Genomic DNA, 55474 nt, shown 5'->3' with positions numbered 1-55474 from the left:
TCCCACCACCCGCGCGACCACCAGCACCGGCCCACCCGTGGTGACCACCGTGTACCCGGGCTCGTCGTGCGGCTGGGTACCCACGACCGGCGGCACATCCGTACCGTCCGTTCCCGAACCCAGCACCGTGGCCGTCGCCGGCCGTTCCGAGACCGACCCGGCCCCGTCGTCCACCATTTCGGGCGCCTGTGAACCACCCGTGAGAATCACCGTGGCCAGCACCGACGCCCACACCGGGTCGCCGCACCCGTCGTAGACCCAGCGCGTGCCCAGCACCGAGTGTTCCGTCGTGCCGATCAGGTGTTCGTCGCCCCCGGCCAGCGGCTCGGCCCGATAGGTCAGCGGCACGTGCAGCACCGGGGCGTCAGGGGGTCCGTCGACGCTTCGCAGCAACAGCGTCTCGATGCCGACCTGGCCGTCCGGGTCGTCGAACCGGTACGCCCCCACGTTCTGCACCTCGGTGACGCCGTCGGCCCAGGCCCGGGAACGGAGCCAGGGAGTGATCAGCCCGATCTTCGACGGGGTGAGCGTCGCGGAGTGGATGAGTGCCATGCGCCGACCCTACGACCCCGCGGTCGGCGGAGCCCGGACGACGCGGACAATGGTCGCCGTGCAGGATCTCTACGACGTGATGTTCCGGCGCCGCGACGTGCGCGCCGAGTTCACCGGGGAACCCGTCGACGACCAGACACTGACTCGGGTTCTGGGCGCCGCCCATGCCGCGCCCAGTGTCGGCCTGACGCAGCCGTGGGACTTCCTCCTGGTGCGGGACCGTTCGACCCGGCAGACCTTCTTCGACCACGTGCAGCACGAACGCGACACCTTCGCGTCCACGCTGACCGGCGAAAAGGCCGAGAAGTTCGGCCGGATCAAGATCGACGGGGTGCTCGAGTCGAGTCTCGGGGTGGTCGTCACCTACGACGCGGGCCGCGGCGGGCCGGCCGTGCTGGGCCGTCACGCGATCGCCGACGCGGGCCTCTACTCGGTCTGCCTGGCGATCCAGAACCTCTGGCTCGCCGCGACCGCGGAGGAGCTCGGCGTCGGCTGGGTCTCGTTCTACCGTGAGCCTTTTCTCGCCGGGCTGCTCGGGATCCCCGACGGCATCAGGCCGGTCGCCTGGCTGTGCCTCGGCCCGGTCTCGCGTCGGCATGACGTGCCCGACCTGGAGCGGCACGGCTGGCGCACCCGGTCACCGCTGGAAAGCGTGGTGCACCAGGAGAAGTGGTGACCTCTAGGGGCCGCCGCGCCAGTGCTCGATGCGGTGGTGGTCGGGCGTGAAGCCGTGGTCGACGCCCCAGAGCACGGCCTGGGTGCGGCTGCCCACCCCGATCTTGCGGTAGACGTTGCGGATGTACGACTTGATCGTGTTCGGGCTGAGGAACGTCAGCTCGGCCACCTGGGCGTTGCTCATGCCCTGGGTGATCAGGGCCAGCACCTCGGCCTCGCGGTCGGTCAGTCCCTCGCCCCGCCCGGGCCAGTCGAGCCCGGGGGCGGTGCGGGCGTGGGGTGCCTGGGGGCTGATCACGGTCTCCCCGCTGTGCACCTGTTCCAACGCCGCCACCAGGTCTTTCGCCGGCAGGGTCTTGGAGAGGTAGCCGTCGGTGCCCTGGCCGCGGGCGCGCTCGATCAGATCCGGGTGGAAGTTCCAGGTGTAGACGACCACCCGCCGGGCCCGGGGATTGGCCACCAGGGTGCTCAGCTCGTCGACGTCGGACTCCGGCTGCGCGAACGTGTCGTAGAGAACGATGTCGACCTGGTCGGCCACCCCGAGGTTCAGGTCGATCTCGGCGATGAGCACCCGCTCGCGGTATCGGTCGAGCATGGTGGCGAGGCCCGTCGTGACCACGTCGTAGTCGTTGACGAGCGCGATGAGGATCGGTGACTCGGTCACGTTCGTCACCATAACCCTCCCTAGGGGTGTGCCGGACCAGCCTCAGGGGTGGTTTGGTGATGGGACGGTAACGTGCAGAAGGGAGCACCAAATGCTCGGTCTGATCATCACTCTCATCGTCGTCGGCCTGATCGCGGGGGCCGTGGCCCGGCTCCTGGTCCCGGGGCGGCAGAGCATGTCGATCCTGACCACCATCGTCATCGGCATCGTGGGCTCGTTCGTCGGCGGATTTCTCGGGTACCTGTTGTTCGGCAAGGACTCCTTCGACGGTTTCCTCCAGCCCTCCGGGCTGATCGGCTCGATCATCGGGGCCGTCATCGTGCTGGTCGTCTGGATGAACGTCGGCTCCCGGCGGGCCATTTAGGAGCAGGAGGACGCTTGCGGGCGGCGGTCGGTCTCTCGGCTCCAGACACCCGCCCGGCCGTGGTCGTGCTTCTCCTCGCAGGAGGAAGGGCACGGCTACGGTTGCGGTTCCCGGGTGGTCACCTCGACCGGGCCGAGCGTGAGCTCACCGTCGTTCAGCGGGGAACAGCGGATGCCGCCCCGGCCCCGAAGAGCCTTGAAGGCGCCCGGCTCGATCACGGTGTCCATCCAGGCGCACGGGTTGGCCCGGCGCCTCACCGCGAACGAGACCGGTCCGCGGCCGGAGTCGAGCGTGAGCACGAGTCCGACCAGAGAGTCGACGTCGATGCCGGAGACCAGGATGTTGCGCCGCGTCTGCTCCAGTCCGATCCCGGGCCCGAACTGAACCAGTGACTCGGCCGCGATCAGGGTGACCGCCGCGTCGCGATGGGCGGCCCGGCCGAAGTAGCGGTCGCCCACGAGGCCCCGCCCGGCCCGCACGTGCACGCGGTCGACGAGCTCGCCGGGTGCCGCGGGGGAGGGTCCGTCGGCTGGACGCCCTTCGAACCGGTGCACCGGTGAGACCAGGAGCTCGAGGATCTGGGGCACCCGGCGAGAATACCGAAAACCCCCGGCCCGTCAGGGAGCCGGGGGTTCTCGGGTGGGTGGATCTACTTGATGCCCGTGCTCGCCACGCCCTGCACGATCTGGCGCTGGGCCACCAGGAACACCACGAGCAGCGGCAGCAGCCCGAGCACGGCCGAGGCCAGCACCTCGGCCTGGTTGACGCCCGTGGCCCCGAGCAGGCCGCTCAGGCCCACCGGGATCGTCTGCGACTTCGTCTGCGTCAGCACCAGGAGCGGCCAGAGGAACGCGTTCCAGGTGGTGATGAAGGTGAAGATCGCGACCGCGGAGACGGCCGGGCGGCACAGCGGCATGCAGATCTGCCGGTAGATGCGCCACCAGGAGGCGCCGTCGATGCGGGCCGCCTCGATCAGCGGCTCGGGGATGCCCTTGAGGAACGAGCGGAACACGAACACCGCGACCGGGGAGGCCGTGGCGGGCAGGATCAGCGCCCAGTAGGTGCCGAGCAGGCCCAGCGACCGGAACTCGATGAACTGCGGCAGCACCAGCGCTTCCATCGGCACCATCAGGCCGGCCAGGATCAGGACGGTCAGCGCGCCCTTGCCCTTGAACCGCAGGTGCGCCAGGCCGAACGCGATGAGCGAGCAGACCACCACGGTGAAGACCACCGCGAGCGTCGAGATCAGGAAGCTGTTCAGGTACCACCAGCCGATCGAGTTCAGCTTGAAGGCGCTGGTGTAGGCGTCGAACGTGTAGTTGTCCGACCAGATCGCCACCGGGTTCGCGGTGATCTCCTCGGCCGGCCGGAACGAGGTGATGACGCTCCAGGCGAACGGCACCAGCCAGATCAGGGCCGACAGGGTGAGACAGGTGGCGGCGAGGCGGTTGAAGGCCTTGGAGCCGAGCTTGTCGGCCTTCGAGGTCTCCCGGCGCTGAGCGTGCTGCGTAAGGGTGGTCATGATTGGGCGGGTCCTCTCACGCGTCCGCGCCGCGACGGCGGGTGGCGATCATCCAGACGGCGGAGACGGCGACCAGGATCACGAAGTAGACCATGGTCGCGGCGGCCGCGTAACCGCCCCGGTAGGTGGTGAATCCGGTGTCGTAGATGTACTGGATCACCGGGCGGGTGCTGAGGTTCGGCCCGCCCTGGAGCAGGATGAAGATCTGGTCGAACACCTTGAGCGAGGCCAGGATCTGCAGCATCAGCACCAGCGAGATCGTGGGCCGCAGCAGCGGAACCGTGATCGAGCGCAGCTGCTGCCAGGGGGTGGCCCCGTCGATGGCCGCGGCCTCGTAGGTCTCCTCCGGGATCTCCTGCAGGGCGGCGGTGTAGAGCACGAAGTTGAAACCGAAGGTCCACCAGACCGTCAGCATCGTCACCGCGAACCAGGCCCCGTTCGTGCTGCCCAGGAAGTCCGGCGCGGGCAGCCCGACCGCTCCGAAAGCCTTGGCGAAGAGCCCGACCTCGGGGGCGTACATGAAGGCGAAGATCAGGCAGACCGAGGCCGACGGCACCACGTAGGGCGCGAAGAACGCGATCCGGTATAACCACTGGTTACGGCTGATCCGGCTGGCGAAGACCGCGGCCAGCAGGGGCAGCACCACCAGGAACGGCACGGTCAGCAGCGTGAACAGCGTGGAGTGCCACATCGACTTCCAGAAGTCGAGACTGCCGAGCACGTCCGCGTAGTTCTCGAACGCCACGAACCGGCCGAGGTCGCTCTTCACGGTGGCGGTGTTGAAGAAGCTGATGATCAGGCCGAGCACGACCGGACCAATCAGGAACAGGGCGTAGAGCAGCAGGAACGGGGTGGAGAAGAGCCAGCCCGCCTTGTTGTCCCGGCCGGAGGTCTCGACCGTCGTGGTCTCGACCCGGGCGATCCCCGGTGCCGGGGCAGCAGTTGTCGTCGTCACCTATCTGCTCCTCAGCTGACCGGCGCGTTGGTGGAGGCGAAGTTGCGCAGCGCCGTCTTGATCTGCGCGGTACCGCTTTCCGGCTTCGTGGCGCCGGTGAGCACCGTGGAGATCACGCCGCCCATCTGGTTCTGGAAGTCCGAACCGGCTCCGGTGTACCAGCCGACCGGGTCGTAGACCGCGTTGAACGCCGCGTCCACGTAGTTCTTCTGCGGGCTCAGCTGCTTGAACTCGGCGCTTTCCTGCACCGGCAGCCAGGCCGGCACGTGGCCGCCGCCGGTCCAGATCGTGCTGTCGTCCAGCAGCCCCTGGATGAACTGCTCCGCGTAGCCCGCGCGTTCGGCCGAACGGCCACCGGCCTTGGGGATCACCAGGGCGTGGGAGTCGGCGTAGGCCACCGGGTCGCTCCCGAGCAGGGCCGGGATCGGCACCATGTTGAACTTCAGTTCGCTGCCGTCCGCGGTCTTGACGCCCGTGTAGAGCGGCAGGTTCCAGACGCCGTCCAGCAGGAAACCCGCGTCCCCGTTGCTGAAGTGCTGCTGGGCCAGCGTCGGGGTGGCACTGGCGGGCATCAGCCCGAGCTCGGTGGTGAGCTTCTGGACGAACGCGAAGGTCTCGTTCATCGCGTCGTCGTCGACCGTGACCCGGGTGCCCGAGTCGGAGACGACCGGCCCGGTCAGGCCGCTGTAGACGGTGTAGAACCAGCGCCAGACCGTGGACGGGTCGGTGATGGTGGGCATCGTCGCGCCGTACTTGCCGGTGACCTTCTTCATCTCGGTCAGCGCCTCGACGAAGCGGTCCGGCCCGGACAGGTCGGCCAGGTTGTCGCCCGCCTCGTTCAGCAGCCCGGCCTTCTTCGCCGCGTTCTCGTTGTAGTAGAGAACGAACGGGTGGGTGTCGAGCGGCATCGCCCAGGTCTGCCCGTCGATGGTCGCCTTCTCCCAGGCGGCGGGCGTGAACTTGTCCTGGGTGACGCCCAGCTGGGCCAGCCCGGTGTCGGAGTAGGGCGTCAGCAGCCCGGCCTGGGCCAGGGTGGGAAGCCGGGACAGGTGGGTGATCGCCACGTCCGGCGGGCGCTGGCTCGAAGCGGCCAGGGCGAGTTTCGTGTAATAGGGGTTGCCCCACGACAGCAGGGTGGCCTCGACCGAGTGACCGGTCGCCTTCTGGACGTTCTCGACCATCGTGCCGAGATTCTCGCCGTCACCGCCGCCGAACAGATGCCAGAAGATGACATCCGCCGTGGACGGCTGACCGCCGGTCAGACTGGTGACGACCGGCGATCCACAGGCGGACAGCAGGCCGGCCAGGCCCAGGCCGCCTCCCATGGCCAGGAAGTTGCGGCGTGTGTAGGTACCACGCATACGGCATTCGCTCCTCATTGTGCGGCCCGCGCGCTCAAGCTGGGTGGCGTGACCTTGACACACCCGTTTGCATCGATGCAAGACCTGCCCTGCCTGCAATATTCAATCGGCCGCAATCTGTGCGGCGCTCGCCTTGCATCGTTGCAAACGAAAGCCTCAAGATGGCACGGGAGTGCCGACGACGCATTCGCAACGAGTCTCGAGGAAGGGCCGGATACGTGAAGGCGACGCAACAGGACGGTTCGTACCCCCGCCCGCTGCTGACCCGTGAGGAGTGGACGAGTCTCGACGGAACCTGGGACTTCGCCTACGACGACGCGGGTGAGGGGCGCACGGCCCGCTGGTACGCGACCGGTTCGCCGGCCTTCGACCGCCGCATCGAGGTGCCCTACCCGCCGGAGTCGCCGGCCTCGGGCATCAACGACACCGGCTTCCACCCGGTGGTCTGGTACCGCCGCACGCTCGGCCTCTCGGCGTCCGCCGGTCGCCGTGAGCTGATCCACTTCGGCGCGGTCGACTTCGTCGCCGACGTCTGGCTCGACGGCCAGCACGTCGGGCACCACGTGGGCGGGCAGACGCCGTTCACGGTCGACGTCACCGATGTGCTGGCCCCCGGCGTGGACGAGCACGTGCTGGTGGTGCGGGCCGAGGACGACCCGTTCAGCATGGAGGCCCCGCGCGGCAAGCAGGACTGGCGCGATCAGACCCACGGCATCTGGTACGAGCGCACCACCGGCATCTGGCAGACGGTCTGGGCCGAGTCGGTGCCGGCCGCGCACGTCACCGAGGTCTACTGGCGCTCCGACGTCCCGCGCTGCGCGGTGCACGGCGAAATCGTGCTCAGCCAGGTGCCTTCCGGGGCTCCCACGGTGGACGTGGTGGTCACCTTCGGCGACGAGGTGCTGGCTTCGCAGTCGGTCGGGGTGCGGGACGCGAAGGTTCTCGTGGACCTGAAGCTCCCCGCCCTGACCAACGGGCAGGACCGCGCGCGGTTGCTCTGGAGCCCGGAGCACCCGAACCTGATCGACATCGCGGTCACCCTGCGGTCCGACGGCGCCGTTCTGGATGATGTCGCGAGTTACACCGGCCTGCGTACGGTTTCGGTGAGCGGTGGGGCGTTCAAGCTCAACGAGGCGCCGATCTACACCCGCTCGGTGCTCAACCAGGGCTACCGTCCGGACACGCACAACGCCAGCACCGGCACCGCCCAGCTGAAGGGCGAGGTCGAGCTGCTGCTGGCGATGGGCTTCAACTCGGTGCGCAACCACCAGAAGGCCGAAGACCCGCGGTTCCTGTTCTGGGCCGACACCCTGGGCCTGATGGTGTGGGGCGAGACCGCGGCCGCGTACTCGTTCTCCAACACCGCGATCGAGCTGCTCACGGCGGAGTGGCTGGAGCTCGTGCGCCGCGACCGCAGTCACCCCAGCGTGGTGGTCTGGGTGCCGTTCAACGAGAGCTGGGGCGTGCAGGACATCGCCCACGACGAGGCTCAGAAGAACTTCGCCAAGGGCCTGTCCGCGATCACCCGGGCCCTCGACCCGACCCGTCCCGTCATCTCGAACGACGGCTGGGAGCACGTCGACAGCGACATCATGGGTATCCACGACTACACGACGAACGGGCCCGGCCTGCTCGCGACCTGGGGGACGGCCGGATCCGCCGACGCCCGGGTGCGTTCCGAGCTCGGTGTGCAGGGCCGCAAGCCGGTCGTCGACCCGCTCGCGCTGCTGAAGTGGGACGCCGGGACGGCGCCGCTGATGCTCACCGAGTTCGGCGGCATCTCGCTCTCGGCCGACCCCGATGACTGGGGCTATGCCAGCGTCACGTCGCCGAAGGAGTACGAGAGCATCGTCGGTGAGCTCTTCGACGCCCTGCGAAAGTCTCCGACAGTTGTCGGTTTTTGCTACACGCAGTTCATGGACACCGGCCAGGAGACCAACGGCCTGCTGTACTCCGACGGCACCCCGAAGCTGCCGGTGGAGACGATCCGCCGCATCGTCACCGGCACCGGTGAGGGCGTGAAGCTGGAGGCCGGGGCGACGAACGGCTGGCAGGACTGAGCTCAAACCCTGCGAAACCTCCCCGGCGCCCACGGGGGCCGGGGAGGGACGGGGGACCGGCTGCTCACTTTCGCCCGGGGATGTGAGAAGGTGCGCGAATGGCTGTGACCTTGCGCGATGTCGCCGTGAAGGCGGGCGTGTCCGTGCGCACGGTCTCCAACGTGGTGAACGGCTTCCAGCACATCGCGCCCGGCACCCGGGCCCGGGTGCAGGCGGCCCTGGAAGAGCTCAACTACCGCCCCAACCTGGTGGCCCGCAGCCTGCGTCAGGGCCGCACCGGCATCATCATGCTGGTGCTGCCCGAGATCAACGTCTCCTACTTCGGTGAGCTCGCGCACGAGGTGGTCGACTACGCCAGCTCGCTCGGCTGCACCGTGCAGATCGACGAGTCCGGCGGTGACCCGCAGCGCGAGAAGCAGCTGCTCACCTCGCTCGCCCAGGCCGGCTGGGTCGACGGGGTCCTGTTCAGCTCGCTCGGCCTGCGGGGCGTCGACCTGGCCGGGCTGGCCGGCACCCGTCCCATCGTGCTGCTCGGTGAGCGCACCGCCGGCACGGCGCTCGACCATGTCGGCATCGACAACGTGGAGGCGTCGCGGCAGGCCGTGGCGCACCTGATCGAGCGGGGCCGCACCCGGGTCGCCGCGATCGGGGGCAGCGGGGGCGCGCGCGACGCGACCTCCAAGTACCGGCTCAAGGGGTACGAGCAGGCGATGAAGACGGCAGGGCTGAGCTCGGAGGGTCTGTACGTGCGAACGGCCGACTATCGCCGGGGGAGTGCCGCCTCGGCCGTGCGGGAGCTGCTCGCCCGCGACGAACGCCCCGACGGGCTCTTCTGTTTCAGTGACGAGCTGGCCGCCGGGGCGCTGCGTGCACTGGCCGAGCAGAACGTCCGGGTGCCCGCCGACCTGGCCGTGATCGGCTTCGACGACATCGAGGCCTCGCGGTTCTCCACGCCGTCACTGAGCACGGTGCGTCCGGACAAGGCCGGTATCGCCAAGGCCGCGGTCGACGCGCTGCTGCGCCGGCTCGACGATCCGGGCGGTGAGATCCACGAGTTCAACGTGGGTTTCGAGCTGATCCAGCGCGAGAGCAGCGGCTAGGTCCTGTTCTGGAAGGCGGCCACGGCCGCCTGGGCCACCGTCACGTCCTCATCCACCGAGCCCGCGCTCACCCCGACCGCTCCCACGGTCTCGCCGTCGCGGGTCAGGGGGATGCCGCCGCCGAACGTCACCAGACCGCCCGAGAGATGTTCCAGCCCGTACAGTTCCGCGCCCGGCTGGGTGGCGTCGGCCAGGTCGGCGGTGGGCAGGTTCATCAGGATCGACGTCCTCGCCTTCTTCGCCGAGATGTCGATGCTGGCCTTGATCGAGCCGTCCATGCGGGCGAAGGCGACGAGGTGGCCGCCGTCGTCGACGACCGCGACGTTCATCGGCCGGCCGATGCGCTCGGCCTCCTTCACGCCGGCGTCGATGACGCGCTGGGCCTCGGCGAGGGTGAGTCTCATGCGGATTCCTCCAGGGTGAGCGGGGCTCGGACGGCGATGCGGGCGGCGTCGTGGCCGGCCCGTCGCGCGGTTCGCGGGGTGGCCGTCCCGGTGCGGGAAACGGGTTGCCCGGCGGGCAGCTTCGCATGATGGACGACGTGGACCCCGGCCGCGTCCAGAGCGATCCCGACCTCCAGCGCCGAGCGGCGGGCGGCGCCGGACGCGCCTTCGGTCACCTCGGTGGTGAGCGGGCTCACCTCGTACGGCACGCCCTCTTCCTCGATCCCGGCGCAGATCTCGCGCAGGAGGTGGTCCGGGCCGGCGGTGAGGACGACGATGTGCGGTTTCCCGGGCGTCATGACGCGGACCTCCGGGCCAGCACCAGCCCGCTCGCCACGGCGTTGCGCGGGCCCTCGGTGCCCCGGACATTGCCGGTGCCGCAGACGATTCCGTAGGGGGCCAGGGCGTCGGCGATCAGCTCGGGGATCTCGAAGTCCAGCGCCGAGCCGCCGAGCAGCACCACGAAGCCGATCTGCCGCAGGTCGCCGATCTGCCGCAGCGCCCGCAGGGCGTTGACCACGAACACCCGCTGCTTGGCGGTGCGGCGCACCTCGCGCACCTCCTCGAGGCTGTGCCGGGTCGGGACCGGCAGCAGCGAGTCCCCGTGCAGCGTCACCACCCGGGCGAAGGTGGCCGGGGGCAGGGGGGCTTCGGAGAAGCGCACCGTGCCGTCCTCGAGGCGCAGGTGGAAGAAGCTCTCGGCCTTGGCCAGGGGGGAGGTCTTGATGCTCTCGGCCACGTCGCGTTCCACGCCGAGTTCCGAGCCGATCAGCCGGGTGACGAGGTCACCGGCGCCCGCCACGTGCACGGTGGTGATGCTGCCGGCCGGGGTGGCCAGCGCCGCGTCGGTCGAGCCGCCGCCGAGATCCAGCACCACGAGCGGGCGATCGGTGCCCGGCGTGGTCAGCGCACCCCGCGTGGCCATCTCGGCCTCGACCCCACCGATCACCACCTCGACCCCGGGCGCTCCTTCGTCTCGCAGTCGCTTCTGCACGGAGTCCGCCACCGCCCGCATCGGCCCGTGACTCGTGCGCACCATCGCGGCCAGTGCCACCGCGTTCTCCAGGGCGACCTCCCCGGCCAGGCCACCCCGCACCTCCTGCGGCAGATGCGTGTCCACCGCCAGCAGATCCCCGATCCGGACGTCCGTGATCTCCAGGCCCGACACGTCCGCCATGCTCTGCTTGACCGTCGCGGTCATGCCGCCGGCGTTCGTGCCCGCCTCGCCGCCCGCGTCCTTCAGCGGCGCCAGCCGGGCCACGGCCGTCATGATCGCCTCGGCACCCTCACCCACGTCGATCCGCAGCACCGCTGATTCGCCCTGCAGCTCCAGGCTTCCCGCCGGGATGCGCCGGTCGCTCACCTCGCCCGACGGTGTGCGCACCACGACCGCCGAACGGATGCCGGTGAGAGCCCGGGCCACCGGGGACACGGCGCGGGTCTGCTCGGCGTCGAGCCCGAACACGGTCGCGATGCCGAACGGGTTGGACAGGGTGCGGATGGTTCGCCCGGGCGCCGCCACCTCGACGGCCGCGCGCATGCCGGACGGCACCGCGTCCACCCGCCGCACCTCGTCGACGATCGGGATCATCGCCTCGAGCCGGTTGGCCACGAGCACCGCGTCGTCGTTGCCGAGGACGGCGCCGGTCAGCTGGACGCCTCGGTCGAGAGCGGCGTTGAGAGTTTTCGCCACCACGGCGAAATCGACACCCGCGGGCACGACCGCGATCACCTCGTCCCCGGGTGAACAGCCGTCCAGTTCACCGAACGGCACGGTGACGCCCACGCCCAGCCCGGCGCCACCGGGCGTGCGCGGATCGTGACCGATCATCGTCGACTCGGTGATCAGCGTCTCGGTGATCGTCTCCATCGCCAGACCGCTGATCACCGGCGTCGCCTCGTTGACGAAAACCGTTCGCAGTGCGCCCAGAGGCGACCGGGACGTCCTCAATGCCGCCCGGACGGCCGCGACCACCCCGTCGACGTTCGCCGTCGTGCCCTTGATGCCCGTGGTCGGAACCAGCCCGCTGCCGAGGAACGCGACCTCGCCCTCGTGCATCCGGGCCGCGCAGGCCTCGGTGGTGGAGTTGCCGATGTCGACGCCGACGACCAGGCTCATACGGATTCTTCGATGACCGGCTCCACCTCGGTCGGGGGAGCGCCCTTGACCAGCAGCTCGCACTCCTTGAGGTGCAGCAGGGCGGCCTTGGCCTGCCAGCGAGGACGGGCCATCTGGTCGTTCAGCGTCGGGACCGGCTGCGGTGAATCACCCTTCGCGTACTGCGCGGCGTTGCGGCCGATCGCCCGGTAGACCTCCGGCGTCATCAGGGGTGACTGCGGAAACAGCTCCAGTGAGCTGAGTCTCGGCAGGTCCTTCTGGTGGATCATGCTGGTGCCGCGGGACAGCACACCGATCCCGATGCCCGAACCGGACAGCCGGGCGCCGGTGTGCGCGACCGCGGCCAGGTCGGCGGTGGCGTGCAGCTGGATCACCCGGGCCTGCACGCCCTGTTCCTCGACGCCGGCCAGGATCTGCCGCACCACCTCGTCGTGCGGGATGTCGACGATGGTCTTGCTGAAGAAGCCGCCGAATCCGGGTGAGAGGGCGAGAACGACCTCGTCGGCGCGGTCGCCCCTTTCGGCTCGGCCGAGTTCCCGCAGGGTGATACCCATTACTCCACCTCGACTTCCGGGTTCTCCGCGCTCGTCACGTGGCGCAGCTTCTTCATCTGCTCCCACCGCTCGCCGCTCGGCCGGTATCCGGTGCCCGGCCCGGCGTAGTCGTTGGCGTCGTTCACCGCGGACAGCGGCTCGAGGTTGCCGTCGAGAATGGCGCTGGTCTGCAGGAGATCACCCGAGACCCGTTGCCGCAGAACGGTGAGCAGGTTCTCGGCGACATCGGCGAATCCGCCCTCGTGCAGTGCCTTCACCAGGTCGAGCCCGGTGACGCCGCGGTCCATCACCGACTGCGCGCCCTTCAGGTCCTCGAGCACGTCGCGGGGGATCAGGTCGTTGGAACCGTGTGCGTAGACGGCGGTCTCGATCTCCCTGGCGGTGATCGGGGGCAGGTTCAGATGGGCGAACACCGCCTGCAGGGCGTGACCGGCGCGGCGTCGGGCGGCCAGGATCTCCGACTCCTTCACGTGCTGCAGTCCGCCGTCGATCTGGTAGTCGCGCTGGATCGCGTTCCAGTCGTCGTAGTCCTCGGCGTCCACGTTGGAACCGGCGAACATGTTGTCGTAGTTGGGCGTCGAGGAGTAGCCGGAGCAGACGAAGTCGGTGCCGGCCATGATCTGCGGCATCAGTCGTGACGTGCGGCGCATCGGCGAGTGGCTGAACGACTGGTCGTTGCCGGAGGCGCACTCCAGGTCGAGCATGCTGGCGATCATGTTCTCGGCGGTGACGGCCCGGATCCCGCTCGGCACCGCTCCGGGCACCCCGATGCAGCTGATCGAGCCGTTCTGCAGCCCCTGCACCCCGGCGCCCTTCGTCACCAGGATGCAGCGGATCTCGAGGTACAGCATCGAGCGGCCCTCGGCGTTGCCCATCTGCACCTCCGAGCCGGTGCCGCTGGTGAAGCGCATCTTGATGCCGCGGCTCGCGTAGGCCGCGGCCAGAAAGGCTTTCGACCAGGGGGTGTCGTCACCGTCGACGAACACCGACTCGGTGCCGTAGACCGAGATGGTCTCGGCGTAGGCGGTGATGCCGCGCATGCCCAGGTCGAGTTCGGTGGCCTCCTCCAGGGCGCACTGGGTGAGCCGCCCGCCCCGTCCGACCTGCCCGCCGACCTGCAGGGCGATGGCGACGAGGGGCGCGTAACGCACCACCCCGAGGGTGGTCTCGAGTTCGGCGAACCCGCGCAGGGACGCCTCGGCCGCCTCCATCGCGACCTGCAGCGGGTTGTCGCGGGCACTGGTGCAGTGTGCCTGGTTCGCCGGGGTGCGACGGGCCCGCATCTTCTGCATGCCCATCATGATCTCGACGATGTTCATGAGCTTGACCGTCTCGAGCAGCGCGGCCGGGGTGAGACCCCTTGCTGTTCGGAGAACTTCGGCACGGGGGATGTTGGGGTCGACGAGCATGCGCGCGACTGTCGCGGGGGCCTGACGCATGGCCGTCTCGGCGGCTTCCACGTCGATGGCGTGGTCGGCGATGAACTGGTCGAGGAAGTCGAAGTCGGCGCGTTCGCGGCCGTCCATCTCGACCACGACACCGTTCTCGATGCGGATGCTGGGACGCGGGTCGAAGTCGCTGTCCATCGCGACCATGCCGACCTCGGGCCACTCCTGCACGAAGCCGTCCTTGTTCACGGGACGGTCCTCGAGCACCCGGGTGCGGAGAGATGTTCTGGGTGATGCCGTTTCGGGATGGGGGAGAGACGACATGCCGGACTCCTCTAGGCTTGCGGTTCGGCCAGCAGGCCGCGGCGTTCGTACACGTCGGCGGCCTCGCGCACCAGGGCGCCGGTGGCCCGGCCCTCGTAGCTGGTCTCCAGCTCCTCGGCGATGTCGAGGAGCTGTTGCTTGGTCGAGGCACCGGGGCGCAGGGCGTTGTACATCTCGAGCACCCGGGCGTCGGAGACGGCGATGAGCTCGGCGGCGCGGCGGAAGTTCTGGCCCAGCTGCGGGCGGCCCGAGGCGTCGGCCACCTCGGCCTGGATCCGCAGGGTGCCGGGGGCGATGCGCAGGTCCTCCGGCCGCACCTGGCCGGAGACCACGTTGCGCATCGTCAGGTCGGAGACGGGTTTACCGGTGGGGGTTCTCAGCAGGTCCGGGCGCCGGACGCTGACCGGGTAGTCGGCCGCCGGGTCGAAAGCGGGCTGGGACATCGCAACCTCCCTGGTGCTCCGGACGGCTCCGTCCGGCGACGCCGCCACGGTGCCATGCGAAACGTTGCAGGTACGTTGCAGTGGGGCGGATCGTCGCGACCGGCCGCTCCGGCGACGGCTACGGCTCCAGCTACGGCTACTGCTACGGCTACGGCTCCTGCGACGTCTCCTGCACGGCGAGCCAGCGGCGCACCTGCTCGACGAGCACCTCGGGCTGTTCCGTCCCGTCGAGCTCGAGACCCCGCTCGCCGTCCTGCAGGCGCTCGTAGGCCGCGAGCTGCGAGTCGACCAGGGTCGCGGGCATGAAGTGGTTGCGCCGCAGGGCCACCCGCCGGGCCAGTTCCTCGCGGGGCACCTCGGGCGCCACGAAACCGAGCTGGGGCAGGTCCTCGCGCAGCCGGTCGCGGTAGCGCCGCTTCAGCGCCGAGCAGGCCATGACCAGGCCGGTGCCGGCGTTCGCGGCGAGGTGCTCGTGCACCGTGGTGAGCCAGGGCGCACGGTCGGCGTCGTCGAGAGGGGTGCCCGCGCTCATCTTCTCGACGTTGGCCGCGGGGTGCAGGTCGTCCGCGTCCTCGAAGGGCACACCGAGCGCGGCGGACAGGGCCGTGCCGAGGGTCGACTTGCCGTTGCCGGAGGGACCGAGGACGACGAGCAGGGGGGCTGCGGTCATGCGGATGATCATCTCCCGCCTGGGCGGGACGTCAAGCCGTCGTCGTCACCAGCCGATTGACCAGCAGGCTCTACGGGGAGGGCCGGGACGGGGGCGGGGTGTGGGGGCGGTCTTGGGGGCGTTCACGGAGCGGGCCTGCGTGCTCGCGCTGCTCGCCGGCGCGCTGCTGTGCGCCGTCCTGCTCGGTGCCTGGTTCCCCGCCACCGGGCAGGCCGAGCTCTGGATCTTCGCCGTGCACTCGCCGTTGGCCGCGGGAGTGGCCGTGCTGGGGACGCTGCTGGCCCGTTCGCGGGCCCCGGCCGGTCCCGTTCGCGAGGGCTGGACCCTGCTGGTCGTGGCCAACGTGGTGTGGGCGGTGGCCCAGACCATCTTCGTGGTCTACGCGATGCTCGGCGTGGTGGCGCCCTCCCCGGCCGTCACCGACCTGATGTGGTTCGTGGCCGGCACCGTCTCGGCCGTCGGCATCCGGCGCCTGGCCCGGGGCCGCTCCCGCCGCCGTGACCTGTCCTGGATGGAACTGGCCCCGCTGGTGGCCGCGGTCTGCGTGCTGCTGCTCGTGATGCTGTGGCCCGACGTCACCCGCTCCCGGCTCGGCCCCGTCGCGGTGGTGACGATCCTGGGTTATCCGCTGGTCTACGTCTGCGTGGCGACGGTGATGGCCCAGGCCGTGGTCGCGGGATCCCTTCGTCTGCGCCACAACTGGGGCCTGGGCCTGCTCACGGCCGGGCTGGTGGTCGACGCGGTGGGCTTCGTGGCCTGGGCCCCGGTGCTGCTCGACGAGACCTACCGCCCCGGGCGCAGCCTGCTCGACCTGGGCTGGAGCGTGGGCCTGCTGCTGATGGGGCTGGGCGCCTGGCGGGCGAAGCCGCTCACGACGGTCAGCGATCCGGCCGATGCCCGCAACCGGGGCGGGCTGCTGCCCACGGTCTCGTTCCTGTTGCTCTCGGGTGTGCAGATCTGGGCGACCGGTCAGGACGCCCGGCTGGCCGCGCTCAGCATCGGCGTCGGGATGGTCGGTGTGCTGCTGGCCCTGCGCGGATCGGTGCTGCGCCGCACCAACGCCGCGCTGCGCCACGACTCCCGCACCGATCCGCTGCTCGGCATCGCCAACCGGCTGCAGCTCGCTGAGGACCTCGAGGCCGCCGACGAGCGGGCCGCGCAGGGCGAGCGCTACGCGGTGGCGCTGTTCGACCTCGACCGGTTCAAGGTCTACAACGACCGGCTCGGGCACCAGGCCGGCGACCGGGCGCTGCAGTCGGTGGCCGGGTTGCTCGACACCGGGTGCCGCGCGGAGGACCGGATCTACCGCTACGGCGGTGAGGAACTGCTGCTGTTGCTCCGATCGGTGGACGTGGACCAGGCCTGGGCGATCGTGGAGCGCCACCGGGTGACGCTGGAACAGGCCCGGTTCGACCATCCCGGCAACGAGCCCTTCGGCGTGCTGACGGTGAGCGCCGGGGTGGCCTGCGTGCGGGCGGGGGAGAACCCGCAGCAGGTGGGGCAGCGGGCCGACGAGGCGCTGTACCGGGCCAAGGCCGCGGGGCGGAACCGGGTGGAGGCCAGCCTGGCCGTGGCCCACGTACCGGACGCCCTCGTGCCCGACCCCACCGTCCCGAATCCCAGCGTCCGCAACCCCAGCGTCCGCAACCCCACCGACCGCAACCCCACCGTCCCGAATCCCACCGTCCCGAACCCCCGGAACCGGGACTCGTCGCGCGAGCCGGGACGACCTCACGCATAGTGGAAAGCCCCAGGTAAGGAGCCAGATCGTGCGGGTACTCGTCCTCGACGGACCGGGTGGGGCCGGAGCGGCCCTCGCCACCGAGCTCACCGGGACGGGCGACACCGTCGTGCTGGCCGGGCGGGACCCCGGGCGCTACGAGCAGATGCTCGACCTCCGGGGCGACCTGAACGACCTGCACCGCGCGGCCGGCCAGGCGGTCGTGGTGGTCAACGCCTCCGGCCGGGAGGATCCCCGCCTGGTGGCCCGCTCCACCTCCGCCGGGGCGGCCTTCGTCGAGCTCAGCACGTCCGGGCCGTACCTGTCCGAACTGGCCGGGATGCACTTCAAGACGCCGGTTCTGGCCGCCGCCCGCCTGGTGCCGGTGCTGGCCGGGCTGCTCGGGCGCGACGCCGCCGCGCACAACGCGGGCGACCACGTGATCGAGATCGGCGTCGTGCTCGGAGCCGGCGACCCGGACAGCGCCGTCGACACCGGTTCCACCTACGCCCTGCTCGGCAGCTGGTTCACCGACCCGGCCACCGGCGAGGAGGTGCTGAACTTCAGCGGCGCCCGCGAACAGGTGCTGCCCGACGGCACGCGACGCAGCCTGAGCCGCGTCAACTTTCCCGACCAGCAGATGCTCACCGCCGCGCTGGGCCGCCCGGTGCGCACCTGGTTCGCCACCAGCGACCGCTTCACCAGTGCGCTGCTGCAGGGCCTGACCCGGGTGCGCGGCGCCGGCCGGCTGCCCTCGGCCTTCCACTTCCCGGGCACCAGCAGCTGGCAGGTCTTCGCCCGCTCCGGCGACGTGGTCAGCTCGGCCGCCGCCCGCCGGCAGGCCCCCTACGCGGCCCGGGTCGCGGCGCTCGCGGCGCGGCGGGCACCCACGCAGGAGCCCGGACTGCACCGGGTGCAGGACCTGCTCACGCTCTCCGACCTGCACGGCCTCGACGGCCTGACCATCGCCCGCACCGCGCTCGGCGTGCCGGTGAAGTGAGCGGCAGGCCGTTCCCTCGGTGCCGCCCTCCACACGCCGACCGCGAACGCGTCACCAGGCTCGCCCTCGAACCCGGCGCCGCCGCGGGGAAGCTGCGTGAGGAGGCGAGGGCGGGGGACCTGGCGGACGGGTGGCCCGGGATGTAAGGCTTCGGCCCATGGCGATCGTGGTCAGTGTGCCCAGTGACGAGCTGCTGGAGGCGGTGTCCGGTCTGCCCGGCATCACCCCGGTGAGATGGACGCTGGAGGGCCCCCCGCCTCGGCCGGACCTCGATCTGGTGGTGCCGCCGTACATGTCGAAGGCCGCCGGTCTCGGGCCCCTGAACCAGGTCGCGCCCTGCGCGGTGCAGAGCCAGAGCATCGGTTACGACGGTGTGGCCGAGGCCCTGCCCGGCGGTTTCACCTACTGCAACGCCGCCGGCGTGCACGAGGCCTCGACCGCCGAGCTGACCCTCGGCCTGATCATCGCGGCGCAGCGCGACCTGGCCCGGTTCGTGCGCTCGGCCGAGCGCGGGGAGTGGGCCGGCGGCACCACGCGTGCCCTCGCCGACTCCACGGTGATGGTCATCGGCCAGGGCGGTGTCGGCCGGGCGATCATGGCCCGGCTCGCGCCCTTCGAGATCACCCTGGTGCGGGTCGCTTCCACCCGGCGCACGGACGCGGGTGGTGTCGTCCACGGCATCGCCGACCTTCCCGGGCTGCTCCCCGAGGTGGACGTGGTCGTGCTCGCCGTGCCGCTGACCCCGGCCACCACGAAGCTGGTCGACGCCGGGTTCCTCGCCGCCCTGAAAGACGGCTCCCTGCTGGTCAACGTGGCCCGCGGCGCGGTCGTGGACACCGACGCCCTGGTCGCCGAGGTGAGCCGGAAACGCCTGCGCGCCGCCCTCGACGTCACCGACCCCGAGCCCCTGCCCGCCGACCACCCGCTCTGGAGCCTCGACGACGTCGTCATCACCCCGCACATCGGTGGCAACAGCGCCGCCATGGCCCCGCGCGTCGCGGCCCTGGTGCGCTCGCAGGCCGAGGCCCTGCGCGACGGGAAACCGCTGCGCAACGTGGTGATCCAGCCGTGATCGGAGTGCTGGAGGTGGGCGGCTCGCACGTCACGGCCGCCCTGGTCGTGGACACCGAGGTGGTGCGGCAGCGGCGCTGGCACCTCGAGCCCGACACCACCGCCGAGAACTTCATGGCCACGCTGGGATCGGCCGTGGCCTGGCTCGACGTCCCGCCCGGCACCGCCTGGGGCATCGCCATGCCCGGCCCGTTCGACTACGAGGCCGGGATCGGGCGGTTCGAGAACGTCGGCAAGTTCGAGGCCCTGAACGGTTTCGACGTGCGGACGGCGCTCGCCGGGCAGCAGGGCATCACCCGGGCCGTCTTCCTCAACGACGCCGACAGTTTCGGCCTCGGCGAGTACGCGGCCGGGGCGGCGAAGGGCTTCAGCCGGGCCATCTGCCTGACCCTGGGCACCGGTGTCGGCTCGGCCTTCATCGCCGACGGGGTGCCGATGGCGCAGGGCCCGGGCGTACCGCCCGACGGCGAGGCGCATTTCATCGTCTGGAACGGTCTGGAGCTGGAGGACACGGTGTCCCGCCGGGCGATCCGCCGGGCCCACGCCGAGCGCACCGGTGAGCACCTCGACGTGCACGAGATCGCCGCGCGGGCCCGCACCGGTGACGTGGTGGCGTGTGAGGTCTGGGAGTACGCCTTCCGGGCCCTGGGCGAGGCGATGTCGCCCTACGTCAGGGATTTCGGGGCGGAGGTGCTTGTCCTGGGCGGTTCGATCGCCGGGTCGTTCGACCTGATCGAGCCCCCGCTGCGCAAGGGCCTGGCCCGCGACGTGGTGCTGCGCGTGGCCACCGACCCCGATCACGCCCCGCTCGTGGGGGCCGCGGCATACACGACCCTCAGATCACTCACGGAAGGGTGAAGAGTTGGGCTACGCGGATCTGCCTCTCGACCAGCTGCGAACGTACACCGCGGAAACGGTTCTGCCACCGGACTTCAGCGAGTTCTGGCGGAGCACCCTCAAGGAGTCCCGCGAGGCGTCCTGGGCGCCCCGCCGGGAGAAGGTGGACAACCGGCTGACCGCCGTCGACACCTGGGACGTGACCTTCGCCGGGTTCGGCGGCCAGCCGGTGAAGGCCTGGCTGCACCTGCCCGCGAACCGCGGTGACGAGCCGCTGCCGGCCCTGGTGGAGTACATGGGGTACGGCATGGGGCGCGGCCTGCCGCACGAGCGGGTCACCTGGGCCCTGGCCGGTTATGCGCACCTGGTGATGGACACCCGGGGTCAGGGCGGCGACACCGAGGACGCGGGGGCGCACGGCCCGTCGGTGCCCGGTTTCCTCACCCGGGGCTGGGAGTCGAACGAGACCCATTACTATCGGCGCCTTTACACCGACGCGGCGCTGGCCGTGGAGGTGGCCCGCGGGCTCGCCGAGGTGGACGCCGGTCAGGTGCTCACCGTCGGCGGCAGCCAGGGCGGGGGCCTGGCGATCGCCGGGGGAGTGCTCGGCGAGGCGCAGGCGGTGCTGCCCGACGTGCCGTTCCTGTGCGACTTCCCGCGCGCGGCCTGGATCGCGAGCCGACTGCCGTACCAGGAGATCAGCAACTTCCTGGCCCGCCGCCGCCCGGCCGCCGGGCAGCTGCTGAACACGTTGTCGTACTTCGACGCCGTCAACTTCGCCCGCACCGGCGGCACCGTGCCGGCCCTGTTCTCGGTCGCGTTGATGGACCTGACCTGCCCGCCCTCGACCGTCTACGGCGCCTACAACGCCTGGTCGGGCGAGAAGCAGATCCGCGAGTGGGCGTACAACGACCACGAGGGCGGCCAGTTCCATCAGCAGGTGGAGCAGTTCGACTGGCTCCGGCAGTACTTCGGCTAGGAAGGCCCGGAAGGAAGAGGACCGCGAGCGTGTGGTGGATGCGCGCGCATTCGACACCTGAGTCCGCGGGGCCCGCAACCGAACGCTGCTCCGGGCGTGCGAATGCGGCGGGCCCTTCCGCCGATCGGCTCATCCCGGCTGTTACAGGTTCCGGGGGTGGGGCCGATGCTGATGACGTCGGTAACCGTCGACTTGAATCGAGGTGCAGACATGACCATCGGCCCCATCGGAAACCTCGGCGACACGGCCACTGCGATCAGCGAACAGGCCACGGCCCTCGCTGAGCAGAACGCGCTGCGTACGCAGCAGGCCCGGGAAGCAACGGACCGCCAGGCCCAGCTGACCGAGCAGGCGAGTCAGGCGCAGCAGTCGCAGCAGGCGGTCCTGGACCGTCTGGACGAGCGCCAGGCACAGCTCGAGGCCCAGCAGGACGCACAGCAACGGGCCGATGACATCCAGGCCCAGCTGGAGGCTTTCGGCCTTCAGCGGGCCCAGCTGCAGGACGCGATCCTCGCGGATCAGGACCTGCAGGCCACTCAGGAGGTGATAGCCGATCAGAACACCGCCGGTCAGCCGCAAAGTCTTGACCAGACGGCCCTGAACGCGTTCCTGAACAACAACAACACCACCGTAGGAACCCTTCAGGACGCGATGGACGAGTTCCAGCAGATGGAAGACGCAACAGGAATGGAGGTCTCCGAGGTGACGGTGACGCTCACCCGGACGGGGGCCCAGGTCGACAATCGGCTGTAGAAACACCCGTAGTGATCAGTGGCCGCGAGGCCCACTCTGGCAGCGAGTGGGCCTCGCGGCTCACGTCTGTGCGCTCCCGACGGTGGACGCGGCGGTGCGGTGAGCCCGTCGGCGCAGGTCGGTGACGGCCACCACGAGCGCCAGGAAAGTGACCGCCGCGCACAGCAGCAGCGCGTCCGAGAGGGAGGCGTTCCAGTCTCCCCGGGTGCCGTCGAGCCGCGCGAAGAACAACGCGCCGACCGCGGCGATCCCGGCCGCGGCACCGATGCGCTGCGCGGTCTGCACGATGCCGCCCGCGGTGCCGGCCTGGGCCACCGGCACGTCGCCGAGCGTCAGGGTGAGGTTGGGCGAGATCACCGCGCCGCTGCCGAGCCCGGCGATCAGCAACGGCAGGGCCGTCCAGAGCCCGATCCCGTCGCCGTCGACCAGGCGCACCGCCACGACGGTCGCGAGCAGCCCGGTGATCACCATGGCCAGCCCGATCGCGACCAGGCGCAGCCCGAGACGGCCGATCAGCCGGCCGCCGACGAAGGCCGCCACCGACGAGCCGATCGCGAACGGGGTGAGCGCGAGCCCGGACTCCAGCGCCGAATAACCCTTGCCCTCCTGGAGGAACAGGGCGAACACGAAGAAGATGGCCGTGAAACCGGCGAAGTACACCAGGCCGACCACGGAACCCAGGCTGTACGAGGGGATCCGGAGCAGGTTCAGGTCGACCATCGGGTCGGCGGCGCGACGTTCCCAGAGCACGAACCCGGTCAGCAGCAGCACCGCGGGGATCATCAGCAGCCAGGGCAGGACGCCGGTCCAGCTGCGCGACTCGACCAGGGGCAGCAGCAGGCAGAGCACCCCGGCGCCGAGCAGCACCGCGCCGACCGGGTCGAGGCCCTTGGACTCCCGGCGGGTCGTCGAGGCGGGCAGGAGCCGGAAGGCCGCGATCACCGCGGCGATGCCGACCGGCACGTTGACGAAGAAGACCGCGCGCCAGCCGTGGTCGGTGCCGAACGCGGCGATCAGCGCGCCGCCGACCAGGGGGCCGACCGCGGTCGAGATACCCACGGTGGCGCCGAAGAGACCGAACGCCCGGGCCCGCTCCTTGCCCTGGAACAGTTCCTGGATGAAGCCCGAGATCTGCGGTTGCAACAGGCCCCCGGCGACCCCCTGCAGCACCCGGGCCACCACCAGGAGCGCGGCGTTCGGGGCCAGCCCGCACAGGGCGCTGGCCAGGGTGAACAGGGTGAGCCCGGCGATGAACACGTTCTTGCGGCCACGCACGTCGCCCATCCGCCCGGCCGCCACGAGCACCAGCCCGAAGCTCAGCGCGTAGCCGGAGGAGACCCACTGCAGCTCGCTCGACGTGGCCGAGACGCCGCTGCGGATCGAGGGAAGGGCCACGTTGACGATGCTCACGTCGAGCAGCGTCATGAACCCGGCCACCAGGCACACGGCGAAGGCGGGCCAGCGGTTGTCGTGTCGCGTCTGGGGCATGGTGTCGTGCGAGGTCACGCCCTAGACCTGTCACACATCCCGGCCGGCCACCATTCGAGCGAGCCGTCAGACCAGGGTGACCACCTCGTCCGCACATCCCCAGCTCAGCGTGATGCCGGCTCCGCCGTGCCCGTAGGTGTGCACGACCGGCCGGCCGTCGGGCAGCTGCGCGCGTTCGAGCCGAGGCCCGCCCTCCCGCCCGGGACGGAGACCGGCGACCGACCGCAGCACCCGGGCCCGGGCCAGTTCCGGCACCATCGCCGTGCACCGCCGCAGGATCGACCCGGTGACGGACTCGTCGGGGGAGAGGTCGTTCTGCCCGGGCTCGAACGTGCCGCCGGCGACCACGTCCCGCGAGCGCGGGTGCACGTAGATCCCGCCCTCGGGATCGTCTTCGTCGCGGCAGGAGACGGTGATGCCCGGGTTGCTGAGGACGACGATGCGGCCGCGGATCGGGTGCACGGCCGGATCGGGCACCAGCTCGCGGGAGGCCAGGCCGGTGGCGTTGACCACGACGTCGCCCCCGGCCTCGCCCAGGTTCGCGAGGGTGCGGCGCACCACCGATCCACCCAGCGTCTCGACCTGCTCGATCAGCCAGTACAGGTACGACCGGGTCTGCACCGCGGGCACGGTGAACCGCCACTCGCCGGTGAACTCGGGCGAGGGGGCCGCCTCGAGCCGGAACCCCGGCACGCCCTGGGCCCACCACGGGGTGTCGGTGGCGCCGCGCAGCAGCATGCGACTGTGCCGCATGGTCACGCCGGGCACGCCCTCGGACGCCTGCCTCGCCAGCTCCAGCAGCGCCTGCTGACCCCAGAGCAGCAGCCGGTCGTCGGCCTCGAAGTGCGTCGGGTACCAGACCGCGGCGGCCACGGCCGAGACGGTCTGCTCGGGCGGGTGCGCGCTGAGCACGGTGACCCGGTGCCCGGCCTCGAGCAGCCGGACCGCCGACGTGAGCCCGATGATCCCACCACCGGCGACCACCACGTCCACCATGGAAAACCCCTGACTGTTAGAGGAAGTGCTTGCCCTCGCCCCGATAGGTCGGTACTTCTTCGGCGGTGCCGTCGGCGGCCACCAGGTGCAGCGTGGCGACGTGCTCGGCCAGTTCACCGGCCTTCGCGTGCCGGAACCAGACCCGGTCGCCGACGGCCAGGCCGTCGGCCGGGGCCCCCTTCAGCGGGGTCTGCACCTCACCCGCGCCCTCGGTGCCGATCAGCGAGAGTCCCTGCGGATAGGCCGGGATCGGCTCGCGGTCGTGACCGACCGGACCCGACGCGATCCAGCCGCCCCCGGTCACCGTGACGAAACCGGGCCCCGGACGGCGCACCACGTCGGTGCCGAAGAGCGCGGCCGGGGCGGGCCGGAAGTGCCGGTAGCCGTCGAACAGCCCGGGCCCGTAGAGCCCCGAACCGGCGGTCAGCTCGGTCACCGCGGACTCGGCCGAACTGGTCTCCAGGGAGCCCGTTCCGCCGGCGTTCACGAACCGCAGCGGGAACTCGGCGTTCACCGCGGCGACCACCTCGGCCCGGCGCCCCGCCAGCTCGCGCACCGACAGCGTCTGCATCGCGGTGACCGCGAGCCCGTAGAGTGGCTTGCCCGGCGGCCGGTTGCCGAGCCCGGCCACCTGCCCCTCGTAGGACATGATGCCGGTCAGCCGGAAACCGTTGCGGGAGTCGATCTCCCGGGCCACCCGCAGCGCGTCGGCCGGGGTGAAGACGGCCGAGCGGCGGGTGCCGATGTGCACGCGGCCCCCGGCGGCCCGCAGCGACGCGTCCAGGTCGAGGCAGATCTGCAGCTCCGGGTGGCCCGGGGCGACCGCGTCGATGAGGTCGAGCTGCTCGGGGGAGTCGACCATCAGCGTCACCCGCTCCCGGGCCCGCTCGTCGGCGGCCAGCTCGCGCAGCGCGTTGCGTTCGGCGGAGGGATAGGCCACCACGATGTCGTCGAGCGTCTGCGACAGCCAGATCGCCTCGGCGACGGTGTAACCCAGCACCCCGGCGAACCCGGGAAGGGCGTGCACCCGTTCCAGCACGGCCCGGCTCCGGATCGACTTGCTGGCCAGGCGGATCGGCTTGCCGGCGGCCCGGCGCAGCAGGTCGGCCACGTTCGCGTCGAGAGCCGGGAGGTCGATCACGGCGACGGGTGGGTCGAGATGGGCGGTGGCGTGGTCGAGCCGGTCCTTGGTGGCCGTCCGGAGGGGGTGCTCGCTCATGCGGGCAAGCGTCGGGGTATTCCGGCGAATCGGTCAAGCGGTCGCTGTGACCATTGACTCACCGCCCGTAGCGAGACAGACTTCCGGTGAACTGGACGGGCGTCCAGTTCCCTCGGAGGGGGCGGCCGTGGTGATGTCCGTTGAACCGGGAAGTTCGTCGGGGTGGGCGAACTGGGCGGGGTGCGAGAGCGCCGACTGCACGGTGCTCACGCCCCGCGGCACCGACGAGATCGTGGCCGCGGTGAGACAGGCCGAGGGCCGGAAGCTGCGCCCGGTGGGTTCCGGGCACTCCTTCTCCGGCATCGCCCGGCCCGAGCAGCTGCAGCTGTCGCTCGACCGGCACGCCGGGGTGCGCTCGCTCGACTGCACCACCGGCCTGGTCACCGTCGAGGGCGGGCTGACCCTGCGGCGGCTGAACGCGCTGCTGGCCGAGGCCGGGCTGGCCATGACCAACCTCGGCGACATCGACCGGCAGACCGTGGCCGGTGCCCTGGCCACCGGAACGCACGGCACCGGGGCCCGGTTCGGCGCGCTCTCCACCCAGGTCCGGGCGCTGGAGCTGGTCACCGCCTCCGGCGAGGTGCTGCACTGCTCGGCCACCGAGAACGCCGACGTGTTCGAGTTCGCCCGGGTGAGTCTGGGTGCGCTCGGCGTGGTCTCGACCGTGACGCTGCAGACCGTGCCGGCCTTCGCGCTGCGGGCGCAGGAGGTGTCGCTGCCGATCGGTGAGGTGCTCGCCCGCTTCGACGAACTGGCGGGCAGCATCGACCATTTCGAGTTCTACTGGTTCCCGCACACCGACCGGGTGCAGACCCGCTACAAGACCCGCCTGCCGCTCGAAGACGGCCTGGCACCGCTGGGCCGGGCACGCACCTGGTTCGACGAGGAACTGGTCGCCAACGACGTGTTCCGGATGATGGTCGCGACCGGCCGGCGGGTGCCCTCGGCGGTGATCCCGATGAACCGGTTCGCGGTGCGGGTCTGGGGCTCGCGCAGCTACACCGACCGCTCCGAGCGGGTTTTCGTGACCCAGCGGCGGGTGCGGTTCAAGGAGATGGAGTACGCGATCCCGCGCGCCGCGATGCCCGAGGCGATGAGCCGGGTGCGCGCGGCGGTGGACGCGTCGAGCTGGCGCATCGGGTTCCCGGTGGAGATCCGGGTGCTGGCGCCCGACGACATCCCGCTGTCGATGGCCTCCGGCCGTGAGAGCGCCTTCATCGCCGTGCACGTGCCCGCCGGCGCCCCGCACGACGGCTACTTCGGCGCGGTCGAGCGGATCATGGCCGACTACGCGGGGCGCCCGCACTGGGGCAAGATGCACACGCTCGACGCGGACGCGCTGGCCCGGGTGTACCCGCTGCACGCCGAGTTCGCCGCGCTGCGGAACCGCCTCGACCCCCAGGGCCTCTTCGGCAACGCCTACCTGGACCGGGTGCTTGGGCCGATCGGGTGATGATCACGTCGGGCCGTACCGGCACGTAACGCCTGGTTCGCACGGTGGCAAGGTTCCGGCAAGATCATCGGTGCCCGGAAGAAATCTTGCCGCTGGTACGCTGTGCTCACTGGCGTCGCGAACTGCGCCGCCGCTCTAGCGGGCGAGCCGCCCGCGTGGTCGCACGTAAAGAGTCGCTCCACATTGCCGGCGAAACCATCGCCGGCCGCAGACCGCTGTGGTCGCCCGGAGCCTCAGGTCGTGTCCCTACTGGACACGGCGTCTCCGAACGGCGTGGCCTCCTGCGTATCGATGGAGTAGCTGCACTACATGCCGTATACCTCAGATCGTCCCCGCACGTCCGGTTCCCGCTTCGGTGGTAGCCCCCGCCGCTCCGGCGGCCGTCCGGGTGGTCCGCGTCGTTCCGGCCGTCCCCGTCCCCCCGCCGGGCCGAACCCGCTCGAGCAGGCCCTCACCGCGGCCGCCGAGGCCCCGGCCCCCGAAGACCAGTCGTTCGCCGAGCTCGGTATCCCCGCGAAGCTCGTGACGGCGCTGGCCGGCGAGGGTATGGAGAAGCCGTTCGCGATCCAGACCCGGGTGCTGCCCGACGCGCTGGCCAAGCGTGACGTTCTCGGCCGGGCCCAGACCGGTTCCGGCAAGACCCTGGCCTTCGGCATCCCGGTGCTCGCGCGCCTGGCCGCCGAGCCGAAGCAGCGCGTGGCCTCGACGCCGCGCGCCATCATCCTGGTGCCCACCCGTGAGCTGGCCCGCCAGGTCAACGAGGCGCTGAACCCGCTGTCGCGCCCGCTCGGCCTGCGCGTCACCACGGTCGTCGGTGGCCTCTCGATCTCCCGCCAGATGGACGCGCTGCGTCGTGGTGTGGACGTCGTGGTCGCCACCCCGGGTCGTCTCATCGACCTGATGGACCGCCGGGCCGCCGACCTCTCGCAGGTCGAGATCAGCGTGCTCGACGAGGCCGACCACATGGCCGACCTCGGCTTCCTGCCCGCCGTGCGGCGCATCCTCGACGCCACCCCGGCCGACACGCAGCGCCTGCTGCTCTCGGCCACGCTCGACGGTGGTGTCGACAAGCTGGTCACCGAGTACCTGACCGAGCCCGCCTTCCACGCGGTCAAGCAGACCACCGACGCCGCCACCGCGATGGACCACAAGGTCTTCTCGCTCAGCGGCCCGGCCGAGAAGCTGCTCGTGGCGAGCGAGATCGCGGTCCGTCCGGCCCGCACGATCTTCTTCGTGCGCACCAAGCACGGCGCCGACCGGCTGGCCCGCCAGCTGAGCCGCGCCGGGGCCGAGGCCACCGCGATCCACGGCAACCTCAACCAGAACCAGCGTCAGCGCGCCCTCGACGCGTTCGCCGCCGGTTCGCCCCGCGTTCTCGTCGCCACCGACGTCGCCGCCCGCGGCATCCACGTCGACGACGTCGACCTGGTCGTGCACTACGACCTGCCCGGCGACCACAAGGACTACCTGCACCGTTCCGGCCGCACCGCGCGCGCCGGCGCCCGGGGCACGGTCGTCGCGTTCGCCGAGCCGGGTCAGGGTCGCGAGATCAACCGTCTGCACCGTGACGCCAAGGTCGAGGCCACCAACGACACCGTGCACCCGGGCCACGTCCTGGTGCGCGAGATCGCCGAGTCCGGCGAAGAGGTCGTGGTGCGCGCGATCCCGCAGCGTTCCGAGCGCAGCCACAGCGGTGGCGGTCAGCGTCGCCGTTCCGGTGGCGGTGCCGGTGGCGGTGCGGGTCGTCGTGAGGGCCAGCCGGCCCGCAGCGGCAGCGGCTTCGGCGGCGGTTTCGGCAACGGTGGCGCCCGTAGTGGTGGCGGCCGTCCGAGCGGGAGCCGTCCGAGCCGGGCGCCCCGCCAGCCGGCCAGCTGAACCGAACGAAAAGACGCCCCGGCAGACGCGAGTCTGCCGGGGCGTCCCCCGTTGGGGGGAGTTTCTAGAGCCCGTACGCCTCGAGCAGCCGCAGCCAGACCTCACTGACCGTGGGGAAGCTCGGCACCGCGTGCCAGAGATCGCTCAGCGGGATCTGGGCGCTGATCGCGATCGTGGCCGAGTGCAGCAGCTCGGCCACGCCCGGCCCGGTGAAGGTCGCGCCGACGATCACCTCGCGGGACGTGTCGACGACCAGCTGGCTGGTGCCCTCGATGCCGTCGCCCGAGGTGTAGGCGCCCGACACCCCGCCGGTGGCGTAGGTCAGCACCCGCACCTCGAGACCCCGCTCCCGGGCCTGCTTCTCGGTCAGGCCGACGGCGCAGACCTGCGGGTCGGTGAACGTCACGCGGGGCACCACGTCGCGGCTGGAGCGGTCTTCGATGTCCTTGCCGAGCAGGACGTCACCGAGGATGCGGGCCTGGTACTTGCCCATGTGCGTGAGCAGGGCCAGGCCGTTGACGTCGCCGACGGCGTAGAGCCAGTCGTTGTCCGCCGGGCCGGTGGCCCTGAGTTTCGTGTCCACCTCGACCGGCTTGCCCGGCGCCAGGCCGACGTTCTCGAGCCCGAGGTCGTCGGTGTGCGGCTTGCGGCCGGTGGCCACCAGGATCTGGTCGGCGGTGATCTCGTCGCCACCCTCGAGCGTGACGGTGACCGTGCCGTCGTCGTGCCGCTTCACCGCGGTCGCCCGCACCCCGGTGCGCACCGAGATGCCTTCCGCCGCGAAGGCCTTGCCGACCTCCTCGCCGGCGAACGGCTCCTCGCGCGAGAGCAGGTGCGGGCCGCCCTCCAGCACGGTGACCTCGGAGGCCCCGAGACGCCGGACGGCCTGGGCCATCTCGGCGCCGACGAACCCGCCGCCGATGACGACGAGACGGTCGGGCACCTCCTTCATCTCGGTCACGCCGCGGTTGGTCCACGGATCCGCCTCGGCCAGACCGGGGATCGGCGGCACGACCGCGGTGGTGCCGGTGGCCAGCACCACGGCCTTGCGGGCGGTGAGGGTGCGTGTCCCGGTGCCGCTCGTGACCTCGAGCGTGCGTGGCCCGGTCAGTTTCGCGTGCCCGCGGACCAGGGCGATACCGGTGTCCTCGAGCCACGGGACCTGGGCCGAGTCGTCCCAGCTCGAGGTCATGTAGTCGCGCCGGGCGAGGGCGGCCTGCACGTCGATCGCGCCGGTGACGGCCTCGGCCGCGCCGGGAACCCGCTTCGCGGCGGCGATCACGTCACCCGGACGGATCAGTGTCTTGCTCGGGATGCAGCCCCAGTAGGAGCACTCGCCCCCGATGAGCTCGCGTTCGACGATGGCGGTGCTGAGCCCGCCCGCGGCCGTCCGGCCCGCGACGTTCTCGCCCGCCGGACCCGCACCGATCACGATCACGTCGAACTCGTCTGACTCAGCCACTGCGCTCCTCGGGTCTGGGGACGGCCGGGACCACCGGCGTCCTCAATTGGTGGTCTTGCTCAGGCTCTCGTTGAGACGGCTGAGCAGCTCGGCCAGGCGATCCACGTCTTCGTCGGGCCAGTCGCCGAAACGGTCGCGGAAACTCGCGCGCCGGGCCTCACGGGCCTGGTGCACCAGCGTCGCGCCGTTGTCGGTGAGAGTGAGACGCTGCGCCCGGCGGTCGTTCTCGTCGACCTCTCGGGTGATCAGGTCGAGCTTCTCCATCAGCTGCAGCTGACGCGAGACGGTGGGCTTGCCGATGCCGAAGTACGAGGCCATCTCGGTCATCCGGGCCGAGCCGACGTCGTCGAGCCAGAGCAGCATGGCGTAGGCGCCGGGCTCGAGATCGGGGTGGAACTCGCGGGACATCTGCGCCGAGAAACCGCGCGCCCGCCGCACGAACACGGTGAGTTCCTGCTCGATCGTCGTGTACGGGCTGGGTTTTTCAGGCTGTTTCTCGGACTGCTGGGGGTCGCTCGAGGCGTCCGGAGCCGTGGTCTCGACGGCCTCGGGGGCGACCGACGCGTGCTGGGGATCGTCTGGTGACACGCGGCCAGCCTATAAGCGCAGCTCGCGACCGGACACCGGGAGCTGCCGAACGGGGGAATTAGTTGCCCTGCGCAACGGTTCTGTTTATAGTTGTCTTCGGCAAGCAAATATCCTTGGAAGAAGGCGCCCGATGCCCGTCACCGCTACGGCGGTCTCCGATCTGTTCCACCAGCTGCAGTCGGTCGGCCGTTCGATGAAGGCCCTGGCGGGCAAGGAGGCCGACCGCCTCTCGTTCAGCAACCTGATGGTGCTGAGCCAGGTCGAGAGCTGTGGGGAGGTGCGCTCCTCCGGACTGGCCGACCTGCTCGGGGTCGACCACTCGGTGGTGAGCAGGCAACTCGCGGTGCTGGAGGCGGCGGGCCTGACCGCCCGTCGTCCCGACCCGCAGGACGGGCGGGCCTGGCTGGCCCACGTCACCCCGGCCGGCTCGGAGCGTCTGGCCGACATGCGTGCCCACCGGGTCGCCCAGGTCACCAACGCCCTGGGCGGCTGGAGCGACGACGAGGCCCGGCAGCTCTGCGCACAGCTCGTGCGCCTCGACGAGGCCCTGCAGCAGACGATCCAGCAGAACGAACCGGCGTCGCACCGCGGCGATCCGACGGCGAACCGCGCGGCGGCCACGACCGGTGAAACAGCATTGAGCAGTAAGGGAAAGGTCCACGCATGAGTTCCAGCACGGTCAATCCGCCGTCGTCACAGCAGTTACCCGACGCCCACCCCGCCGAGATGTCGCACCGCCAGATCGTCGAGGCGCTCGTCGGCATCCTCGCCGCGCTGTTCGTCGGCATGGTCAGCTCGACCATCGTCAGCAACGCGCTCCCCACGATCATCGCCGACCTCGACGGTTCCCAGCGGGCCTACACCTGGGTCGTCACCTCCACCCTGCTGGCCATGACGGCGACCACCCCGATCTGGGGCAAGCTCTCCGACCTGTTCAACAAGAAGCTGCTGCTCCAGCTGTCGATCGTGATCTTCGTGATCGGCTCCTCGGCGGCCGGCGCCTCGCAGAACGTCGGCGAGATGATCGGTTTCCGCGTCATCCAGGGCATCGGCATGGGCGGCATCACCGCCCTGGCCCAGACCGTCATCGGCGCGATGATCCCGCCCCGTCAGCGTGGCCGCTACAACGGCTACCTCGGCTCGGTCATGGCCCTGGCCACCGTCAGCGGCCCGCTCATCGGTGGCGTCATCGTCGACAGCAGCCTGGGCTGGCGCTGGTGCTTCTACGTCTGCGTCCCGCTGGCCGTGATCGCCCTGGCCCTGATCCAGAAGACGCTGCACCTGGAGCACAAGCCGCGCAAGGCCTCGATCGACTGGGGCGGCGCCTTCCTGATCGCGGCCGCCGTCAGCGCCGTGCTGATCTGGGTCTCCTTCGCCGGTGACGACTTCGCCTGGCTGAGCTGGCAGACCGCCGCGTTCCTGGGCGGCGCCCTGGTGATCCTCGCCCTGGCCGTGGTGGTCGAGCGTCGCGTCGCCGAGCCGGTCGTCCCGCCGGCCATCATCAGCAAGCGCACCACGCTGCTCGCCGTGATCGCCTCGCTGGCCGTCGGTATCGCGATGTTCGGTGGCTCGGTCTTCCTGGGGCAGTACTTCCAGGTGGCCCGCGGCTACTCGCCCACCGAGGCCGGCCTGCTCACCATGCCGCTGATGCTCGGCGTGATGGTGTCCTCGATCGTGGTCGGCCGGATGATCGTCGCCACCGGCTACTACAAGCGCTACATCGTCGGTGGGGTCGCCCTGCTGGTGGTCGGTTTCGGCCTGCTCGGCACGATCGACCACACCACCTCGCTGGTGCTGATCGGCTTCTACATGGTGCTCGTCGGCGCCGGTGTCGGTGCCTCCATGCAGAACCTGGTGCTGGCCGTGCAGAACACGGTCGACAGCCACGAGATCGGTACCGCCAGCGGCGTCATCGCGTTCTTCCGGTCGCTCGGCGGCGCGGTCGGCGTGACCGTGCTCGGCGCGATCCTGTCGAACCACGTCACCGACCTGATCGCCAAGGGCCTCACCGGGATCGGGGTGGACGCCTCGGCGATGTCCGGCGGCAGCACCCTCGACGTGAAGAACCTGCCCGCCCCGATCGCCGAGGTGGTGCGCGCGGCCTACGGTGACGGTACGGCCCGGATCTTCGTGGTGGCCGCGGTGGTCGGCGTGGTCGGCCTGATCGCCACCGTGTTCATCCAGGAGGTCGCCCTGCGCAAGACGGTTTCGATGAAGCCGTCCGAGGTCGGCGAGTCGGCCACCGAGTCACCGGAGGCTGTCACCCGCTGACCCCGGTCGCAAATGCCGGTCGCAAAGGCCCGGGAACCCCACGGGGGCTCCCGGGCCTTTCCCGTTCCTACAGGGCGGCGAGCTGGTCCTCGAGGTTGAACACCGGCTCCAGCAGCAGGAATCCCTCGTCCGGCGCCCGCCCGTCCAGGCCGGTGAAGAACTCGCCCATCGAGGCCTGCCAGCGCGCGTTCACATCGGTGCGGGCCATCGCCTCCTGCGCCGCCGTCAGGTCCTCCGACTCCACGTAGCCGACCAGCAGGCCGTCCTCGCGGGCGAACAGTGAATAGTTGGCCCATCCGGAATCGGCCAGGGCGCGCAGCATCTCGGGCCAGACCGCGGCGTGGCGTTCCTTGTACTCGTCCAGCCGGTCGGGCCGGACCTGCAGCAGGAAGCAGTACCTGTTCATGGACGTCCTTGGCTATGAAACGATTCAGGTCCGTGCGAAGCTAGGCCGGGCCAATCCGTGGTGTCAAGGTCCTTGTCGAGGAGTGAGGGGCGACCGTGTCGGTGAGCGTGAAAGACGTCGCGGCCGCGGCCGGGGTCTCGGTCGGCACCGTCTCCAACGTGCTGAACCGGCCCGACCGGGTGGGTGCGGCCACGCGCTCGCGGGTCGAGGCCGCGATCGAGAAGCTCGGCTTCGTGCGCAACGAGTCCGCGCGTCACCTGCGGGCCGGGGCCAGCCGCACGATCGGGTACCTGGTGCTCGACGCCGCCAACCCGTTCTTCACCGACGTCGCGCGCGGCATCGAGGAGGGGGCCCGCGACGCCGGGCTGGCCGTCTTCCTCTGCAACAGCGACAACAGCCGGCAGCGCGAGCACGAGTACCTGGAGCTCCTGTTCGAGCAGCGCGTGCGCGGGGTGCTCGTCACGCCGGTCAATCCGGCCGGGGTCGACCGCTCGGTGCTGCCGGGCGTCGGCGTGCCGGTGGTGCTGGTCGACCGCACCGGCGGCGAGGACTGGTGCTCGGTCTCGGTCGACGACGTCTACGGCGGCCGCCTGGCGGGGGAGTACCTGCGCGAGAGCGGGCACGAGCGCTTCGCCTTCGTCGGCGGCCCCGACAGCCTGGGCCAGGTCCACGACCGCCTCAGTGGGTTCCGGGACGCGGTGACCGGTGACCTCACCGTGCTGCCCACCGCCGCCCTCACCGTGGCCGAGGGGCGCGCCGCCGGCCAGCGCCTGGCCGGGATGCCCGCCTCGCGCCGCCCCACCGCCGCGTTCTGCGCCAACGACCTGCTGGCCCTCGGCCTGCTGCAGGAGATGACCCGCCTGCGCATCCGGGTGCCCGAAGACCTCGCCATCGTCGGGTACGACGACATCGAGTTCGCCGCCGCGGCCGCCGTGCCCCTGACCTCCGTGCGCCAGCCGCGCCACCAGATCGGCCGCACCGCCGCCGAGCTGCTGACCGAGGAGACGGCCGCCCTGGAGGAGGGGGCCCGGGCCCACCGGCACCGTCAGGTCGTGTACCTGCCGGAGCTGATCGTGCGGGAGTCCACCGTACGGAACGCCTGACCGGTTTTCTCGGCAATTTCTCAGCCAGGGAAAGCGACAAATTGGACTCTTTACCGTAACAGAATGCAACACACGAGATACTGTGTGCTGCATCGTGACGCAATCGGATCTCACTCAGGACCGAGGGCTTCGGCTCGCGCCCCCGGCGCCCGCCGTGCCCGCAATCAGCTCTGTCCCCTCCCGGGGAACCGGGAGTTCACGCCCGTCCGACGTCGTCGGATCACTCCTGCCGATCCTGCCCGACGCGGTGATCAGCCTCGACCGGCTCGGTGCCGTCACCCACTGGAACGAGGCGGCCGAGCGCACCTACGGCATCCCGGCGGCCGAGGCGGTCGGCCGGCGCTTCACCGACCTGGTGGAGACCGTGTACCAGGAGGGCGACGCCGCGCTCGCCCGGCGCCAGGTCCACGTGCAGGGGCGCTGGCACGGCCGGGTCCGGCAGATCAGCCGGTCCGGGGCGGTGGTCGAGATCTCCTCCACCGTGGCCGCGCTCTACGACCAGGCCGGTGGCTCCCGTGGTCTGGTCGCGGTGAACCGCGTCGTCGAGCCGTCGTCGGGCGACACCGACCTGACCCACCGCGCCACCCACGACTCCCTCACCGGCCTGCCCAACCGCACCGTCCTGATGGAGGGGCTCGACAGCGCGCTCCATCGTCTGCGGCCGGGCAGCACGACCAAGCTCGCCGTGCTCTTCTGCGACCTCGACGGGTTCAAGGACATCAACGACGGCCTCGGTCACGCCGTCGGCGACCAGGTCCTGGTCACCGTGGCGCAACGCCTGCGGCGGCGGTGCCGCAGTGCCGACGTGGTCGCCCGCTTCGGCGGTGACGAGTTCGTCGTGGTGCTGGCGGTCGACGAGGTCGGCGACGCGGTCGCGATGGCCACCCGGGTGATCGAGGTGCTCGACACCCCGATCGTCATCGGCGACGCCGAGGTCTCGCCCGGTGTCAGCGTCGGCATCACCGTGGTCGACGCGGTGCCCGACACCGACGACCCGGTGGCCGCGGTGCTGCGTGACGCCGACACCGCGATGTACCACGCCAAGGGCCGGGGCCGTGGGCGTTACGAGCTGTTCGACGCCGGGCTGCGCGACGACGAGGAGGAGCGGCTCGAGCTGGCCACCGCGATGCGCCGGGCGGTCGGCGACGGCGAGCTGGAGCTCGTCTACCAGTCGCGCCGCACCTGCGGCGACCGCCGCGTCACCGGGGTCGAGGCGCTGTTGCGCTGGCGTCATCCGGAGCTCGGCGTGCTCGCCCCCGACGTGTTCCTGCCGATCGCCGAGCGCACCGGCCGCATCGTCGAGCTCGGCGACTGGGTGCTGCGCCAGGCCCTCGCCGACCTGGCCGACCTCCCCGACGAGCGGCTCACCCTGGCCGTGAACATCTCGGCCCGGCAGCTGGTCAGCGGCCGCCTCACGAGAACGGTCACCCGGGCCCTCTCGGAGAGCGGCGTCGACCCGGCCCGGCTCGTCCTGGAGGTCACCGAGACCGCCTTCTCCGACGACCCCGCCACCGCCCACCGGGTGCTCGACGAGCTCAAGGCCGTGGGGGTGGTGATCGCGCTCGACGACTTCGGCACCGGCTGGTCGTCCCTGCAGTACGTGCGGGGGCTCCCCGTCGACGTGCTCAAGGTCGACCGCACGTTCGTCGCCGACCTCCCCGGTGAGCTGACCGCGAGCGCCGTCGTCGCGTCCGTGCTCGGTCTGGGGCACGGCATGGGCCTGACGGTGGTGGCCGAGGGCGTCGAAGACGAGCCGACGCTGGGGCTGCTGCGCGAGATGGGATGTGATGAATACCAGGGGTTCATCGACGGCGAGCCCGGCTCGCTCCCCGACGTCCTGAATTGAGTTCATATCGACAACGGCCGCGGAAGCGGTGATGGTCACCGGCACGCCCGTCACAGGTCCACAATGGGCGCCATGCCGAGCGCTCCCAGTGTTTCCTCCTCCATCACGGTCCGGCTGGAACTGCCGGGCAGGTCCACTGCCGTATCTGAGCTCACGCACGCCATCGAGCACGCCGGTGCCATCGTCACCGCCCTCGACGTGACGGCCTCGGGCATGGACCGGCTGCAGGTCGACGTCACCTGTGCCACCCGCGGCGGCGACCACGTGCCCGAGGTGATCGCGGCGCTGCGCGGGCTGCACGGCGTGACGATCGGCAAGGTCTCCGACCGCACGTTCCTGATGCACCTCGGCGGCAAGCTGCGCATCGAGTCCAAGGTGCCGATCCGCAACCGTGACGACCTCTCACTCGTCTACACGCCGGGCGTCGCCCGGGTCTGCCAGGCGATCGCCGAGAACCCGGAAGACGCACGGCGCCTCACCATCAAGCGCAACACCGTCGCGGTGGTCACCGACGGTTCCGCGGTGCTCGGCCTGGGCAATCTCGGCCCGCTCGCCGCGATGCCGGTGATGGAGGGAAAGGCCGCGCTGTTCAAGCGTTTCGCCGACATCGACGCGTTCCCGATCTGCCTCGACACCCAGGACGCCGACGAGATCGTCGAGACCGTGATCCGGATCGCCCCGGTCTTCGCGGGCATCAACCTCGAGGACATCAGCGCCCCGCGCTGCTTCCAGATCGAGGAGCGCCTGCGGGAGGCGCTCGACATCCCGGTCTTCCACGACGACCAGCACGGCACCGCGATCGTCACGCTGGCCGCGCTGATCAACGCGCTGAAGGTCGTGCACAAGGAGCTCTCGCAGGTCAAGCTCGTGATGTCGGGCGCCGGGGCGGCGGGCACCGCCATCCTCAAGCTGCTGCTGGCCGCGGGCGTCACCGACGTGGTGGTCTGCGACATCGAGGGCGTGGTGCACCCGGGCCGTCCCGCCCTGGCCGAGAACCTGCACTGGACCGCGAAGAACACCAACCCCCGCGGGATCACCGGCACGCTGAAGGAGGCCCTGGTCGGTGCCGACGTGTTCGTCGGGGTCTCCGCGCCGGGCATCCTCACCGGTGACGACATCGCCACCATGGCCGACGGCGCGGTCGTCTTCGCGATGGCCAACCCGGTGCCCGAGGTCGACCCGCTCGAGGCCTCGCAGCACGCCACCGTGGTCGCGACCGGCCGCAGCGACTTCGCCAACCAGATCAACAACGTGCTGGCGTTCCCGGGCGTCTTCCGCGGTCTGCTCGACGCCCAGTCCAAGACGATCAACACCGAGATGCTGCTGGCCGCCGCCCGCGCGCTCGCGGCGGTCGTCACCGACGGCGAGCGCAACGCGGCCTACATCGTGCCGAGCGTGTTCCACCCCGAGGTCACCAACGTGGTGGCGTCGGCGGTGCGCGAGGCGGCAGTGGCCGCCCAGGCGTGATTTACGGCCGATGACGGACGCGTCGGGGCACCCGGGCCGGTCGGCCCGGGTGTCACTGTGGGTGAGTTTGTGGGGATCGTCACAGCCCTGCGCCGGATCCGGGCTGAGCTCGTCGGCGGCTTGGGCTGTATCGAGAGGCCCGCGACCCTGATGATGTGGTTATGCCCATCCAGACCCGTCGGCTGAGCGGCAGCCTCCTCGTCGCGAGCCCGACCCTGGAGGACGAGAACTTCCGCCGCACCGTGATCCTCATGCTCGACCACGGTGACGACGGCGCGCTCGGTCTCGTGGTGAACCGCCCGATGGACGTGGACGTCTCGTCCGTGCTCCCGGCCTGGCAGCCCTACACGACCGCTCCCGGGCGGCTGTTCCAGGGCGGCCCGGTGCAGCTCGACTCCGCCCTCGGCCTGGTGGCCATGCCCGGCCAGGGGGCGGAGCCCGTCGGGGTGCGCCTGCTGATCGGCTCGATCGGCCTGGTCGACCTGGACGCGCCGCCCGAGGTGATCGTGCCCGGCCTGGCCGGGTTGCGGATCTTCGCCGGGTACGCGGGCTGGTCGGCGGGGCAGCTGGAGGGCGAGATCGCCGACGGGGCCTGGTTCGTGGTCGAGTCCGAGCCGCGTGACGCCTTCACCGACCGGCCCGAACGGCTCTGGGGTGAGGTGCTGCGCCGGCAGCGGGGCCAGCTGGCGCTGGTGTCCACCTATCCGGACGACCCGACGATGAACTAGGCCGACTAGACGTAGAATCGGCGTCCATGAGCACGCCCTACCCGGAACCCCAGCTCGACCCGCTGTCCTCCCCGGAGGGGTCCACCACGGGCCTCCTCGAGCGTGAGCACGTCGAGCAGGAGGTCGAGCCCGGCGACCACGAGCGTTTCGCGCACTACGTGCGCAAGGAGAAGGTCCTGGAGTCGGCGCTGTCCGGCGAGCCGGTCGTGGCCCTGTGCGGCAAGGTGTGGGTGCCCGGCCGCGACCCGAAGAAGTTCCCGGTCTGCCCGATGTGCAAGGACATCTACGAGGGCCTGAAGTCCGGTGGCGACGACAGTTCCGGGTCGGGCGACAAGTAGTTCCTGAAGCCGTATCCGGTGAGTAGCAACCGCACCCCTGCCCTTTCGTCGTACCTGCCCACGCTGGCCGGCATCGTCACGCTGATCACGCTGATCGCCTTCGAGGCGGTCGCGGTGTCCACGGCGATGCCGGTGCTCACCCGTGAGCTCGACGCGGTGCGGGAGATCGGCTTCGGCTTCTCGGTCTTCATCGCCGCACAGCTCCTGGGGGTGGTGGTCTCGGGCAGCTGGTGCGACACCTCGGGCACCCGCTGGCCGGTGCGCACCGGCATCGTGCTGTTCGGCGCCGGGCAGCTGATCTGCGGTTTCGCGCCGACCTTCCACGCCCTGCTGGCGGGCCGGGCGATGGCCGGGGCCGGGGCCGGCCTGCTCGTGGTCGCGATGTACGTGCTGGTCGCCGACGTCTTCCCGTCATCGCTGCAGCCACGCGTCTTCTCGTTCTTCTCGGCCGCCTGGGTGGTGCCCGGCATCGTCGGCCCGGCCCTGGCCGGCTGGCTGGCCGAGGAGGTCAGCTGGCGCCTGGTCTTCCTGCTGGTCGTGCCCCTGGCCGTGCCCCCGTCCCTGGTGCTGCTGCCCAAGCTGCGCTCGACGCCCAGTCACGAGCCCGGCGCCCCGGGGGCGCTCACCCGGGCCCAGGTCCGGCTCCGCGCAGTCTGCGGGGTCGGCGTCACCGCCGGGGTGCTGCTCCTGCAGTGGGGCCTGGCCCGCATCGACGGTCTTGTCGGCCTGGTCGCCCTGATCGTGGGAGTGGCCCTGACGGTGCTCGGCTTCCGCCCGCTCGTGCCCGCCGGCACCCTGCTGCTGCGGCGCGGCCTGCCCACCGTGATCGCGCTGCGCGGCCTGTTCGCCGGCATGTTCTTCGGCGCCGAGTCGTTCATCCCGCTGATGCTGATCAACCAGCACGGTTTCGAGGCCGACCAGGCCGGGCTGGTGCTCACCGGCGGCATCGTCGGCTGGACCCTGGGCGGCTACGTGCAGGGCCACCCCCGGTTGCGGCTGCCTCGTCACCTGCTCTTCGTCTCCGGCGCCGTGATCATCTCCTCCGCCCTGTTCGGCCTCACCCTGCTGACCAGCCCGCCCACCTCGGGCTGGCTGGTGCTGCCGCTGTGGGCCGCCTGCGCCGTCGGCATGGGCCTGGCCATCTCCAGCACCGGTGTGCTGACCCTGCGCTACAGCGAGCCCGGGCAGCAGGGCCGCAACTCCTCCGCGCTGCAGCTGTCCGACGCCCTCGGCGCGGCCCTGGGCATCGGCGTCGCCGGAGCCGCCTTCTCGGCCTGGCACGACCCGGTCGGCGGGGACACCCGCCTCTTCACGATCATGTGGCTCGCCGCGGGCGGGTTCGGGGTGTTCGTGGCCCTGGCCGGTTTCCGTGCCCGTCCTTCTTCCACAGGGTTGTCCACAACCGTGCAGTAGGTGTGGACGGGTTCGCGGCTTTCGTTCCCGGGGGTGTCAGCCTTGCGCCATGCTGATCGACAGCCGAGATCAAAGGGGGGCACCCACCGCGAGGCGGGCCGGGCCGGCGGCGACGAGCCGCTCGTTCTCCCGTTTCCCCTCCTTGTCACGATCGCGCTGTCGGCCCTGGTCAAACGCTGATTCGTGATTCATCGCACCTACCCTCGGGCGGGCGTCGTCGTGTCCACGTCACGCCGTGGCGCCCGTCAGCAGGTAGCCTCCTTGAGCGATGACGAGACGAACGACGCGGGATCACGAGGCCTTCAGCGGCTCCCCGGAGGCAGGAAACCTCCTGTCGCACCGGAAGATCCGTAAGAACGACGAAAGGACGGCGGCGTGACCCCCGGCGGCTCCAACGCGCCCTCGCTCTTCGACTCGGTGGCCGAGCCGGGTCCTCCTCCGCCCCCACCGCCGCACAGCAACCCGGCGTCTGCGAACCCGGCCCACGCCAGTTCCGCGGCGGCGTCGCACCTGCCTCCGGCGTTCCCCAACCGGGCGGCCTGGGGCACCTCGTCGAAACTGCGTGCCTGGCAGCAGGCCGCGCTCGACAAGTACCTGGCCACCAACCCGCGTGACTTCCTCGCGGTCGCCACCCCGGGCGCCGGTAAGACCACCTTCGCCCTGCGCATCGCCACCGAGCTGCTGCAGCGGCGCATCGTGCAGCGGGTCACCGTGGTCTGCCCGACCGAGCACCTGAAGCGGCAGTGGGCCGACGCGGCCGAGCGGGTCGGCATCCACCTCGACCCGAACTACAGCAACGCCCAGGGTGCCCACGGTGCCGGGTTCGACGGCGTCGCGGTCACCTACGCCCAGGTCTCGATGAAGCCGCTGCTGCACCGGGCGCGCACCGAGGCCGGCAAGACCCTGGTGATCCTCGACGAGATCCACCACGCCGGTGACTCGCTCACCTGGGGCGACGGCGTCTCCGAGGCGTTCGACCCGGCCACCCGCCGGCTGGCGCTCACCGGTACCCCGTTCCGGTCCGACACCAGCCCGATCCCGTTCGTGGAGTACGAGGAAGACGCCCAGGGCATCCGCCGCTCCCGGGCCGACCACGCCTACGGCTACTCCGACGCGCTGCGCGACGGCGTCGTGCGTCCCGTCATGTTCCTCGCCTACTCCGGCTCGATGCGCTGGCGCACGAGCGCCGGTGACGAGGTGGCCGCCCGGCTGGGCGAGCCGATGACGAAAGACCTGATCGGCCAGGCCTGGCGCACGGCCCTGAACCCGCAGGGTTCCTGGATCCCGTCGGTGCTGGCGGCGGCCGACAAGCGGCTCACCGAGGTGCGCCGCGGCGTGCCCGACGCCGGGGCCATGATCATCGCCACCGACCAGGAGACCGCCCGCGCCTACGCCGGCACGCTCAAGGAGATCACCGGCGAGTCGCCCACGATCATCCTCTCCGACGAAGACGGCGCCTCCGACAAGATCGACGAGTTCTCGGCCGGCACCTCACGGTGGATGGTCGCGGTCCGCATGGTCTCCGAGGGGGTCGACGTGCCGCGCCTGGCCGTCGGGGTCTACGCCACCTCCACCAGCACGCCGCTGTTCTTCGCCCAGGCCATCGGGCGTTTCGTGCGGGTGCGCAAGCGCGGCGAGACGGCCTCGGTCTTCCTGCCCAGCGTGCCGGTGCTGCTCGACCTGGCCGCCCAGATGGAGGTCGAGCGCGACCACGCCCTCGACAAGCCCAAGAAGGACGAGGCCGAGGACGACTACCCCGAGGAAGACCTGCTCGCACAGGCCAACCGCGAGGAGAAGGCGTCCGGCGAGCTCGAGAAGACGCCGTTCGAGGCCCTGGAGTCGCAGGCCACGTTCGACCGGGTGCTCTACGACAAGCAGGAGTTCGGCACCCACGCCGAGGTCGGCAGCCAGGAGGAGGAGGACTTCCTCGGGATCCCCGGCCTGCTGGAGCCCGACCAGGTCACGACGCTGCTGCGGCAGCGCCAGGCCGACCAGCTGGCCCGCAACCGCAACAAGCCCGAGGCCGAGCCGGTCCCCGAGGTCTCCGGCCACCGCCAGATCACCGCGCTGCGCAAAGAACTGCACAGCCTGGTGGGTGCCTGGTCGCGCCGCACCAGCCAGCCGCACGGCGTGGTGCACTCCAACGTGCGTGACGCCTGCGGCGGGCCCGAGGTGGCCAAGGCCAGCGCCGAGCAGCTGCAGGAGCGCATCGCCACCCTGCGGCGCTGGTTCGTCGGGCAGAAGTAGGCCCGGGAACCCGGCGTCAGTCGCGAACCACCTGGAACGTCCGGAGTGAGGGATCGGCCGCGTACGCGATGCGGCCGCCCTCCTTCGCGATCCGGCGCAGCTCGTCGACCGTTTCGGCCGTGATCATTTCACCCGGCGCCAGCACCGGCACCCCGGGCGGGTAGGGCGCCACCAGCTCACCGCTGACGCGCCCGACCGCCGCGGTCGCGTCCACGCTCTCGTGCGTCGCGAAGAACGCCTCGCGCGGCGCCATGCCGGTCACCGGCACCGTGCTCCACGCCGGGCTCCGCGAGATCGGCCGCGCCGGGCCGCGTTCCGCCTCCACGGCCGCCACGATCGAGGTGACCAGGGCGTCCACGGCGACCACGTCGTCCGCCATCGTCAGCATCGGGATCAGCGTGTCGCGATCAGCCATCTCGATCGTGAAACCGGCTGCGCGCAGGCGCTGATCGACCCGCAGGCCGGAGGCCCCGGTGCCCGGCAGGCGGATCACCAGCTTCGCCGGATCGGCAGCCGGACCGGTCGGGACCTCGAGACCGCTCACCGACCGCAGCTTTTCGGCCGCCCGTCGTCGCAGCCCGAGCAGGTCGCCGAGCAGGCGCTCGCCGTGGTGCTGCAGCAGGGCGCGGGAGGCGTCGATGCTGGCCAGCACCGCACCCGACGGGCTGGTCGTGTGTCCCGTCTCGAAACCCCGCTCCAGCCGGGCGGGATCGAGCAGGCCGCCCTCGCGGGTGGTGCGGGCCAGGAGCAGCGCCGCCTGGTTCATCGCCGGCAGGGTCTTGTGCGCGCTGATCACCAGAGCGTCGGCGCCCCGCGCGAGGGCGTGCTGCGGGTAGTCCGGACGGAAACCGAAGTGCGCGGCCCAGGCGCCGTCCACGACCAGAGGCACTCCGGCCGCATGCGCCGCGTCGGCCAGGCCCTCGAGGTCACCGGACGTCCCGACGTACGAAGGATCGCCGACCAGAACCGCTTTCGCCTCGGGGTGCCGGTGCAGGGCCTCGGCCACCGCCGCCGGGGGCACGCCGCCCGGGAGCCCGTGCTGCTCGTCGAGCTCCGGGTACACCCAGACCGGCCGCAGACCGGCCAGGATCAGCCCGCTGAGCATCGAGCGGTGCAGCGTGCGCGAGACGATCACGGTGTCGCCCGGCCGGCCCACCGCCAGGGCCACCGCCTGGTTGGCGTGCGTCGACCCGCCCACCGAGAACCGGCACCAGTCCACGCCCCAGGCCCGGGCGGCGCGCTGCTCGGCGTCGGTGAGCAGCGCGAGCGGGCCGGGGGCCTCGAGCCCGGCGTACAGCGGCAGGTCGCCGTCGACCAGGGGTCCGACCAGCCGGTGGTTCTGCTTGTGCCCGGGGATGCTGAAGAACCGGGTGCGCCCGGCGGTGACGTCGGCGGTCATCCGGAGCCAGGCGGCGAAGAGGGGCGCGTCGTCGGCGAGGCCGAGCGGGTCGTTACGGGGCACGGTGCCGATTCTGCCGGAGTGGGGCTATCACCCTGTTGTTCGAACGTGTGTTCGAATAGGATGGCGGCATGTTCGAGGGGGCAGCGATCCTGCATGCGGACCTGGACGCGTTCTACGCGTCGGTCGAGCAGTTGCTCGATCCCTCGCTGCGCGGGCGCCCGATCGCGGTCGGGGGCAGTGCCGCCGGCGGGGTGGTGCTCGCGGCCTCCTACGAGGCCAAGCGGTTCGGGGTGTCCGGCGGTATGCCGGGGCGCCGCGCCCGCGAGCTGTGCCCGCACATCACGTTCGTGCGGGGGCATTTCGACCGCTACCAGCAGCTGGCCGACTCGGTGATGGCGATCCTGGGCGACGTCACCCCCGAGGTCGAGCGCATCTCGATCGACGAGGCCTTTCTCGACGTCTCGGGCAGCGTGCACCTGTTCGGCCCGCCCGACGTGATCGCCGACCGGCTGCGCCGTCAGGTGCGCCGCGAGGTCGGGCTGCCCATCTCGATCGGTGTCGCCCGCACCAAGCATCTGGCCAAGGTCGCCTCGCAGGTGGCCAAGCCCGACGGTCTGGTGGTGGTCGCGCCCGAGCGCGAGCGGGAGTTCCTGGCCCCGCTCCCGGTCGGCCTGATGTGGGGCATCGGCCCGGTGGCCCAGGCCAAACTGAAGTCCGAGGGCATCGTCACCATCGGCCAGCTGGCCGAGGCGTCACCCGGCTCGGTGCAGCGCCTGCTCGGCAACGCCGTCGGCCAGAAGCTCAGTGCCCTCGCCGTCAACGAAGACCGGCGCCGCGTCAGCGGTGCCACCCGGGCCCGGTCGGTGGGGGCGCAGTCCGCGATGGGCCGTAAGGAGGCCACGCCCGAGATGGTCCGGGCCGTGCTCAACCACCTGGCCGACCGGGTGGCCGTGCGGCTGCGCGCCAAACACCGTGCCGGGCGCACCATCACGGTGCGCGTGCGGTATCCCGGCATGAAATCCGTGACCCGCTCGCTCACCCTGAACGAGCCGGTCGCCGCCACCCTCACCCTCACCGAGGTCGCCGAGCAGCTGGCCTGGCAGGCCCTGAACGACGAGGCCCGGGCGAGAGGCGCCGCGATGCCCCCAGACGCGATGCCCCCAGCCGCGATGCCCCCAGCCGCGATGCCCCCTGACGTGATGCCCACTCAAGCACCGGCCACTGAAGTACCGGCCACTCAAGCACCGGCCGCCGAAGCGCATCATCTCGAGATCAGCCTGCTGGCGATCTCGGTGTCCAACCTGGTCGCCCGTCACGCCGTGCAGCAGGAGTTGGCCGTCTCGCCCGACGACCCGCGCCGCGAGGGGTCCGATCCCGGCGCGGCCCGGCTCGCGGTCGACACCTCGATGGACGCGGTGCGGGCCAAGTACGGCCGCGACGCCGTCGGCTACCTCCCCGCGATGTCCCGGGGAGGTGTGCCCGACGAGTTCCGCGAGCTGGCGGAGAAAGAGGTCTAAGGCGTCTCCGGCAGCGGCCGGATGAACGGAGTGGTCGTGGCGATCTCGTGAAAACCCATGCGCTGCAGGATGGGCCGGCTCATGTCGACGGCATCGACCCGCAGGTAGCGGTAGCCCCGGTCGATGGCCTGCCGGGCCCGGTGGCTGACCAGCGCGCGGAACACCCCCCGTCGCCGCCAGCCGGGCACGGTGCTGCCGCCCCAGATGCTGGCGAAGTCGGTGCCGGGGTGGAAGTTCACCCGCCCGGTGGAGATGGGCCGGTCGCCGTCCATCACGACGAACGCGGCCACTCCGGCGGCGATCTCGGGATCCGGGTCGGCGATCTGGCGCAGCAGGGCATCACCCCAGGCCTGGTGCGAGCCACCGAAGACCTCGTCGTGCACGGCCACCATCCGGCTCACGCCGGCGGCATCGGTGACCGGCTCGATGCGCACCCCCTCCGGCGGTCCGACCAGGTCGAGTTCACCCAGGTCGGCGACCATCAGGCTCTCCGGCGGCTCCTGGTTCAGGCCCGCCGCCCGCAGCCGGGCCGGCAGGTCGGCGGGAGTGTCGTAGGAGTAGTACTTCCACTCCCACTCCACACCGAGCCCGGCCATCCGCTCGATCTGCGCGGCGATCACCTCGTCGGCGTCGGTCTCGGTCAGGCGCGACCAGGTGACGGCCGCCCATTCCGGGCGCACCGTGTTCAGCACCCGCGCGGGTTCCCGGCCGGGCTCGGGGTTCTCGGCGCCCTCGCCCTCACCGGCGCGTCGCAACTGTTCGTCGAAGGCGGCCAGCACCGCAGCAGTGTTCATCGCCGCACACCATCGACCCCGCAACGGGCCCGGCGCAACACATTTACCGGCGGCAGCGCCCCGGCAACCGGCAACGCCCCTACGACAGGGCCGCCGCCGACGCGGCCGCGGGCACGTGCGGCAGCGGGTGGTGCGAGAGACCCGTGGAGTTCAGTTCCGCCACGATCGCGTCGTGGATCCCCTCGCGATCGGCGGCGGCGAACACCCCGACGCTCCACACGTCGTCCTCACGGCTGAGCCGGTAGTCCACGACCTTGCCGTTGCGGTCGACGTAGAACGTCTGGCCGGTGTCGGGCGAGAACGCCACGATCGGCACCTGCAGCGGCTCGCCGGTGCGCTTGTTCAGGAACACGCCGACCACCCCCGAGACCGGGACCAGGGGTACCGCAGAACTGGAGATGGCCATGTCACGCCTCCGCGTCGAGCCCACCGATGATGTCCCCGTGTCGGCAGTCCCGCGCCCGGGCTTGATCGGGGATCACCCGGCTGCCGCGATCCAGGCCCGCCGCTCGCTGCGCACCGAAAGGTCCGTGCGGTTCTCCAGCCGGTGCGGCCCGTCCTCGTCGAGCAGTGCGCCCAGCGTGGTGTGGTCGGCCGGTGCCAGCCGGTCGCCGGCTCCCTCGCGCAACCGGGTCAGCGTCACCCGTGCGTAGCGCTTCGCCACCTCGGAAAGCGGTGCCGCCTGGTCGATCCGGAACGTGCGTTCCTCCCGCACGGCGAAACCGCTCGCCGTGAGCGTGGCGGTCCAGTCCGAGTTGACGGTCGGGTGGTGCTCTTCGCGCGCGCGGTCGGCGATCGCGTTCAGCCGGTCCTCGAGACCCGGTGCTCCGAGCCCGATGTCGTCGGGCAGGAAACGCGGGAAGGTCTCGAACTCGATCATCGCGAACAGCCCGCCCGGCGTCAGCACGCCTCGCAGATCCTCGAGAACCCGGGCCGGATCGGACATGTGGTGCATCGAGGCGGACGCCCAGACCAGATCGGCCGAAACCCCGCCCAGCCGCTGGGCGTCCAGGTCGATCTCCCGGGCGACCACGCGTCCCCCATCGCCCGACCGTCGCGCGCGATCGGTGAGATGCTCCAGCATCCCCGCCGACGCGTCCACCGCCGTCACGGTCGCGTCACCGAAACGGCTCAGCAGCGCGAAGGTTCCGGTTCCGGTGCCGGCTCCCAGGTCGATGATAGTGCGGACGGGGTGGTCGCCCAGGTGCCCCGCGATCCACTCGGTCACGTTCCCGAGATGGTCGGCCAGCACTTCCCCGTCCAGATCGAGCATCTCGGTCATCAGGTCCTCGCTGACGGAGTGACCGTGACCGTGACCGTGTTCCTGCCCGTGAGATCCCATGCCCACGACCATACGAGCCTCTTGCGCCCCCGGCATACCATCTTGCGTATGAAGCAAGAAGACGAGGTCGACCGCCTGGTGCGTGCCCGCATCCGGGGCCTGCGGGTGGCGAAGGGCTGGTCGCTCGACGACCTGTCGTCGCGGTGCTTCCTCAGTCCGTCGACCCTGAGCCGGATCGAGACCGGGCACCGTCGCATCGGTCTCGATCAGCTGACGGCCATCGCCCGGGCCCTGGGGGCGACGCTCGACGAGCTGGTCGAGTCGGCGGGCGACGACGACGTGGTGATCCGCCCGCAGCACGACCAGGAGCGCGGCCGCACCTTCTGGACGCTGAACCGCCAGGACGGCCCGAACGGCATGACGGTGGCCCGGGTACGGCTCACCCGGCCCGCGCCGCGCGGCGCCGACGCGATGAAGGTGCATCCGGGGCACGACTGGTTCACGGTGACGACCGGCACCGTCGAGCTACTGCTGGCCGAGCGGGTGGTCATCGTGGAAGAGGGGCACGCGGCGTCGTTCTCGACGATGGTGCCGCACTCGTTCGGAGCATTCGACGGGCCGGCCGAGATCCTGGCCGTGCTCGACCACGGCGGCCGGCGCGTGCACCTCGAGGTGGGGGAGGAGCGGTAGGCCGCTCAGCGAGCCGGCATCAGATGCGGGTTGGTGAGGTCGACGGCCTCGATGGTGTCGAGGTCGCGCAGCGTGCGGTCGACCGCACGGCGCACCAGGATCGGCACGAACGTCGTGATGCGGGCCCCGGCGTAACGGGCGCTCTCGCGTCGCACCCAGCGCTGGATCGTCGTGGTGGCGAAGAGCGGGTACTTCACCGACAGCTCGGCCACAATGGCCTCGACCTCCGGCTCAGGCATGAGCTCGATCACTTTCTCGATGACGTGACGACACGGCCTCGTCGCCGGGCATTAACCCAGTTCTAACACGTCATCTGTCGCTCAGGCCAAGGAGTCCCCAACTTTCGGGCCACGTCACCATCGCTTCACGGCTTCCGCGACGGCCGGATGGCTGAGCATGCTCTCGTGCGTCGCGTCGAGACGTTCCCAGGTCATCCGGGGCAGGGCCGCCAGGCCCTCGTCGATCGAGGCGCCGGACAGGAACTCGGGTTTGTCCGGCCCGGCCCCGTGCGCGGCGGCGATCAGGTGCACGGGCAGGTCCAGCCCGTTCAGGACACCCAGCCGGGTCGGCCGGGTGAGGCAGTCGACGGCGTCGGAGGGCGCCCGGAACGACAGCGTCGAGCGCTCTTTCAGTGCCACCACCGAGAACAGGGCGCGCACGACGAGCGGACGGGTGAGGCGTGACGGCGTCGGGCGGGGGCCACCGTCGAGCAGCAGCACCCCGCGCACGCCCAGACCGGCGTCCACCAGACGACGCACCACGACCGGGGCCAGGAAGGCACCCATCGAGTGCCCGACGACCACCGTCTCCCCGGCCGCCGCCCACGGCGACCGGACCGCGAGGTCGACCACCGCGTCCGCAAGCCCCATCAGCCCCCGACGGGCCGTGACGCCGCGGGAGGGCCCGCGGCCCGGCAGGTTCGGCGCGACGAGGTGCCGCCCGGGCAGACGCCGTTCGAGATCCGCCCAGACCCCGGCCGTGCTGGTCATCCCGTGCAGGGCCAGCACGGTCGGGCCGTCACCGGGTCGCTCGTGCACCACCAGAGAGCTCACGGTGGACACGCTAGTCAGTCAGGCGGCGTCCGGCTCGATCAGGCCCTCGGCCTCCAGGGCCTCCACGGCCGCCCGGATCGAGGGCACCACCAGCGAGGGCAGGAACGCCCGGGCGGTCGCGGCGTCGGCCTCGCTCATCCGGCGGGCGGCGGCGGCCAGCGGTTCCACCGAGGTCTCGGACAGGATCGCGGCCATCTCGTCGGCCTCGGCGCCGTTCAGGGCGGCCCGGGTGGCACCGAGCACGTTGAGCACCCCGTAGCCCTCGGCGTCGCTGACCAGCCCGGAGACCCCGTCCGCGACGGCGTAGGGCAGGTCGCGGTCGATCAGCGCCCGGATCGCCTGCGCGGCCTCGGCCGGAGACCGGGACAGGTACAGCGCCACGCTCTCCGCGCCGTCTTCGCGCAGCACGTCGAACGCCGGTTCCCAGCCCGGCTCGGCCGGGACGGCGAACCAGGCGGGAACGGTGAAGTCGAGGGAGTCGAGCATGACCCGGGCCCGCTCGGCCACCGAACCGGCGGCCGGCCCGGCGAAGGGCAGCTCCACGGCGACCAGTTCGGCCCGGTGGTTGTCGAGCAGCTGGAACCGGGCGCGGCGCAGGGTCTCCATCAGCGAGGCGTCGTCCTGCTGCGGGGCCGGCTTGGCCACCAGCACCACCGGCAGCCCGGCGTCGGACGTGTGCAGCCCGTAGATCACCTGTTCGGTCGCGTTCACCGGAACCCGCAGCGGCCCGACCAGGTCGCCGTACCAGGCCCGACGGTGATCGCGGTGGGCCGCCAGGGTCGCCCCGGCGTCACCGGTGACCGCGTCTGCGAGCAGGCCGTCGAGCAGCGGTTCCACCACCGGGCCGGAACCCGGGTGGTCGCTGCCCGGCAGACCCACAAGTCCTTCACTCATGTGTCCAACTTAGGGGAAAGGGGAGCCCCCACGAGTTCGGCCCCGGCCTCGGTCAGCGCGGTCAGCGCGGCCCGGGTCGTCTCCGGGGCCACGCCCGCCGTCAGCGGCAGCAGGACCCGCGTGGTGAAGCCCGCCCGCACCGCGTCCAGAGCGGTGGCCCGCACACAGTGGTCGGTCGCGATGCCGACCACGTCGACGGCCGTGACGCCGTGCTCCCGCAGCCAGTCGGCGAGCCCGCCCTCGGGGGAGGCCCCCTCGAAACCCGAGTAGGCGGCCTCGTACTCACCCTTGTGGAACCAGGCCTGCACCAGCGAGGTGTCGAGCGCCGGGTGCGAGTCCGCGCCCGCCGTGCCGACCTCGCAGTGCCGCGGCCAGGTGTCCACGTAGTCGGGGCTCTCGCTGAAGTGGGTGCCCGGATCGATGTGCCAGTCGCGGGTGCCCACCACCGCGGCGTATCCCGGTGCCGAGCGCAGGTGGGCCGTGATCCCCTCCGCCACGGCCGTGCCCCCGGCGACGGCCAGCGAGCCGCCCTCGCAGAAGTCGTTCTGCACGTCGACCACGATCAGAGCTGTACTCATCCTGGAAACTCCTTCAACGAAGATCAGCGCGTCATCACGGTCGGGATCGCCGCCTCGCCGCGCGACAGCTGGCGGGCCGTCACGGGCAGTTCGGCGCGGGAGAGCTCGTGCAGCGCCCGGGCGTCGGCCGGCGTCGAGGTGTCGACGATCTCGCCGCCCCTGACCAGAACCCGCTGCAGCCGGCGGTATTCGGCACCCTCGGGCCGGGTCCCCAGCCCCAGCAGCTCCTGGTCGGCCACGCCCTCGGCGTTGCGCCGGCGCAACGCCCACTTGCGGCCGCCCACACTGGCCTTGGCCGTGCTCTTCTTCGCGACCGGCACCATCGTGCCGTCGGCGCCCTCGCGGGCCACCAGCTTGTAGACCATCCCGGCGGTCGGCGCGCCCGAGCCGGTGACGAGTTGCGTTCCCACACCGTAGGAATCGACCGGCGCCGCGGCCAGCGCGGCGATCGCGAACTCGTCCAGGTCGCTCGTGACCACGATCCGGGTCTGGGTGGCGCCGAGCTTGTCGAGCTGGATCCGCACCGCCTGGGCCTGCTCCAGCAGGTCGCCCGAGTCCAGGCGCACCGCACCGAGTTCCGTTCCCGCGGCCTCGATCGCGTGCTCCACGCCGGTGGTCACGTCGTAGGTGTCGACCAGCAGCGTGGTGCCCACCCCGAGCGAGGCCACCTGCGCCCGGAACGCCTCGAGCTCACTGTCGTGCAGCAGGGTGAACGCGTGCGCCGCGGTGCCGATCGTCGGGATGCCGTAGCGGGCGCCCGCCGCCAGCACGCTGCTGCCCGCGAACCCGGCCACGTACGCGGCGCGGGCCGCGGCCACACCGGCCTCCTCGTGGGTGCGGCGCAGCCCCATCTCCAGGCACGGACGTCCGTTGGCCGCCGTGGTCATCCGGCTCGCCGCCGCCGCGATGGCGCTGTCGTGGTTGAGCACCGACAGCACGAACGTCTCGAGCATCACGGCCTCGGCGAACGTGCCCTCGACCGTCATCACCGGTGAGCCGGGCAGGTAGCACTCGCCCTCGCCGTAACCGGTGATGTCGCCCGTGAAGCGGTAGCCGGCCAGCCACTCCAGGGTGGGCGCGTCCACCACCGCGCGGCGCTCCAGGTCGGCCAGTTCCTCGTCGCCGAAACGGAACTCCCGCAGCTGCTCGAGCAGCCGGCCGGTGCCCGCCACCACGCCGTAACGCCGGCCGTCGGGCAGTCGCCGGGCGAACACCTCGAAGACGCAGCGCCGCTGGGCCGCGCCACTCGCGAGCGCCGCCTGCACCATCGTCAGCTCGTACTGGTCGGTGAGGAGGCTGGGGCGGAAACCGGGGTTGTCCATGACCACTCTTTTCGTCAAATTGACGCTATCGATGGAACGACACTAACCCCGTTGCCTGCTTGTCGTCAAGATGACGAAAGGTCTACAGCTTCTGCTTCGAGACCGCCGTGACCAGGTGCTCCTGCCAGGCGGTGAGCACTTCGTAGATCGAGGCGACGGCCAGCCAGGACTCGGCCTCCTCGCCGGCCCACAGGCGCTGGTGCAGAGCCTCGGCGTCTTCGTCGGTCTTCAGCTCGAGTCGCTCGCCGAGCACCAGGCGCACGTCGGTGAAGGCCTTGAGCAGTGACAGCGCCTCGGGCCCGGTGAGCAGCACCGGCTCCGGGCGGTTCAGGGCGGAGGCCGCGGTGCGGGCGCCCTCCCGCTTGCGGGCGCGCAGCCCGAACTCGGTCAGCCGCCGGTACTCCGACGAGGCCTCCGGGTCGTCGCGGTTGCCGTCGGGCAGCAGCCGCGCCAGGGCCGGGTCGTCGGGGGTGACGGGTGGCTCGGCCGAGGGGGAGCCGGACATGCCGACCAGCGCCTCGAGCGGGTCGACCTCCCCGGCCGGGCGCCCGTCGTCGAGCAGCTCGTCGAGCTGGCCGAGCAGGTGGACGAGGATGTCGCGCTCCTGCTCGTCCAGGTTGACCTGGACGCCGGCGCGCGTGGACCTGAACGGAGCCTTGCGGTGAGCCATCGGAATCAGTCGTCCTTGCGGAAGGTGGCCCACAGGCCGAACTCGTGCATGGCCTCGGTGTCGCGTTCCATCTCCTCGCGGCTGCCGTTGGAGACGACCGCGCGGCCCTTCTCGTGCACGTCGTGCATCAGCTTCTCCGCCTTGCCCTTGGGATAGCCGAAGTACGACTGGAACACGTAGGTCACGTAGGACATGGTGTTCACGGGATCGTTCCAGACGATCGTGACCCACGGAACATCGGTCTCGGGCTGCTCGACCGTGTCCGGCTTCTCGAGCTCCACAGGGGCGATCGACACCCCCCAACTCTAACGAAGAGGTGGGGGTCACTCGCAGTTCGGATGGGATTGACTGCCCGTCGGCCGTACGCTCGGTGCTCATGACCGGTGTCGACGGAGCACTGAGAACGAGGGGAGGGCCGCGATGAGGCTCACGATCGTGGGGTGTTCGGGCTCGTTCCCAGGGCCGCAGTCGCCCTCCTCCAGTTACCTTCTCGAGGCCGAGGAAGCCGGGCGCACCTGGCGTGTCGTTCTCGACCTGGGCAGCGGCGCACTGGGGTCGCTCCAGCGGTTCGCCGACCCGTCCGCGCTCGACGCGGTGATCGTCTCGCACCTGCATCCCGACCACTTCATGGACCTGTGCGGCCTGTTCGTGGCGCGGCACTACGACCCGGTCGGGCCCCCCATGCCCGCGCTGCCGGTCTACGGCCCGGCCGGCACGGCCGACCGGGTGCTGGCGGCCTACGGTCCCGACGCCGCCTCCGAACTGCCCCACGTCTACGACGTGCGGGAGCTCACCGACGGCGGGGTGATCCGCATCGGCCCGTTCACCGTGACCACCCGCTCGGTCAACCATCCGGTGCCCGCCTTCGGCATGCGCATCCAGGCCGGTGGGGCGTCGATCGCCTACTCCGGTGACACCGACTCGTGCGCGAACCTGATCGAACTGGCCCGGGGCGTGGACCTGTTCCTGTCCGAGGCCTCGTTCGTCGAGGGGCGCGACGAGGCGCGCGGGGTGCACCTGACCGGCCGGCGCGCCGGTGAGGCCGCCACCGAGGCCGACGTGCGGCGACTCGTGCTCACGCACATCCCGGTCTGGACCGACACCGAGACCGTGGTGCGCGAGGCCCGGGGCTCCTACCCGGGGCCGGTCGAGGCGGCGACGACGGGCGCGCAGTACGTGCTCGAACGGGTCGAGGCCCGGTAGCACCCTCTAGGCTCGGCCTCATGGCAATCACCACCGACGTCCGCGTGGACGGCCGCGCGAGCGATCAGCTGCGCGACATCACCATCTCCCGCAACTGGCTCGACCACGCCGAGGGCAGTGTCCTGGTCGAGTTCGGCCGCACCCGGGTGCTGTGCGCCGCCTCGTTCACCGAGGGTGTGCCGCGCTGGCGCAAGGGCAGTGGCCAGGGCTGGGTGACCGCGGAGTACGCGATGCTGCCGCGGGCCACGAACACCCGCAACGACCGGGAGGCGGTCAAGGGCAAGATCGGCGGCCGCACCCACGAGATCTCCCGCCTGATCGGCCGCAGCCTGCGCGCCGTGATCGACACCCGGGAGCTCGGCGAGAACACCATCGTGCTCGACTGCGACGTGCTCCAGGCCGACGGCGGCACCCGTACCGCCGCGATCACCGGGGCCTACGTGGCGCTGGCCGACGCGATCGAGAACGCCCGGGCGAAGAAGCTGCTGCGCAACGCCAACGCCAAACCGCTGAAGGACTCGGTCGCCGCGGTCAGCGTCGGCATCGTCAAGGGCAAGCCGGTGCTCGACCTCTGCTACGAGGAAGACGTGAACGCCGGCACCGACATGAACATCGTCTGCACCGGTGACGGCCGGTTCGTCGAGGTGCAGGGCACGGCCGAGGGGGTGCCCTTCGACCGCGCCGAGCTCGACCAGCTGCTCGACCTGGGCGCGGCCGGCTGTGTCGAGCTCGGGCTGATCCAGCAGAAGGCCCTGGCCAAGTGAAGCTGGTCCTCGCCACGCACAACGCCGGCAAGGTTGTCGAGCTGCGGCAGATCCTCGCCGACGCCGGGGTGGAGGCCGAACTGCTCGGCATGGACGCGTTTCCCGATGTCGCCGACGTGGTCGAGACCGGGGTCACGTTCGCCGAGAACGCCCTGCTCAAGGCGCACGCGGTGGCGCAGGCCACGCAGCTGCCGGCGATCGCCGACGACTCCGGCCTGGCCGTAGACGTGCTCGGCGGTTCGCCGGGGGTGTTCAGCGCGCGCTGGGCCGGGCGGCACGGTGACGACGAGGCCAACCTGCGGCTCCTGCTCGCCCAGCTCGGCGACGTGCCCGACGAGCACCGGCAGGCGCACTTCGCCTGTGCGGCCGCGCTCGCGCTTCCGGACGGCACCGAGAAGGTCTGGTTCGGCTCGATGCCGGGCCGTCTGCTGCGGGAACCGAGGGGCAGCAACGGTTTCGGGTACGACCCGATCCTGGTGCCGGACGAGCCGGCGGGCAACACCCGCAGCTCGGCCGAGATCAGCCCGGCCGAGAAGAACGCGATCAGCCACCGGGGCCAGGCCTTCCGGCTGCTCGCGGCCGACCTGTCGCAGTTCGTCAGCTGACCGTCAGTTGGCCGTCATCTGACACAGGCCGGTATCTCCAGCACCTCGCACCACGCGTCCACCGTCTCCGGTCCGTCGTAGCGGTGGCCGTGCCCCAGGGGCACGTTCTCCGATGACACCACGTCGGCGGTCGTGCGCCAGAACCCCACACCCGGAAAACGCAAGCCCCACAAGGGTACCGGGTCGTCGTCGTGGTTGAGCGTCACCAGACCGGTCCCGTCGGTCTGGTGACCGCTCGGCACCCCGA

57 protein-coding genes (2 of these 57 only partly in view) are annotated in these 55474 nt (G+C 71.2%); 26 read left to right on the top strand and 31 right to left on the bottom strand.

Translation table 11 applies throughout. The features are described 5' to 3' along the window. Nucleotides 1–552, bottom strand: the 5' portion of a protein-coding gene (locus tag J2S57_RS05430) for a CG0192-related protein (RefSeq protein WP_307239005.1). It extends 84 nt beyond the left edge of the window; only the first 552 of its 636 coding nucleotides appear in the window; it begins with the start codon at nucleotides 550–552; its stop codon lies off the left edge, out of view. Between the two features lie 49 nt (nucleotides 553–601). Between J2S57_RS05430 and bluB the strand changes: the two genes are divergently transcribed. Then, on the top strand, nucleotides 602–1228 hold the full coding sequence (gene bluB, locus J2S57_RS05425; protein ID WP_370882571.1) for a 5,6-dimethylbenzimidazole synthase: 627 nt from the start codon (nucleotides 602–604) through the stop codon (nucleotides 1226–1228). A gap of 3 nt (nucleotides 1229–1231) precedes the next feature. Here bluB and J2S57_RS05420 read toward each other — a convergent pair whose 3' ends face one another. Beyond that, nucleotides 1232–1903 carry a response regulator transcription factor gene (locus J2S57_RS05420; protein WP_370882434.1) on the bottom strand — a complete coding sequence of 224 codons (672 nt, stop codon included), beginning with the start codon at nucleotides 1901–1903 and terminating at the stop codon, nucleotides 1232–1234. A 79-nt stretch (nucleotides 1904–1982) separates the two neighbouring features. Here J2S57_RS05420 and J2S57_RS05415 point away from each other — a divergent pair, with 79 nt between their 5' ends. Further along, a complete protein-coding gene (locus J2S57_RS05415; RefSeq protein ID WP_307238998.1) occupies nucleotides 1983–2255 on the top strand; it encodes a GlsB/YeaQ/YmgE family stress response membrane protein in 273 nt (90 codons plus the stop codon). 95 nt (nucleotides 2256–2350) lie between these two features. On the opposite strand, the gene J2S57_RS05410 is transcribed toward J2S57_RS05415, so the two are convergent. From J2S57_RS05410 to J2S57_RS05395, 4 genes are all read right to left on the bottom strand, one after another. Then, nucleotides 2351–2842 (bottom strand): molybdenum cofactor biosysynthesis protein, encoded by a 492-nt coding sequence (locus J2S57_RS05410; protein ID WP_307238996.1) that lies wholly within the window; start codon nucleotides 2840–2842, stop codon nucleotides 2351–2353. Between the two features lie 62 nt (nucleotides 2843–2904). Further along, on the bottom strand, nucleotides 2905–3777 hold the full coding sequence (locus J2S57_RS05405; protein ID WP_307238994.1) for a carbohydrate ABC transporter permease: 873 nt from the start codon (nucleotides 3775–3777) through the stop codon (nucleotides 2905–2907). 16 nt (nucleotides 3778–3793) lie between these two features. After that, entirely contained in the window at nucleotides 3794–4732 is a 939-nt protein-coding gene (locus tag J2S57_RS05400) for a carbohydrate ABC transporter permease (protein ID WP_307238992.1), read from the bottom strand. Nucleotides 4733–4743: 11 nt separating this feature from the next. Further along, nucleotides 4744–6093 (bottom strand): extracellular solute-binding protein, encoded by a 1350-nt coding sequence (locus J2S57_RS05395; RefSeq protein ID WP_307238990.1) that lies wholly within the window; start codon nucleotides 6091–6093, stop codon nucleotides 4744–4746. A gap of 218 nt (nucleotides 6094–6311) precedes the next feature. Here J2S57_RS05395 and J2S57_RS05390 point away from each other — a divergent pair, with 218 nt between their 5' ends. Both J2S57_RS05390 and J2S57_RS05385 read left to right on the top strand, forming a co-directional pair. Beyond that, on the top strand, nucleotides 6312–8153 hold the full coding sequence (locus J2S57_RS05390) for a glycoside hydrolase family 2 protein (RefSeq protein ID WP_307238988.1): 1842 nt from the start codon (nucleotides 6312–6314) through the stop codon (nucleotides 8151–8153). A gap of 98 nt (nucleotides 8154–8251) precedes the next feature. Further along, entirely contained in the window at nucleotides 8252–9253 is a 1002-nt protein-coding gene (locus J2S57_RS05385; RefSeq protein ID WP_307238986.1) for a LacI family DNA-binding transcriptional regulator, read from the top strand. On the opposite strand, the gene J2S57_RS05380 is transcribed toward J2S57_RS05385, so the two are convergent. The 7 genes from J2S57_RS05380 to J2S57_RS05350 all read right to left on the bottom strand — a co-directional run bounded on the left by J2S57_RS05380 (nucleotide 9250) and on the right by J2S57_RS05350 (nucleotide 15194). Then, the gene (locus J2S57_RS05380; protein WP_307238985.1) at nucleotides 9250–9657 is read right to left on the bottom strand and encodes a GlcG/HbpS family heme-binding protein; all 408 of its coding nucleotides are present in this window, start codon (nucleotides 9655–9657) and stop codon (nucleotides 9250–9252) included. The genes J2S57_RS05385 and J2S57_RS05380 overlap by 4 nt on opposite strands. Beyond that, nucleotides 9654–9995, bottom strand: a complete 342-nt coding sequence (locus J2S57_RS05375; protein ID WP_307238983.1) for a glycerol dehydratase reactivase beta/small subunit family protein — start codon at nucleotides 9993–9995, stop codon at nucleotides 9654–9656. Before J2S57_RS05375 ends, J2S57_RS05380 begins: the two co-directional genes overlap by 4 nt. After that, nucleotides 9992–11815 carry a diol dehydratase reactivase subunit alpha gene (locus J2S57_RS05370; protein ID WP_307238981.1) on the bottom strand — a complete coding sequence of 608 codons (1824 nt, stop codon included), beginning with the start codon at nucleotides 11813–11815 and terminating at the stop codon, nucleotides 9992–9994. Before J2S57_RS05370 ends, J2S57_RS05375 begins: the two co-directional genes overlap by 4 nt. Then, entirely contained in the window at nucleotides 11812–12369 is a 558-nt protein-coding gene (locus J2S57_RS05365) for a propanediol/glycerol family dehydratase medium subunit (RefSeq protein WP_307238979.1), read from the bottom strand. Before J2S57_RS05365 ends, J2S57_RS05370 begins: the two co-directional genes overlap by 4 nt. Continuing rightward, on the bottom strand, nucleotides 12369–14081 hold the full coding sequence (locus J2S57_RS05360; protein ID WP_307238977.1) for a propanediol/glycerol family dehydratase large subunit: 1713 nt from the start codon (nucleotides 14079–14081) through the stop codon (nucleotides 12369–12371). Before J2S57_RS05360 ends, J2S57_RS05365 begins: the two co-directional genes overlap by 1 nt. 11 nt (nucleotides 14082–14092) lie before the next feature. Beyond that, on the bottom strand, nucleotides 14093–14524 hold the full coding sequence (locus J2S57_RS05355) for a diol dehydratase small subunit (RefSeq protein ID WP_307238975.1): 432 nt from the start codon (nucleotides 14522–14524) through the stop codon (nucleotides 14093–14095). 148 nt (nucleotides 14525–14672) lie between these two features. Then, nucleotides 14673–15194, bottom strand: coding sequence for a gluconokinase (locus J2S57_RS05350; protein ID WP_307238973.1), 522 nt, complete (start codon nucleotides 15192–15194; stop codon nucleotides 14673–14675). 112 nt (nucleotides 15195–15306) lie between these two features. Here J2S57_RS05350 and J2S57_RS05345 point away from each other — a divergent pair, with 112 nt between their 5' ends. The 6 genes from J2S57_RS05345 (at nucleotide 15307) to J2S57_RS05320 (ending at nucleotide 21554) form a co-directional block, all read left to right on the top strand. Next, nucleotides 15307–16935, top strand: a complete 1629-nt coding sequence (locus tag J2S57_RS05345; RefSeq protein WP_307238971.1) for a GGDEF domain-containing protein — start codon at nucleotides 15307–15309, stop codon at nucleotides 16933–16935. 28 nt (nucleotides 16936–16963) lie between these two features. After that, nucleotides 16964–17914, top strand: coding sequence for a hypothetical protein (locus J2S57_RS05340; protein ID WP_307238969.1), 951 nt, complete (start codon nucleotides 16964–16966; stop codon nucleotides 17912–17914). A gap of 157 nt (nucleotides 17915–18071) precedes the next feature. Then, entirely contained in the window at nucleotides 18072–18986 is a 915-nt protein-coding gene (locus tag J2S57_RS05335; protein WP_307238967.1) for a 2-hydroxyacid dehydrogenase, read from the top strand. Continuing rightward, nucleotides 18983–19843, top strand: coding sequence for an ROK family protein (locus J2S57_RS05330; protein ID WP_307238964.1), 861 nt, complete (start codon nucleotides 18983–18985; stop codon nucleotides 19841–19843). Before J2S57_RS05335 ends, J2S57_RS05330 begins: the two co-directional genes overlap by 4 nt. Nucleotides 19844–19847: 4 nt before the next feature. Beyond that, nucleotides 19848–20801 (top strand): acetylxylan esterase, encoded by a 954-nt coding sequence (locus J2S57_RS05325; RefSeq protein ID WP_307238962.1) that lies wholly within the window; start codon nucleotides 19848–19850, stop codon nucleotides 20799–20801. A gap of 165 nt (nucleotides 20802–20966) precedes the next feature. Then, on the top strand, nucleotides 20967–21554 hold the full coding sequence (locus tag J2S57_RS05320; protein ID WP_307238960.1) for a hypothetical protein: 588 nt from the start codon (nucleotides 20967–20969) through the stop codon (nucleotides 21552–21554). Between the two features lie 60 nt (nucleotides 21555–21614). Here the strand turns inward: J2S57_RS05320 and J2S57_RS05315 are convergent, their stop codons facing one another. From J2S57_RS05315 to J2S57_RS05305, 3 genes are read right to left on the bottom strand one after another with little or no spacing between them, the layout of a single operon-like run. Next, nucleotides 21615–23060, bottom strand: coding sequence for an MFS transporter (locus J2S57_RS05315; RefSeq protein ID WP_307238958.1), 1446 nt, complete (start codon nucleotides 23058–23060; stop codon nucleotides 21615–21617). Between the two features lie 48 nt (nucleotides 23061–23108). Continuing rightward, nucleotides 23109–24038, bottom strand: coding sequence for an FAD-dependent oxidoreductase (locus tag J2S57_RS05310; protein ID WP_307238956.1), 930 nt, complete (start codon nucleotides 24036–24038; stop codon nucleotides 23109–23111). Nucleotides 24039–24054: 16 nt separating this feature from the next. Further along, complete coding sequence (locus J2S57_RS05305) at nucleotides 24055–25257, bottom strand: amino acid deaminase/aldolase (RefSeq protein ID WP_307238954.1); 1203 nt, start codon at nucleotides 25255–25257, stop codon at nucleotides 24055–24057. Nucleotides 25258–25390: 133 nt separating this feature from the next. Here J2S57_RS05305 and J2S57_RS05300 point away from each other — a divergent pair, with 133 nt between their 5' ends. Together J2S57_RS05300 and J2S57_RS05295 are read left to right on the top strand one after the other, a co-directional pair. Continuing rightward, complete coding sequence (locus tag J2S57_RS05300; protein ID WP_307250992.1) at nucleotides 25391–26710, top strand: D-arabinono-1,4-lactone oxidase; 1320 nt, start codon at nucleotides 25391–25393, stop codon at nucleotides 26708–26710. A gap of 309 nt (nucleotides 26711–27019) precedes the next feature. Continuing rightward, nucleotides 27020–28585 (top strand): DEAD/DEAH box helicase, encoded by a 1566-nt coding sequence (locus J2S57_RS05295; RefSeq protein ID WP_307238952.1) that lies wholly within the window; start codon nucleotides 27020–27022, stop codon nucleotides 28583–28585. A gap of 64 nt (nucleotides 28586–28649) precedes the next feature. Here J2S57_RS05295 and J2S57_RS05290 read toward each other — a convergent pair whose 3' ends face one another. Together J2S57_RS05290 and J2S57_RS05285 are read right to left on the bottom strand one after the other, a co-directional pair. Further along, nucleotides 28650–30047 (bottom strand): dihydrolipoyl dehydrogenase family protein, encoded by a 1398-nt coding sequence (locus tag J2S57_RS05290; RefSeq protein ID WP_307238949.1) that lies wholly within the window; start codon nucleotides 30045–30047, stop codon nucleotides 28650–28652. A gap of 42 nt (nucleotides 30048–30089) precedes the next feature. Next, the gene (locus J2S57_RS05285; protein ID WP_307238947.1) at nucleotides 30090–30635 is read right to left on the bottom strand and encodes a MarR family winged helix-turn-helix transcriptional regulator; all 546 of its coding nucleotides are present in this window, start codon (nucleotides 30633–30635) and stop codon (nucleotides 30090–30092) included. A gap of 130 nt (nucleotides 30636–30765) precedes the next feature. Here J2S57_RS05285 and J2S57_RS05280 point away from each other — a divergent pair, with 130 nt between their 5' ends. Together J2S57_RS05280 and J2S57_RS05275 are read left to right on the top strand one after the other, a co-directional pair. Further along, nucleotides 30766–31302 (top strand): MarR family winged helix-turn-helix transcriptional regulator, encoded by a 537-nt coding sequence (locus J2S57_RS05280; protein ID WP_307238945.1) that lies wholly within the window; start codon nucleotides 30766–30768, stop codon nucleotides 31300–31302. Further along, nucleotides 31299–32906, top strand: coding sequence for an MDR family MFS transporter (locus tag J2S57_RS05275; protein ID WP_307238943.1), 1608 nt, complete (start codon nucleotides 31299–31301; stop codon nucleotides 32904–32906). Before J2S57_RS05280 ends, J2S57_RS05275 begins: the two co-directional genes overlap by 4 nt. Nucleotides 32907–32973: 67 nt before the next feature. Here J2S57_RS05275 and J2S57_RS05270 read toward each other — a convergent pair whose 3' ends face one another. Next, nucleotides 32974–33312 (bottom strand): L-rhamnose mutarotase, encoded by a 339-nt coding sequence (locus J2S57_RS05270; protein ID WP_307238941.1) that lies wholly within the window; start codon nucleotides 33310–33312, stop codon nucleotides 32974–32976. Between the two features lie 107 nt (nucleotides 33313–33419). Between J2S57_RS05270 and J2S57_RS05265 the strand changes: the two genes are divergently transcribed. From J2S57_RS05265 to J2S57_RS05235, 7 genes are all read left to right on the top strand, one after another. Beyond that, nucleotides 33420–34415, top strand: coding sequence for a LacI family DNA-binding transcriptional regulator (locus J2S57_RS05265; RefSeq protein WP_370882570.1), 996 nt, complete (start codon nucleotides 33420–33422; stop codon nucleotides 34413–34415). Between the two features lie 247 nt (nucleotides 34416–34662). Beyond that, nucleotides 34663–36261 carry a putative bifunctional diguanylate cyclase/phosphodiesterase gene (locus tag J2S57_RS05260; RefSeq protein ID WP_307238937.1) on the top strand — a complete coding sequence of 533 codons (1599 nt, stop codon included), beginning with the start codon at nucleotides 34663–34665 and terminating at the stop codon, nucleotides 36259–36261. Between the two features lie 72 nt (nucleotides 36262–36333). Beyond that, nucleotides 36334–37728, top strand: a complete 1395-nt coding sequence (locus tag J2S57_RS05255) for an NAD-dependent malic enzyme (protein ID WP_307238935.1) — start codon at nucleotides 36334–36336, stop codon at nucleotides 37726–37728. A 161-nt stretch (nucleotides 37729–37889) separates the two neighbouring features. Further along, a complete protein-coding gene (locus J2S57_RS05250; protein ID WP_307238933.1) occupies nucleotides 37890–38456 on the top strand; it encodes a YqgE/AlgH family protein in 567 nt (188 codons plus the stop codon). Between the two features lie 26 nt (nucleotides 38457–38482). Then, nucleotides 38483–38794, top strand: coding sequence for a DUF3039 domain-containing protein (locus J2S57_RS05245; RefSeq protein WP_307238931.1), 312 nt, complete (start codon nucleotides 38483–38485; stop codon nucleotides 38792–38794). An 18-nt stretch (nucleotides 38795–38812) separates the two neighbouring features. Beyond that, entirely contained in the window at nucleotides 38813–40207 is a 1395-nt protein-coding gene (locus J2S57_RS05240; RefSeq protein WP_307238929.1) for an MFS transporter, read from the top strand. Nucleotides 40208–40717: 510 nt separating this feature from the next. Beyond that, nucleotides 40718–42454, top strand: a complete 1737-nt coding sequence (locus J2S57_RS05235; RefSeq protein WP_370882569.1) for a DEAD/DEAH box helicase — start codon at nucleotides 40718–40720, stop codon at nucleotides 42452–42454. Nucleotides 42455–42470: 16 nt separating this feature from the next. Here the strand turns inward: J2S57_RS05235 and J2S57_RS05230 are convergent, their stop codons facing one another. Beyond that, nucleotides 42471–43916, bottom strand: a complete 1446-nt coding sequence (locus tag J2S57_RS05230) for an aminotransferase class I/II-fold pyridoxal phosphate-dependent enzyme (RefSeq protein WP_307238925.1) — start codon at nucleotides 43914–43916, stop codon at nucleotides 42471–42473. Between the two features lie 68 nt (nucleotides 43917–43984). Between J2S57_RS05230 and dinB the strand changes: the two genes are divergently transcribed. Beyond that, nucleotides 43985–45373, top strand: coding sequence for a DNA polymerase IV (dinB, locus tag J2S57_RS05225; protein ID WP_307238923.1), 1389 nt, complete (start codon nucleotides 43985–43987; stop codon nucleotides 45371–45373). Here dinB and J2S57_RS05220 read toward each other — a convergent pair. The 3 genes from J2S57_RS05220 to J2S57_RS05210 all read right to left on the bottom strand — a co-directional run bounded on the left by J2S57_RS05220 (nucleotide 45370) and on the right by J2S57_RS05210 (nucleotide 47509). Further along, nucleotides 45370–46167: a GNAT family N-acetyltransferase gene (locus J2S57_RS05220; RefSeq protein WP_307238921.1), complete on the bottom strand. Its 798-nt coding sequence runs from the start codon at nucleotides 46165–46167 to the stop codon at nucleotides 45370–45372. The genes dinB and J2S57_RS05220 overlap by 4 nt on opposite strands. A gap of 79 nt (nucleotides 46168–46246) precedes the next feature. Next, a complete protein-coding gene (locus J2S57_RS05215; RefSeq protein WP_307238919.1) occupies nucleotides 46247–46573 on the bottom strand; it encodes a hypothetical protein in 327 nt (108 codons plus the stop codon). Between the two features lie 72 nt (nucleotides 46574–46645). Continuing rightward, nucleotides 46646–47509 (bottom strand): class I SAM-dependent methyltransferase, encoded by an 864-nt coding sequence (locus J2S57_RS05210; protein ID WP_307238917.1) that lies wholly within the window; start codon nucleotides 47507–47509, stop codon nucleotides 46646–46648. Between the two features lie 48 nt (nucleotides 47510–47557). On the opposite strand from J2S57_RS05210, the gene J2S57_RS05205 reads away from it, so the two are divergent. Then, entirely contained in the window at nucleotides 47558–48139 is a 582-nt protein-coding gene (locus tag J2S57_RS05205; protein WP_307238915.1) for a helix-turn-helix domain-containing protein, read from the top strand. Between the two features lie 5 nt (nucleotides 48140–48144). Here the strand turns inward: J2S57_RS05205 and J2S57_RS05200 are convergent, their stop codons facing one another. From J2S57_RS05200 to clpS, 7 genes are all read right to left on the bottom strand, one after another. Next, on the bottom strand, nucleotides 48145–48378 hold the full coding sequence (locus tag J2S57_RS05200) for a three-helix bundle dimerization domain-containing protein (RefSeq protein WP_307238913.1): 234 nt from the start codon (nucleotides 48376–48378) through the stop codon (nucleotides 48145–48147). Nucleotides 48379–48492: 114 nt separating this feature from the next. Then, entirely contained in the window at nucleotides 48493–49191 is a 699-nt protein-coding gene (locus J2S57_RS05195; RefSeq protein ID WP_307238911.1) for an alpha/beta fold hydrolase, read from the bottom strand. A gap of 18 nt (nucleotides 49192–49209) precedes the next feature. Further along, entirely contained in the window at nucleotides 49210–50085 is an 876-nt protein-coding gene (locus J2S57_RS05190) for a hypothetical protein (RefSeq protein ID WP_307238909.1), read from the bottom strand. Beyond that, a complete protein-coding gene (locus J2S57_RS05185) occupies nucleotides 50082–50663 on the bottom strand; it encodes a nicotinamidase (RefSeq protein WP_307238907.1) in 582 nt (193 codons plus the stop codon). Before J2S57_RS05185 ends, J2S57_RS05190 begins: the two co-directional genes overlap by 4 nt. Nucleotides 50664–50686: 23 nt before the next feature. Beyond that, the gene (locus J2S57_RS05180) at nucleotides 50687–51985 is read right to left on the bottom strand and encodes a nicotinate phosphoribosyltransferase (RefSeq protein ID WP_307238904.1); all 1299 of its coding nucleotides are present in this window, start codon (nucleotides 51983–51985) and stop codon (nucleotides 50687–50689) included. Between the two features lie 82 nt (nucleotides 51986–52067). Continuing rightward, on the bottom strand, nucleotides 52068–52655 hold the full coding sequence (locus tag J2S57_RS05175) for a DUF2017 domain-containing protein (RefSeq protein WP_307238903.1): 588 nt from the start codon (nucleotides 52653–52655) through the stop codon (nucleotides 52068–52070). Between the two features lie 5 nt (nucleotides 52656–52660). Further along, on the bottom strand, nucleotides 52661–52951 hold the full coding sequence (gene clpS / locus J2S57_RS05170) for an ATP-dependent Clp protease adapter ClpS (protein ID WP_307238901.1): 291 nt from the start codon (nucleotides 52949–52951) through the stop codon (nucleotides 52661–52663). Between the two features lie 124 nt (nucleotides 52952–53075). Here clpS and J2S57_RS05165 point away from each other — a divergent pair, with 124 nt between their 5' ends. Genes J2S57_RS05165 through rdgB form a run of 3 tightly spaced genes read left to right on the top strand, consistent with a single transcriptional unit; the run spans nucleotide 53076 to nucleotide 55227 of the window. Beyond that, the gene (locus J2S57_RS05165; RefSeq protein ID WP_307238899.1) at nucleotides 53076–53858 is read left to right on the top strand and encodes an MBL fold metallo-hydrolase; all 783 of its coding nucleotides are present in this window, start codon (nucleotides 53076–53078) and stop codon (nucleotides 53856–53858) included. A gap of 20 nt (nucleotides 53859–53878) precedes the next feature. Then, entirely contained in the window at nucleotides 53879–54622 is a 744-nt protein-coding gene (rph, locus tag J2S57_RS05160; RefSeq protein WP_307238897.1) for a ribonuclease PH, read from the top strand. Further along, nucleotides 54619–55227, top strand: a complete 609-nt coding sequence (rdgB, locus tag J2S57_RS05155) for an RdgB/HAM1 family non-canonical purine NTP pyrophosphatase (RefSeq protein WP_307238895.1) — start codon at nucleotides 54619–54621, stop codon at nucleotides 55225–55227. The genes rph and rdgB overlap by 4 nt, the downstream gene beginning before the upstream one ends. Nucleotides 55228–55241: 14 nt before the next feature. On the opposite strand, the gene J2S57_RS05150 is transcribed toward rdgB, so the two are convergent. After that, nucleotides 55242–55474 carry the end of an alpha/beta-hydrolase family protein gene (locus tag J2S57_RS05150; protein ID WP_307238893.1) on the bottom strand. 883 nt of this gene lie beyond the right edge of the window, so the window shows 233 of its 1116 coding nt (coding positions 884–1116); the start codon falls outside the window, past its right edge — the gene reads right to left on this strand; it ends in the stop codon at nucleotides 55242–55244.

Source organism: Kineosporia succinea (assembly GCF_030811555.1).
In the GTDB taxonomy this organism is placed as follows: Bacteria; Actinomycetota; Actinomycetes; order Actinomycetales; family Kineosporiaceae; genus Kineosporia; species Kineosporia succinea.
This window is presented reverse-complemented; position numbering and strand designations above follow the sequence as displayed.

Excerpts from the sequence above, each read along its gene's own strand:
- bluB (WP_370882571.1), top strand. The coding sequence starts at position 602 with ATGGTCGCCGTGCAGGATCTCTACGACGTGATGTTCCGGCGCCGCGAC.
- J2S57_RS05420 (WP_370882434.1), bottom strand. The coding sequence starts at position 1,903 with ATGGTGACGAACGTGACCGAGTCACCGATCCTCATCGCGCTCGTCAAC.
- J2S57_RS05415 (WP_307238998.1), top strand. The coding sequence starts at position 1,983 with ATGCTCGGTCTGATCATCACTCTCATCGTCGTCGGCCTGATCGCGGGG.
- J2S57_RS05405 (WP_307238994.1), bottom strand. The coding sequence starts at position 3,777 with ATGACCACCCTTACGCAGCACGCTCAGCGCCGGGAGACCTCGAAGGCC.
- J2S57_RS05395 (WP_307238990.1), bottom strand. The coding sequence starts at position 6,093 with ATGCGTGGTACCTACACACGCCGCAACTTCCTGGCCATGGGAGGCGGC.
- J2S57_RS05385 (WP_307238986.1), top strand. The coding sequence starts at position 8,252 with ATGGCTGTGACCTTGCGCGATGTCGCCGTGAAGGCGGGCGTGTCCGTG.
- J2S57_RS05380 (WP_307238985.1), bottom strand. The coding sequence starts at position 9,657 with ATGAGACTCACCCTCGCCGAGGCCCAGCGCGTCATCGACGCCGGCGTG.
- J2S57_RS05375 (WP_307238983.1), bottom strand. The coding sequence starts at position 9,995 with ATGACGCCCGGGAAACCGCACATCGTCGTCCTCACCGCCGGCCCGGAC.
- J2S57_RS05370 (WP_307238981.1), bottom strand. The coding sequence starts at position 11,815 with ATGAGCCTGGTCGTCGGCGTCGACATCGGCAACTCCACCACCGAGGCC.
- J2S57_RS05365 (WP_307238979.1), bottom strand. The coding sequence starts at position 12,369 with ATGGGTATCACCCTGCGGGAACTCGGCCGAGCCGAAAGGGGCGACCGC.
- J2S57_RS05360 (WP_307238977.1), bottom strand. The coding sequence starts at position 14,081 with ATGTCGTCTCTCCCCCATCCCGAAACGGCATCACCCAGAACATCTCTC.
- J2S57_RS05355 (WP_307238975.1), bottom strand. The coding sequence starts at position 14,524 with ATGTCCCAGCCCGCTTTCGACCCGGCGGCCGACTACCCGGTCAGCGTC.
- J2S57_RS05350 (WP_307238973.1), bottom strand. The coding sequence starts at position 15,194 with ATGACCGCAGCCCCCCTGCTCGTCGTCCTCGGTCCCTCCGGCAACGGC.
- J2S57_RS05335 (WP_307238967.1), top strand. The coding sequence starts at position 18,072 with ATGGCGATCGTGGTCAGTGTGCCCAGTGACGAGCTGCTGGAGGCGGTG.
- J2S57_RS05320 (WP_307238960.1), top strand. The coding sequence starts at position 20,967 with ATGCTGATGACGTCGGTAACCGTCGACTTGAATCGAGGTGCAGACATG.
- J2S57_RS05310 (WP_307238956.1), bottom strand. The coding sequence starts at position 24,038 with ATGGTGGACGTGGTGGTCGCCGGTGGTGGGATCATCGGGCTCACGTCG.
- J2S57_RS05305 (WP_307238954.1), bottom strand. The coding sequence starts at position 25,257 with ATGAGCGAGCACCCCCTCCGGACGGCCACCAAGGACCGGCTCGACCAC.
- J2S57_RS05300 (WP_307250992.1), top strand. The coding sequence starts at position 25,391 with ATGTCCGTTGAACCGGGAAGTTCGTCGGGGTGGGCGAACTGGGCGGGG.
- J2S57_RS05295 (WP_307238952.1), top strand. The coding sequence starts at position 27,020 with ATGCCGTATACCTCAGATCGTCCCCGCACGTCCGGTTCCCGCTTCGGT.
- J2S57_RS05280 (WP_307238945.1), top strand. The coding sequence starts at position 30,766 with ATGCCCGTCACCGCTACGGCGGTCTCCGATCTGTTCCACCAGCTGCAG.
- J2S57_RS05275 (WP_307238943.1), top strand. The coding sequence starts at position 31,299 with ATGAGTTCCAGCACGGTCAATCCGCCGTCGTCACAGCAGTTACCCGAC.
- J2S57_RS05270 (WP_307238941.1), bottom strand. The coding sequence starts at position 33,312 with ATGAACAGGTACTGCTTCCTGCTGCAGGTCCGGCCCGACCGGCTGGAC.
- J2S57_RS05255 (WP_307238935.1), top strand. The coding sequence starts at position 36,334 with ATGCCGAGCGCTCCCAGTGTTTCCTCCTCCATCACGGTCCGGCTGGAA.
- J2S57_RS05250 (WP_307238933.1), top strand. The coding sequence starts at position 37,890 with ATGCCCATCCAGACCCGTCGGCTGAGCGGCAGCCTCCTCGTCGCGAGC.
- J2S57_RS05245 (WP_307238931.1), top strand. The coding sequence starts at position 38,483 with ATGAGCACGCCCTACCCGGAACCCCAGCTCGACCCGCTGTCCTCCCCG.
- dinB (WP_307238923.1), top strand. The coding sequence starts at position 43,985 with ATGTTCGAGGGGGCAGCGATCCTGCATGCGGACCTGGACGCGTTCTAC.
- J2S57_RS05220 (WP_307238921.1), bottom strand. The coding sequence starts at position 46,167 with ATGAACACTGCTGCGGTGCTGGCCGCCTTCGACGAACAGTTGCGACGC.
- J2S57_RS05215 (WP_307238919.1), bottom strand. The coding sequence starts at position 46,573 with ATGGCCATCTCCAGTTCTGCGGTACCCCTGGTCCCGGTCTCGGGGGTG.
- J2S57_RS05210 (WP_307238917.1), bottom strand. The coding sequence starts at position 47,509 with ATGGGATCTCACGGGCAGGAACACGGTCACGGTCACGGTCACTCCGTC.
- J2S57_RS05205 (WP_307238915.1), top strand. The coding sequence starts at position 47,558 with ATGAAGCAAGAAGACGAGGTCGACCGCCTGGTGCGTGCCCGCATCCGG.
- J2S57_RS05200 (WP_307238913.1), bottom strand. The coding sequence starts at position 48,378 with ATGCCTGAGCCGGAGGTCGAGGCCATTGTGGCCGAGCTGTCGGTGAAG.
- J2S57_RS05190 (WP_307238909.1), bottom strand. The coding sequence starts at position 50,085 with ATGAGTGAAGGACTTGTGGGTCTGCCGGGCAGCGACCACCCGGGTTCC.
- J2S57_RS05185 (WP_307238907.1), bottom strand. The coding sequence starts at position 50,663 with ATGAGTACAGCTCTGATCGTGGTCGACGTGCAGAACGACTTCTGCGAG.
- J2S57_RS05180 (WP_307238904.1), bottom strand. The coding sequence starts at position 51,985 with ATGGACAACCCCGGTTTCCGCCCCAGCCTCCTCACCGACCAGTACGAG.
- J2S57_RS05175 (WP_307238903.1), bottom strand. The coding sequence starts at position 52,655 with ATGGCTCACCGCAAGGCTCCGTTCAGGTCCACGCGCGCCGGCGTCCAG.
- J2S57_RS05165 (WP_307238899.1), top strand. The coding sequence starts at position 53,076 with ATGAGGCTCACGATCGTGGGGTGTTCGGGCTCGTTCCCAGGGCCGCAG.
- rph (WP_307238897.1), top strand. The coding sequence starts at position 53,879 with ATGGCAATCACCACCGACGTCCGCGTGGACGGCCGCGCGAGCGATCAG.